Annotated in this window: 53 protein-coding genes, 1 tRNA gene and 1 pseudogene (1 of these 55 only partly in view); 19 read left to right on the plus strand and 36 right to left on the minus strand. The window is 60.0% G+C overall.

Annotated elements, in window-relative coordinates:
• A protein-coding gene (locus ACT7DV_RS17895) for an FtsK/SpoIIIE domain-containing protein (RefSeq protein WP_444664643.1) crosses the window boundary here: on the plus strand, positions 1-1,552 show its final stretch. 2,129 nt of this gene lie to the left of the window's left edge; the window shows 1,552 of its 3,681 coding nt (coding positions 2,130-3,681); its start codon lies off the left edge, out of view; its stop codon occupies positions 1,550-1,552.
• On the opposite strand, the gene ACT7DV_RS17900 is transcribed toward ACT7DV_RS17895, so the two are convergent.
• Positions 1,553-1,966 (minus strand): hypothetical protein, encoded by a 414-nt coding sequence (locus tag ACT7DV_RS17900; RefSeq protein WP_444664645.1) that lies wholly within the window; start codon positions 1,964-1,966, stop codon positions 1,553-1,555.
• 357 nt (positions 1,967-2,323) lie between these two features.
• On the opposite strand from ACT7DV_RS17900, the gene ACT7DV_RS17905 reads away from it, so the two are divergent.
• Positions 2,324-2,572 carry a WhiB family transcriptional regulator gene (locus ACT7DV_RS17905; protein ID WP_013348560.1) on the plus strand — a complete coding sequence of 83 codons (249 nt, stop codon included), beginning with the start codon at positions 2,324-2,326 and terminating at the stop codon, positions 2,570-2,572.
• A 199-nt stretch (positions 2,573-2,771) separates the two neighbouring features.
• The gene (locus tag ACT7DV_RS17910; RefSeq protein ID WP_444664647.1) at positions 2,772-4,979 is read left to right on the plus strand and encodes a protein kinase domain-containing protein; all 2,208 of its coding nucleotides are present in this window, start codon (positions 2,772-2,774) and stop codon (positions 4,977-4,979) included.
• A gap of 54 nt (positions 4,980-5,033) precedes the next feature.
• Here ACT7DV_RS17910 and ACT7DV_RS17915 read toward each other — a convergent pair whose 3' ends face one another.
• Entirely contained in the window at positions 5,034-6,428 is a 1,395-nt protein-coding gene (locus tag ACT7DV_RS17915; RefSeq protein WP_444664649.1) for a class II 3-deoxy-7-phosphoheptulonate synthase, read from the minus strand.
• Between the two features lie 77 nt (positions 6,429-6,505).
• Complete coding sequence (locus ACT7DV_RS17920) at positions 6,506-7,177, minus strand: lysophospholipid acyltransferase family protein (RefSeq protein WP_444664652.1); 672 nt, start codon at positions 7,175-7,177, stop codon at positions 6,506-6,508.
• A 135-nt stretch (positions 7,178-7,312) separates the two neighbouring features.
• Here ACT7DV_RS17920 and ACT7DV_RS17925 point away from each other — a divergent pair, with 135 nt between their 5' ends.
• The 3 genes from ACT7DV_RS17925 to ACT7DV_RS17935 all read left to right on the plus strand — a co-directional run bounded on the left by ACT7DV_RS17925 (position 7,313) and on the right by ACT7DV_RS17935 (position 10,440).
• Entirely contained in the window at positions 7,313-8,086 is a 774-nt protein-coding gene (locus ACT7DV_RS17925) for an alpha/beta hydrolase (protein WP_444664654.1), read from the plus strand.
• Positions 8,083-8,517, plus strand: coding sequence for a hypothetical protein (locus tag ACT7DV_RS17930; protein WP_444664656.1), 435 nt, complete (start codon positions 8,083-8,085; stop codon positions 8,515-8,517). The genes ACT7DV_RS17925 and ACT7DV_RS17930 overlap by 4 nt, the downstream gene beginning before the upstream one ends.
• 111 nt (positions 8,518-8,628) lie before the next feature.
• The gene (locus tag ACT7DV_RS17935) at positions 8,629-10,440 is read left to right on the plus strand and encodes an AMP-dependent synthetase/ligase (RefSeq protein WP_444664658.1); all 1,812 of its coding nucleotides are present in this window, start codon (positions 8,629-8,631) and stop codon (positions 10,438-10,440) included.
• Here ACT7DV_RS17935 and ACT7DV_RS17940 read toward each other — a convergent pair.
• Together ACT7DV_RS17940 and ACT7DV_RS17945 are read right to left on the minus strand one after the other, a co-directional pair.
• Positions 10,413-10,958: a hypothetical protein gene (locus tag ACT7DV_RS17940; protein WP_444664660.1), complete on the minus strand. Its 546-nt coding sequence runs from the start codon at positions 10,956-10,958 to the stop codon at positions 10,413-10,415. The two genes, ACT7DV_RS17935 and ACT7DV_RS17940, sit on opposite strands and share 28 nt — an antisense overlap.
• A 106-nt stretch (positions 10,959-11,064) precedes the next feature.
• Positions 11,065-14,517, minus strand: coding sequence for a pyruvate carboxylase (locus tag ACT7DV_RS17945; RefSeq protein ID WP_444664662.1), 3,453 nt, complete (start codon positions 14,515-14,517; stop codon positions 11,065-11,067).
• 352 nt (positions 14,518-14,869) lie between these two features.
• Between ACT7DV_RS17945 and ACT7DV_RS17950 the strand changes: the two genes are divergently transcribed.
• Entirely contained in the window at positions 14,870-15,685 is an 816-nt protein-coding gene (locus tag ACT7DV_RS17950; protein ID WP_444664664.1) for a ParA family protein, read from the plus strand.
• A gap of 89 nt (positions 15,686-15,774) precedes the next feature.
• Here the strand turns inward: ACT7DV_RS17950 and ACT7DV_RS17955 are convergent, their stop codons facing one another.
• From ACT7DV_RS17955 to ACT7DV_RS17970, 4 genes are all read right to left on the minus strand, one after another.
• Positions 15,775-16,368 (minus strand): MerR family transcriptional regulator, encoded by a 594-nt coding sequence (locus ACT7DV_RS17955; protein ID WP_444664666.1) that lies wholly within the window; start codon positions 16,366-16,368, stop codon positions 15,775-15,777.
• Between the two features lie 241 nt (positions 16,369-16,609).
• A complete protein-coding gene (locus tag ACT7DV_RS17960; protein WP_444664668.1) occupies positions 16,610-17,092 on the minus strand; it encodes a bifunctional nuclease family protein in 483 nt (160 codons plus the stop codon).
• 40 nt (positions 17,093-17,132) lie between these two features.
• A complete protein-coding gene (ftsR, locus tag ACT7DV_RS17965) occupies positions 17,133-17,888 on the minus strand; it encodes a transcriptional regulator FtsR (protein ID WP_146274778.1) in 756 nt (251 codons plus the stop codon).
• Between the two features lie 71 nt (positions 17,889-17,959).
• Complete coding sequence (locus ACT7DV_RS17970; protein ID WP_060701220.1) at positions 17,960-18,412, minus strand: FHA domain-containing protein; 453 nt, start codon at positions 18,410-18,412, stop codon at positions 17,960-17,962.
• Positions 18,413-18,677: 265 nt separating this feature from the next.
• On the opposite strand from ACT7DV_RS17970, the gene ACT7DV_RS17975 reads away from it, so the two are divergent.
• A complete protein-coding gene (locus ACT7DV_RS17975) occupies positions 18,678-19,040 on the plus strand; it encodes a DUF488 domain-containing protein (protein WP_444664670.1) in 363 nt (120 codons plus the stop codon).
• Positions 19,041-19,267: 227 nt separating this feature from the next.
• Here the strand turns inward: ACT7DV_RS17975 and ACT7DV_RS17980 are convergent, their stop codons facing one another.
• The 12 genes from ACT7DV_RS17980 to ACT7DV_RS18035 form a co-directional block, all read right to left on the minus strand.
• On the minus strand, positions 19,268-21,157 hold the full coding sequence (locus ACT7DV_RS17980) for an FAD-dependent monooxygenase (protein WP_444664672.1): 1,890 nt from the start codon (positions 21,155-21,157) through the stop codon (positions 19,268-19,270).
• Positions 21,158-21,422: 265 nt separating this feature from the next.
• Complete coding sequence (gene abc-f / locus ACT7DV_RS17985; RefSeq protein WP_444664674.1) at positions 21,423-23,129, minus strand: ribosomal protection-like ABC-F family protein; 1,707 nt, start codon at positions 23,127-23,129, stop codon at positions 21,423-21,425.
• A 204-nt stretch (positions 23,130-23,333) separates the two neighbouring features.
• On the minus strand, positions 23,334-24,176 hold the full coding sequence (locus ACT7DV_RS17990; protein WP_444664676.1) for a PhzF family phenazine biosynthesis protein: 843 nt from the start codon (positions 24,174-24,176) through the stop codon (positions 23,334-23,336).
• Positions 24,177-24,250: 74 nt separating this feature from the next.
• A tRNA-Pro gene (locus tag ACT7DV_RS17995) sits at positions 24,251-24,327 on the minus strand.
• Between the two features lie 100 nt (positions 24,328-24,427).
• On the minus strand, positions 24,428-25,960 hold the full coding sequence (gene der / locus ACT7DV_RS18000) for a ribosome biogenesis GTPase Der (RefSeq protein ID WP_444664678.1): 1,533 nt from the start codon (positions 25,958-25,960) through the stop codon (positions 24,428-24,430).
• A gap of 65 nt (positions 25,961-26,025) precedes the next feature.
• A complete protein-coding gene (gene cmk / locus ACT7DV_RS18005) occupies positions 26,026-26,721 on the minus strand; it encodes a (d)CMP kinase (protein ID WP_146274772.1) in 696 nt (231 codons plus the stop codon).
• Positions 26,703-27,803: a prephenate dehydrogenase gene (locus ACT7DV_RS18010; RefSeq protein WP_444664680.1), complete on the minus strand. Its 1,101-nt coding sequence runs from the start codon at positions 27,801-27,803 to the stop codon at positions 26,703-26,705. Before ACT7DV_RS18010 ends, cmk begins: the two co-directional genes overlap by 19 nt.
• A gap of 3 nt (positions 27,804-27,806) precedes the next feature.
• Positions 27,807-28,862 (minus strand): pseudouridine synthase, encoded by a 1,056-nt coding sequence (locus ACT7DV_RS18015; protein WP_060701206.1) that lies wholly within the window; start codon positions 28,860-28,862, stop codon positions 27,807-27,809.
• Positions 28,863-28,961: 99 nt separating this feature from the next.
• On the minus strand, positions 28,962-29,552 hold the full coding sequence (scpB, locus tag ACT7DV_RS18020; protein ID WP_060701205.1) for an SMC-Scp complex subunit ScpB: 591 nt from the start codon (positions 29,550-29,552) through the stop codon (positions 28,962-28,964).
• Positions 29,545-30,444: a segregation and condensation protein A gene (locus tag ACT7DV_RS18025; RefSeq protein ID WP_444664683.1), complete on the minus strand. Its 900-nt coding sequence runs from the start codon at positions 30,442-30,444 to the stop codon at positions 29,545-29,547. The genes scpB and ACT7DV_RS18025 overlap by 8 nt, the downstream gene beginning before the upstream one ends.
• Complete coding sequence (locus tag ACT7DV_RS18030) at positions 30,444-31,340, minus strand: ParA family protein (RefSeq protein ID WP_060701201.1); 897 nt, start codon at positions 31,338-31,340, stop codon at positions 30,444-30,446. The genes ACT7DV_RS18025 and ACT7DV_RS18030 overlap by 1 nt, the downstream gene beginning before the upstream one ends.
• A gap of 197 nt (positions 31,341-31,537) precedes the next feature.
• Positions 31,538-31,699, minus strand: a complete 162-nt coding sequence (locus ACT7DV_RS18035; protein WP_444664685.1) for a hypothetical protein — start codon at positions 31,697-31,699, stop codon at positions 31,538-31,540.
• 16 nt (positions 31,700-31,715) lie between these two features.
• Here ACT7DV_RS18035 and ACT7DV_RS18040 point away from each other — a divergent pair, with 16 nt between their 5' ends.
• The 3 genes from ACT7DV_RS18040 to ACT7DV_RS18050 all read left to right on the plus strand — a co-directional run bounded on the left by ACT7DV_RS18040 (position 31,716) and on the right by ACT7DV_RS18050 (position 32,979).
• Positions 31,716-31,904: a hypothetical protein gene (locus ACT7DV_RS18040; protein ID WP_444664686.1), complete on the plus strand. Its 189-nt coding sequence runs from the start codon at positions 31,716-31,718 to the stop codon at positions 31,902-31,904.
• Between the two features lie 35 nt (positions 31,905-31,939).
• Positions 31,940-32,533 carry a TIGR03086 family metal-binding protein gene (locus ACT7DV_RS18045; RefSeq protein WP_444664688.1) on the plus strand — a complete coding sequence of 198 codons (594 nt, stop codon included), beginning with the start codon at positions 31,940-31,942 and terminating at the stop codon, positions 32,531-32,533.
• 95 nt (positions 32,534-32,628) lie between these two features.
• On the plus strand, positions 32,629-32,979 hold the full coding sequence (locus tag ACT7DV_RS18050) for a VOC family protein (RefSeq protein WP_444664690.1): 351 nt from the start codon (positions 32,629-32,631) through the stop codon (positions 32,977-32,979).
• Positions 32,980-32,995: 16 nt separating this feature from the next.
• On the opposite strand, the gene ACT7DV_RS18055 is transcribed toward ACT7DV_RS18050, so the two are convergent.
• From ACT7DV_RS18055 to ACT7DV_RS18065, 3 genes are all read right to left on the minus strand, one after another.
• Positions 32,996-33,439 (minus strand): cytidine deaminase family protein, encoded by a 444-nt coding sequence (locus tag ACT7DV_RS18055; protein ID WP_444664692.1) that lies wholly within the window; start codon positions 33,437-33,439, stop codon positions 32,996-32,998.
• Complete coding sequence (locus tag ACT7DV_RS18060) at positions 33,436-34,092, minus strand: GDSL-type esterase/lipase family protein (RefSeq protein WP_444664693.1); 657 nt, start codon at positions 34,090-34,092, stop codon at positions 33,436-33,438. Before ACT7DV_RS18060 ends, ACT7DV_RS18055 begins: the two co-directional genes overlap by 4 nt.
• An 82-nt stretch (positions 34,093-34,174) precedes the next feature.
• Positions 34,175-35,473, minus strand: coding sequence for a cation:dicarboxylate symporter family transporter (locus tag ACT7DV_RS18065; RefSeq protein ID WP_444664695.1), 1,299 nt, complete (start codon positions 35,471-35,473; stop codon positions 34,175-34,177).
• 179 nt (positions 35,474-35,652) lie between these two features.
• Between ACT7DV_RS18065 and ACT7DV_RS18070 the strand changes: the two genes are divergently transcribed.
• Both ACT7DV_RS18070 and ACT7DV_RS18075 read left to right on the plus strand, forming a co-directional pair.
• Complete coding sequence (locus ACT7DV_RS18070; protein WP_444664697.1) at positions 35,653-37,350, plus strand: ATP-binding protein; 1,698 nt, start codon at positions 35,653-35,655, stop codon at positions 37,348-37,350.
• Between the two features lie 14 nt (positions 37,351-37,364).
• Positions 37,365-38,114, plus strand: coding sequence for a response regulator (locus ACT7DV_RS18075; protein ID WP_444664699.1), 750 nt, complete (start codon positions 37,365-37,367; stop codon positions 38,112-38,114).
• Positions 38,115-38,123: 9 nt separating this feature from the next.
• On the opposite strand, the gene ACT7DV_RS18080 is transcribed toward ACT7DV_RS18075, so the two are convergent.
• The gene (locus tag ACT7DV_RS18080) at positions 38,124-40,040 is read right to left on the minus strand and encodes an AMP-binding protein (RefSeq protein ID WP_444664701.1); all 1,917 of its coding nucleotides are present in this window, start codon (positions 40,038-40,040) and stop codon (positions 38,124-38,126) included.
• A 185-nt stretch (positions 40,041-40,225) separates the two neighbouring features.
• On the opposite strand from ACT7DV_RS18080, the gene ACT7DV_RS18085 reads away from it, so the two are divergent.
• The 6 genes from ACT7DV_RS18085 (at position 40,226) to ACT7DV_RS18110 (ending at position 45,409) form a co-directional block, all read left to right on the plus strand.
• On the plus strand, positions 40,226-40,873 hold the full coding sequence (locus ACT7DV_RS18085) for a GntR family transcriptional regulator (RefSeq protein WP_444664703.1): 648 nt from the start codon (positions 40,226-40,228) through the stop codon (positions 40,871-40,873).
• Positions 40,874-40,875: 2 nt separating this feature from the next.
• Positions 40,876-42,393, plus strand: coding sequence for an MmgE/PrpD family protein (locus ACT7DV_RS18090; protein WP_444664705.1), 1,518 nt, complete (start codon positions 40,876-40,878; stop codon positions 42,391-42,393).
• 1 nt (position 42,394) lies between these two features.
• On the plus strand, positions 42,395-43,324 hold the full coding sequence (prpB, locus tag ACT7DV_RS18095) for a methylisocitrate lyase (protein ID WP_444664707.1): 930 nt from the start codon (positions 42,395-42,397) through the stop codon (positions 43,322-43,324).
• Between the two features lie 59 nt (positions 43,325-43,383).
• Positions 43,384-44,523 carry a bifunctional 2-methylcitrate synthase/citrate synthase gene (locus ACT7DV_RS18100; RefSeq protein WP_060701188.1) on the plus strand — a complete coding sequence of 380 codons (1,140 nt, stop codon included), beginning with the start codon at positions 43,384-43,386 and terminating at the stop codon, positions 44,521-44,523.
• 176 nt (positions 44,524-44,699) lie between these two features.
• Positions 44,700-45,197, plus strand: coding sequence for a DUF2975 domain-containing protein (locus tag ACT7DV_RS18105; protein ID WP_444664709.1), 498 nt, complete (start codon positions 44,700-44,702; stop codon positions 45,195-45,197).
• Positions 45,197-45,409 carry a helix-turn-helix domain-containing protein gene (locus ACT7DV_RS18110; RefSeq protein WP_444664711.1) on the plus strand — a complete coding sequence of 71 codons (213 nt, stop codon included), beginning with the start codon at positions 45,197-45,199 and terminating at the stop codon, positions 45,407-45,409. Before ACT7DV_RS18105 ends, ACT7DV_RS18110 begins: the two co-directional genes overlap by 1 nt.
• Positions 45,410-45,434: 25 nt before the next feature.
• On the opposite strand, the gene ACT7DV_RS18115 is transcribed toward ACT7DV_RS18110, so the two are convergent.
• The 11 genes and pseudogenes from ACT7DV_RS18115 to ACT7DV_RS18165 form a co-directional block, all read right to left on the minus strand.
• Entirely contained in the window at positions 45,435-45,941 is a 507-nt protein-coding gene (locus tag ACT7DV_RS18115; RefSeq protein ID WP_444664713.1) for an 8-oxo-dGTP diphosphatase, read from the minus strand.
• A gap of 2 nt (positions 45,942-45,943) precedes the next feature.
• Complete coding sequence (xerD, locus tag ACT7DV_RS18120) at positions 45,944-46,867, minus strand: site-specific tyrosine recombinase XerD (RefSeq protein ID WP_444664714.1); 924 nt, start codon at positions 46,865-46,867, stop codon at positions 45,944-45,946.
• Positions 46,864-47,502: an NUDIX domain-containing protein gene (locus ACT7DV_RS18125; protein WP_444664887.1), complete on the minus strand. Its 639-nt coding sequence runs from the start codon at positions 47,500-47,502 to the stop codon at positions 46,864-46,866. Before ACT7DV_RS18125 ends, xerD begins: the two co-directional genes overlap by 4 nt.
• A gap of 125 nt (positions 47,503-47,627) precedes the next feature.
• Positions 47,628-49,307, minus strand: coding sequence for a CTP synthase (locus ACT7DV_RS18130; RefSeq protein WP_060701183.1), 1,680 nt, complete (start codon positions 49,305-49,307; stop codon positions 47,628-47,630).
• Positions 49,308-49,426: 119 nt separating this feature from the next.
• Positions 49,427-51,169, minus strand: a complete 1,743-nt coding sequence (gene recN / locus ACT7DV_RS18135) for a DNA repair protein RecN (protein WP_444664716.1) — start codon at positions 51,167-51,169, stop codon at positions 49,427-49,429.
• Positions 51,170-51,283: 114 nt separating this feature from the next.
• Complete coding sequence (locus ACT7DV_RS18140) at positions 51,284-52,312, minus strand: NAD kinase (protein WP_444664718.1); 1,029 nt, start codon at positions 52,310-52,312, stop codon at positions 51,284-51,286.
• 74 nt (positions 52,313-52,386) lie between these two features.
• The gene (locus tag ACT7DV_RS18145) at positions 52,387-53,175 is read right to left on the minus strand and encodes a TlyA family RNA methyltransferase (protein WP_444664720.1); all 789 of its coding nucleotides are present in this window, start codon (positions 53,173-53,175) and stop codon (positions 52,387-52,389) included.
• A complete protein-coding gene (locus ACT7DV_RS18150; protein ID WP_444664722.1) occupies positions 53,172-53,345 on the minus strand; it encodes a hypothetical protein in 174 nt (57 codons plus the stop codon). The genes ACT7DV_RS18145 and ACT7DV_RS18150 overlap by 4 nt, the downstream gene beginning before the upstream one ends.
• 2 nt (positions 53,346-53,347) lie before the next feature.
• On the minus strand, positions 53,348-54,355 hold the full coding sequence (locus ACT7DV_RS18155) for an HAD-IIA family hydrolase (protein ID WP_444664724.1): 1,008 nt from the start codon (positions 54,353-54,355) through the stop codon (positions 53,348-53,350).
• Positions 54,356-54,404: 49 nt separating this feature from the next.
• Positions 54,405-55,175 (minus strand): hypothetical protein, encoded by a 771-nt coding sequence (locus ACT7DV_RS18160; RefSeq protein WP_444664894.1) that lies wholly within the window; start codon positions 55,173-55,175, stop codon positions 54,405-54,407.
• A 183-nt stretch (positions 55,176-55,358) separates the two neighbouring features.
• Positions 55,359-56,654, minus strand: a pseudogene (locus ACT7DV_RS18165) (hypothetical protein); the annotation flags it as partial.
• Positions 56,655-56,874: the final 220 nt, after the last annotated feature.

Raw genomic sequence — 56,874 nt, forward strand, 5'->3', positions numbered from 1 at the left:
CTCCACTGCGGCAACATTGCTAGATCAGCCGGGGCAGGCAATTATGCGAAGTTCTTCGCGGCCAACTGGAAAAGTCCAATTTCATCTCGCTGTTGAGCCCGATCTCAAAGGCGAAATTTTTGAGCGAAACCGCAACAATATGGCAGTAGCCCCGTTCTGCACATTTGAACCTGAACATGAGCTATCCGGGCCGGACCCGCTTACGGTACTTCTGGAGCAGCTAACGGCCCGTTGGGTATTGGTGCCTAAACCTGTCTCGGGATTTGCACCCCCTCTTCCTTTGACCTCCGAAGAGGCACTAATTCCAACAGGCTGGCCCGGGAAGGACAAGGGCACCATCTTTTGCGGCGTTCGGGACAACCTGTCGGGTGGCACGTTAGAACCACTGGTCGTTAACACCGCACAAGGGCATTCTTTATTGATATGCGGTTTGCCGGAAGCTGGCGCCCGGAAGTCATTGAACTACTTGGTCTCATTGCGCCGCAAAATATTGTGTTTTGGACCAGAGCCGGTGACTGACGCACACAAGCATGCAAATCTGAAGGTCATCACTGGCAATGACACCTACGCTTTTTTGGATGCTCTGGATTATCTAGAATCGCTTCCGAGGGACGATGGCTTGATCATCATGGTTCATTCGTTGGCTCAGCTTCAATCGGTGCTGCACCCGCAGCACTTTCAACGATTCGATGAGGCGTTGGGTTCGCTTTTGCGCTCAGGTTCTCAGCAGTCACCGTTCATAGTTTGCGCCGTCGATAGAGATCAGAATTGTCTAAAATCCACCGGCTTGTTCACGACCCAATGGTACTTTCCATACAATTCCACGGAATCACTAAAAATGATCTGGCCCAAAATTCCGGCTTGCTCTCCCATTACCGGCCGAGGGGTAATCGTAACTGCGGACAACCCGCCCCAGGTTTTTCAGCTTGCGCCAGCTCAAGCAGTTCCCCGCGAGGACGACAACTGGAACTATGCCAGTCCAGAGGACAGTGCGTATAGCCAGGCACCACACGAAGCATCCCAGCTACTTGGCTACTGCCCGTTTACCGGTCGCCCGATAGCCCGGCCACAACAAGCTCGCTTGATCATGATCTGTCCCGACGCTGACGAGAGGCTCAAGCTGTCGCTTCTTCTAGCGGATCGTTGGAATGCTTCCCACGCTAATGGCATAGAAGAATTAGCTTCAAGAATCGATGACTTCGAATCGGGGAAACAAGATAGTCCGGCCATGCTTTGCGTTTATTTGGAGAGCACAGCACAGCCACGACTCATGCCTGCAATCGAAAAACTCGGAGCAATCAATGTGCCCGTCGTTTTCTTCACGCCGCCCTCGGCAAGGCTGGCGTATGAGCTCGGACTATCAGCGCTTGGATTAGATGACCGGGAATTCGCAGTCGTTGAGTCCGAACATTCCCAGGACATGCAACCAATGCAATGGCCTGCACTTCATCATGAGCCATCGGCTGAAAACAGACCGTACTGGCGCGCCATCATTTCTCGCAATGGACAGCCACGGATGATTCACATCCCCCGGGACATTCGTAGGAAATAACTAATTTGATGGCCGATCGCCAAGAAAGGCCGTGGTCTTTGGAGCGAAAAGCAGTACCACGCTCGAACCGGCAATCATGATAGATGCAAGAGCAGCTATCTTGACCATAGGAATATTGGAGCTCAGGAATGAAACAGACAAGATCAGTTGGAACAATTGCCACACGATAATTGGGGCTCGCGTGAATGCCTTCCCCTTGAAGAAGTTAGCGGCAACGGACCCCTGCCAGATGGCCAGTAAAAGGCAAAGTGCCAACATGAAGATTTGTCCGCCGACGTTCACCGCACCGTCGGTCGATAAGTTGCCTAGATAGCTAATGGCACATCCCAATACGGCCAGCGCTTCAAGCATTACTAATGCTGCAACGATGACTACACTGATTGGTCGGGGCATATTACTGTGTTGGTGGCTCACGTCAACAATCTTCGTTGACGTCTGGCAGGAACTCAAACTGCCCCGACTACTTCTTCTGTAGTGGACGCCACACCAACTGGCACTAGCGGACTTGCCACCCAAATGCCATGTGAGAAAGCACTCAGGCATTCAGCAACATTTCGCTATCATGACCCTTGTTTACTTCCTCGTAACATGAAAACCTTATGTGGTCGGTTAAACGAGGAGCCCAATCGGTCCTCACCGAAGATCAGAAGAGCCAATCGGTAACCATTGGCTAATCAGGATTTCATTTCTTTCCTAATTAGTTGTTGCCTCATAGTTGCCTGCCGTTGGCCCTTCAGACCCCCTCTCAGATTTCAAGGAGCATCAATAAGCATGGATTGGCGTAGCCGCGCGGCGTGTCTGGAAAAGGATCCGGAACTGTTTTTCCCAGTGGGGAACACCGGTCCGGCCCTGTTGCAGATCGAAGAGGCCAAGAGCGTCTGCCGTCGATGTGAAGTAACCGAAACTTGCTTGCAGTGGGCTATTGAGTCCGGTCAGGATGCAGGCGTATGGGGCGGTATGAGCGAAGATGAGCGCCGCGCTTTGAAGCGCCGCGCCGCACGTGCTCGTCGCGCTTCATAATTATGCGCTCGAGGTAAATCTCGCAACCCGAGACGCCAAACGAATTCCGCCAGAGGTCAACACCACTGGCGGAATTCGAGTTTAACCGGCATTTTTCCAGCTCCCCTAGGTAGATTAAAAGTAGTATTCATGTTCGAAAGGATCTGTTAGTGACTTTGGCCTGCTTCGCGCGCACGATTCAGGCGGGTGCAGACGGGAAATGAGCTCAGCCCTGACAGACCCGCATTTGGGCAAGACTCTCGACGGCAGATATCGGCTCGACCATCTGCTAGCCCTTGGCGGAATGTCCCGCATCTACCGCAGCATGGATAAGCGGCTTCACCGCGCTGTCGTCGTGAAAATACTGAACGACAATTTCGCGAGCGAACCCACTGTCCGTGAGCGCTTTGAATCTGAAGCCGTGATCGCCGCGAATATCACGCATCCGAATGTCGTTTCTATTCGCGACCATAATGTCAGCGACAATCTCGTTTACCTCGTCATGGAGTATGTCCGTGGACGGAACCTCGATCAAGTTATCGCTGAGCGGGGTCATTTCACGCCCCGCCAGATGTTGAGCGTTCTGGAGCAAATTTGCAATGGACTAAGCGCTGCTCACAACGAAGGCATCATTCACCGAGACATGAAACCAGCAAATGTCCTGCTCGCGGACACCGGAGAGATCAAGTTGACCGACTTCGGCCTGGCGCGAGCAGCCAGCGCCCATACCCAATCAGCAACATTGCTGGCAACGCTGTCCCATGTTTCACCGGAGCTCGTTTCTGGGGCGGCAGCCGATTCTCGCAGCGATATCTACGCGCTGGGCATCATGATCTATCAGATGCTCACCGGCAAACTGCCATACTCGGAAACCAATCCAGCCGCCATGATGAAACACCATCTGGACTCCCCCATGCCGTTGCCTTCGCACACGGTTCCTGGTCTTGCCGAAGATCTGGATGAGCTGGTTCGCTGGTGCACCGAAAAAGACCCTGAAAAACGTCCTCAAGATGCCTCGCTCTTGCTAGAGGAGGTCCGCCAGATCCATTCGACCCTCTCCGATGAACAGCTGGACTTTGGCGTCGAATCGCTGGGAACCGTCTCAGATCTCATTCCCAAAACCTTCACCCACATGCCGACCACCTTGCAGCAACGGCTCGACGACATGCAACGCGACCGGGAGATTGAACGTGAACAGCAATGGCTAGCGCTTAACTCCACTTCTGGTGACGGCGAATACGAGGTCGACGACGACCATGCGAACGAATCGCCAACCACGATCATCGCTGCCGGCGCCGCGACCGAGGTCCTGGACCTGCGAGACGCCCAGGCAACCCGTGCGCTGCCCCAAGGCGACAGCATTCCGGATGGCGCAGTCCTGAATGCCACCACCGCTTATGCCCGCGATGAGCTTCCCCAAAGCGCGCCGGAAGCTGCCGATACTGCGCCATCCGCACGCGATGCAAAGCGCGCGCAAAAGCAGGCAAATAAGCGTTGGCGCAAAGAAGCCCAAATTCCAACGCACCGCCTGCGCAAGCCGCGGACGGGGACCCAGAAGATCGTCATCACCTTGATGTGGATCCTGATTGTGGCGCTCGTTGCCGGCGCTGGCTGGTTCTTCGGTCGCGGGCCCGGAACGATCGTGCGCATTCCTTCGCTGAACGGCATGCTCCAAGAGCGGGCGATCGCCCAAATGGATAGCCGAGGCGTCCCCGTTAAGGTCAGCACGGCCTACGACGACGAGATCGCGATTGGCCGGGTGGTCGATTCACACCCGGGCACCGGGAAGAACATCATGAAGTTTCAGGGCATCGAGCTTACCGTCTCACAAGGACCGGAGCTCTTCGACGTTCCTGACGTTACAGGCTTGGCATTGGAAAGCGCCAAAAAGTCATTGGCCAAGGCCGGCTTCAAGAACCTGAGCACCACCGAAGAGTATTCTTCGTCGGTGGAGTCTGGCGCGGTAATCAGCGAAAGTCCTGGCGCCGGGCAACGGGTGCCAAAGAAGAACACCATCAAGCTCACTGTTTCAAAGGGGCCGGCACCAGTTCAGGTACCCTCGGTGATCGGCCTGAGTCAGGAACAGGCCACGGAAAAACTTCGCGCTGCCGGATTGTCATTGAAGGCTGGTGCTGAAGTCCATTCGGCACAGGTGGAAAAGGGCTTGGCAGCTTCCCAAGATCCAGCAACAGGCACCGCCGAATTCGGCAGTTCCATCACTGTCAATTTCTCCTCCGGGCCAGAATACATTCAGATTCCATCGGTTGTCGGACTCGACGTCAATGACGCCACGGCACGGCTGGAGGAATCTGGTTTCCAGGTGAAGACCCACAGCGTTTTCGGTGGTCGCAACCAGATCGTGCGAATGCAGACTCCGCTCAATCAGGAAGCTGTTCGCGGTAGCGAAATCAGCATCTACGCTTTCTAGCGGTTACGCCAAAGGCTCAGTTCCCTAATGGGAACTGAGCCTTTGGGTTATGCCTTAGCGATTGCGGCTGCGGCTTTGCAGTGCCGAGGAGACCAGGAAGGCCATTTCCAGGGACTGGCGGTGGTTCAGTCGCGGGTCGCAGACCGACTCGTAGAGCGAGTCGAAATCTTCCTCACGAATTGGGTCAGCGCCACCGAGGCACTCGGCCACGTCGTCGCCGGTCATCTCGACATGCAGGCCACCTGGGAAGGTGCCCAGCGAGTCGTGCACCTCGAAGAAGCCGCGGACTTCGTCCATGACATCCTCGAAGTTGCGGGTCTTGTAGCCGTTCTGGCTGGTGACCGTGTTGCCGTGCATCGGATCGGTAACCCACAGCACCTGGGCGCCGGAGGCAGTGACCTTCTCGACCAGGTTTGGCAGCTTCTCGCGAATGTTCTTCGCACCCATGCGGGTGATGAAGGTCAGTCGGCCTGGTTCGCGGTTCGGATCGAGCTTTTCGATCAGGCGCAGCGCGTCATCTGGCTCGGTGTTCGGTCCAAGCTTCACGCCAATCGGGTTGCGCACACGCGAGAGGAAGTCGATGTGTGCGTGATCGAGCTGGCGGGTGCGTTCGCCGATCCACAAGAAGTGGCCGCTGGTGTCGTACGGCAGGCCGGTACGCGAATCGGTGCGTGTCAAGGCACGCTCGTAGTCCAGCAGCAGGGCTTCGTGCGAGGCGAAGAACTCGGTGCGCTTGAGCGCCTCGAAGTCCGCGCCGCAGGCATCCATGAAGCGGATGGCCGAGTCGATTTCGCCAGCCAGCTGCTCGTAAGCGGAGTGTGCCGGGTTGGCCATGAATCCGCTGTTCCACGAGTGCACGCTGCGCAGGTCGGCGAAGCCGCCCTGCGTGAAGGCCCGAATCAGGTTCAGCGTGGCCGATGAGGTGTTGTACGCCTGCACCATGCGCTTCGGATCGTGGGCACGCGATTCCTCGGTGAATTCGTAGCCGTTGACGATGTCGCCGCGGAATGCCGGCAGGGTTACGCCATCTCGGGTTTCGTCATTCGAGGAACGCGGCTTGGCAAACTGGCCAGCCATGCGGCCCATCTTGATGACCGGCATCGATGAGCCATAGGTCAGGACAACGGCCATCTGCAAGATGGTGCGCACACGTGCGGAAATCTTGTCAGCGGTAGCATCGGCAAAGGTCTCGGCGCAGTCGCCTCCCTGCAGGAGGAAAGCGCGGCCCTGTGCGGCCTCGGCGAGGCGTTCACGCAGGACATCTACTTCGCCGGCAAAAACCAGAGGAGGACGCGAACCCAATTCGTTGATGGAGGACTGATAGTCCTTGTGCTCACGCCAGGTTGGCTGCTGGGCAATAGGCATTTCACGCCACAGGTCTAGTTGCGGATCAGTGGCGGGGCCGGCTACAGAGGAGCCTGGCAATGGGGTTCGGTTTACTTCGCTCACCTTGAAGATTCTACGTCGCTGATCGGCAAAGCACCGCGACGAATGTAACAACAGCGCGTAATACTGTGAACCGTCTTCTATTTTTTAGCTTTCCGGGGTGCATAAACGTCGACATAGCTCTGTCCAGACAGCGCATTGATTGCCTGCCGGATCTCATCGGCGCAGGCCCTTAGCGCCTGCGGATCGCCGTGTTTGCCCGCCAAATGCTCGAAGTGCAGGGGCTCGCCGATCTTGATTCCGATCTTCCCCGGATGAGGCAGGCCCTGCCCGATAGGCTGGACCTTTTCGGTGCCGATCATGGCCACCGGAATCACCGGTGCCCCGGATTCCAGAGCGAGGATGGCCACGCCGAGCTTTGCGCGGTACAGCCTTCCATCCGGTGAGCGGGTGCCTTCTGGATAGATCCCCAGAATTTTTCCTTCATCCAGGGCCCGTTTGGCGCTAGCCAGGGAAGCGGCTGATTTCTGCCCGCCTGAACGGTCCATTGGCAGCTGATTGATATTGCGGAAGAACCATGCGGTGATGCGCCCCTTGAGTCCGCGGCCGTTGAAATACTCGTCCTTGGCCAGGAAGATTACCGGGCGCTCAAGCATCGCAGGCAGGAACACCGAGTCGCTGACTGACAGGTGATTTGAGGCCAGAATGGCCGCTCCGGCGCCCGGAACGTTGTTGATGCCTTGCAGATCCACGCGGAAGAAGATCCTCACCAGTGGCCGAACGGCGAATCGCTTGAGGAAGTCATACAGCACGGCAGAAAATTCCTTATTTCTCGAGGTTCGGCTTTGTCACGGGACATGGATTGATCACAGAACTTGTGGCACTGTCCGCACCCTTCAATTGTGCACTACGCTCGGAGGTATAAGCAGAAAATTGGAGTGGTCACGATGAATAATGAAGCACGGAATAGCTCTGGGCACTCATTGCCCAAGGGCTCAGCAGTGCTGTTGATCCATGGCTTCACTGGCTCCCCCACGGCCATGGAACCCTGGGCCAGATCCCTGCAGGGAGCAGGCTTCACTGCAGCCGTGCCTCTGCTTCCAGGCCATGGCACCCGATGGCAGGACATGATTCCGGTGGGCTATAGCGAGTGGATCCAGGCAACCGAGCAGGCTTTTGACGACCTGGCACGCACGCATGGCACCGTGTTCGTGGCCGGTTTGTCCATGGGTGGGGCGTTGGCACTGCATTTGGCCACAAGGCGCAATGTCGCCGGGATTTCACTGGTCAATCCGGGGCTCGTGGTTGACTCTGCGCTGGCCCCGATGACGCCATGGCTGAAGCACCTGATGCGCAGCGTGGCGCCGATCAGCAATGATATCGCCAAGCGAGGAGTGGACGAGGGGGCCTATCCGCGCACACCCGTGGCCGCGGTAGCTCAGCTCCACGCGCTGTTCGCGCAAACCCGTTCACGACTGGAACTCGTCACCGCTCCGGTGCAGCTGTTTAGATCGACCGTAGATAATGTGGTGTCCGAAGCTTCCGTGCGGGAGCTGGTAGCAGGGCTCAAGCCAGGAACACTGGCCGAACACCACATGCTGCTTCATTCCAAACACGTTGCAACACTGGATTATGATGCCGAGCAGATTTTCCACGAATCGGCCCGCTTTTTCTCCCAGCTCTCTAGCACGGCGCACTCTCGGACAGGAGGGCCCCTATGAGCCAGCCCGATGCCACTCCTCCGGAGCGAGAAGATCCCCGCTGGGATGATCTGGTGAAAAATTTTCAGCAGCTTGATGCGCAGGCCCCTCGGGAACCTAGTGCCCAAGAACGAGCAGATCACCTCAAGAAGCTCTTTAACACCGGGCCAGGCGCCATGAATGGCCCGCGTGATTTCGCGCCCGAAGAATCCGATGAATCTTTTGTTCCCGACGAGCCGGCGGCGCTGGGCTCCGGGGATCCGATGTTGAATCTCGCGTGGACCGCGGCAGCAGGTGGGCCCATCGGCTTGTTGTTGTGCGTGCTGTTCTTCCGTTCAGCTCCGGCCTTCGTTGTCATTGGCTTGGCCCTGGCGACCGTCGCCGGGATCGTCTACTTGCTTAAACGTCTTCCTACTGCGCACGATCCGGGAGATGATGGGGCCCAGGTCTGAAGTGAACTTGGAGCGCCAAACATAGTAAGTTACCGTAAAGTAATAAAGTGTGATGCGGATTACCCGCCATTGCTCATGGGGACACATACAGTTTCAGGAGATGAATACCAGATGCGCGAATATAGCTCGCCAATTCGCATCCATACGCCTCAGCAGTCAAATATCACCGATCTGTTGCTGCGGCACGCCAATTCGGCCGCGAATCCAGCCTTGTTCGCCAAACCTGGCGACGGCTCCTCCTGGCAGGATGTCACCGCATCGCAATTTGCCGCGGACGCGAAGGCCATCGCCAAGGGTTTCATTGCCCACGGCATCAACCCCGGCGCACGCATCGCGCTGATGGCAAAAACCCGCTACGAATGGACCCTCGTCGACTTTGCCATCTGGTTTGCCGGATGTGTCACTGTTCCCATCTACGAGACCTCCTCCCCCAGCCAGGTAGCCTGGATTGTCGCCGACTCCGAGGTCAAGGCGATCGTTCTGGAATCGGCAACCCACGAAGGCGTGGTCCGCCGCGCAGCCCATCAGGAACAGCTCGATACCCTCGATAACATCTGGCAGTTCGAGGGCGGCCTGGAACAGCTGGCCGAAGACGGCAAGGATATTGACGACGAGCAGCTCGAAGCCCGCCGCTCGGCTGTCGCCTTGAGCGACATCGCAACCATCATCTACACCTCGGGAACCACTGGACGGCCCAAAGGCTGCGAACTGACCCACGGCAACTTTGTGGAGCTCGCAGAAAATGCTGCCGCGTCCCTTCCCCAGGCGGTGTATCCCGGTGCCTCCACCATCATGTTCCTGCCACTGGCCCACGTCTTCGCACGATTCATCTCCGTGATCAACGTGGCTGCCGGTTGCCGCACCGGGCATACCCCTGATGTGAAAAACCTGCTGGGTGATCTCCAGTCCTTCAAGCCGAATTTCATCCTTGCCGTTCCCCGCGTCTTCGAGAAGGTTTACAACTCGGCCATGCTCAAGGCCGAAGACGGCGGCAAGGGCAAAATATTCCACGCTGGTGTCGACGTGGCCGTCGCCTATTCCAAGGCACAGCAGGCAGGCAAGATTCCGCTGGCGCTGAACCTCAAGCACAAGCTCTTCGACGCCTTGCTCTACAAGAAGCTGCGCGAGGCCATGGGCGGCAATATTCGCCATGCCGTCTCCGGCGGTGGCCCGCTGGGAGAGCGCCTGGGCCATTTCTTCAACGGCATAGGGGTCACCGTGCTCGAGGGCTATGGGCTGACCGAAACCACCGCGCCGATCACCGTGAATACCTTGGAACGCATCAAGATCGGCACCGTCGGCAAACCGCTTCCGGGCAACGCGGTTCGCATTGCCGAAGACGGCGAAATTCTTGCCAAGGGCCTGTGCGTGATGCGCGGATACCACAATCGCCCGGAGCTGCAGGAGGAAACCTTCACCGACGGGTGGTTCCACACCGGCGACATTGGCGAACTGGATGCCGACGGGTTCCTCAAAATCACCGGCCGCAAGAAGGAAATCATCGTCACTTCCAGTGGCAAAAACGTGATTCCGGCACTGCTTGAAGACCAGATCCGTGCCGACGCCCTGGTTTCACAGTGCGTCGTGATCGGTGAAGGCCGGCCATTCATCGCGGCTCTGGTCACTTTGGATCCTGAAGCGCTTCCGGGCTGGCTTGAACGCCACCAGCTCGATAAGAACACCTCGCTGGAGGAATTGGCCACGCATCCGACGGTGCTGGAAACGGTTGAGAAGGTCATCGCCAAGGCCAACACCTCGGTGTCCAAGGCCGAGGCAATCAAGTCCTTCCGCGTGGTGCCCGCTGACTTCACCGAGGAAACCGGCCATCTGACTCCCTCGATGAAGATCAAGCGTGCTGTAGTGCTCAAGGACTACAACGAGCTGATCGAGGAGATCTACTCGGCTCCCAAGCCCACAGCGTAATCCAACACTGCTGTAACCAGCTCCCACGATTCGCGTGCCGAAGCGGCCCAGGGCAACCTGAGGCCGCTTTGCTGTGTCCGGGCGAAGTAGCTGCGCGGCAAGACCACGCGGTTGAATGCAGGGAGTTCTGCAACGCTGTGCCCTTCGTCGAGCACCGCGAAGATCAGGTTCTCCGCCAAGGCCTGGCGGCCGTTGGCCAGCAGCCACTGCACCAATTCCATCAGCTGGTCTTCGCCCGCGGGCCCGGTTTCTCCGACGACCACGAGCACGTCAACGCCGCTGAACTTCCCCTCGAGGACCGACTGAACGCGTTGCGGTCCGGCGGTGGACACCTCGGCACGCAGCTCCAGCTCGCCAAATTGCTCAGCCAGATGCTCGGCGATTTCGAAGAATGGCAGATGGGTGCTGAGGGTGAATAACAGCACGCCCAGGCGATCGCGCCCGGCAGCGGCCTCGCTTGCTCGTGCTGCCACCTCTGCGGGTGCTGCCCCTGCTGGAGTTTTATTTGCTCGCCTCACGGCTCTCCTTGTGCTTGATCTGCGTTGTGAATCCTTGCGGTGAGCACAGGGGCCCGCAACCATGGTTGCGAGCCCCTGTGCTCGGTGTGGCGTGCTATGCCAGCTGCTACTTCGGTTCGATCACCAACAGCAGGTCGCCACCTTGGACCTGGCTGGTGCCATCGAGGGTGATCTGGGTGACGACTCCGGTGGCGTTGGCGGTAATGCCGGCCTCCATCTTCATCGCCTCGATGGTTGCCACCGACTGTCCTGCCTCAACCAGGTCGCCGGCCTTCACTGTCACCGTCACGGCTCCGGCGAATGGCGCAGCCACATGCCCGGCATTGTTCGGATCAGCCTTTGGCGCCGACTTGACGGTGGACTCCACCGACTCGTCGCGGACCTTGATCTGGCGCGACTGGCCGTTAAGCGTGACCACCACGGTACGCAGGCCCTTCTCGTCAGCCTCGGACACCGAAACCAGCTTGACCAGCAGGCGGACACCGGTGCCCAGCGAAATGACGTGCTCGAAGCCCGGAGTCAGGCCATAGAGGTAATCGCGGGTGTGCAATACCGACAGGTCCCCGAAGTTCTCCACCGACTTCTCGAAGTCGCGAGTCGGACCAGCGAAGAGCAAGCGGTTCAGGGTGGAACGGATCAATTCCGATTCCCCGCGCAGCGCCTGGGCGTCCTCTGCCGACAGATCCTCGACGCGGGCCTTGACGTTGCGTCCCTGCAGCGCCTTGGTGCGGAATGGTTCCGGCCAGCCGCCTGGAGGGTTGCCCAGTTCTCCGGAGAGGAACTGGATGACCGAGTCCGGGATGTCGTAGTTCTGCGGATTAGCCTCGAAATCAGCGGCGGAGACGCCCGATCCGACCAGCTGCAGGGCCAGGTCGCCCACCACCTTGGACGATGGGGTGACCTTGACGACGTTGCCGAGCATCGCGTTCACCGATGCGTACATGGACTCGATGGCTTCGAAGCGCTCGCCAAGGCCCAGCGCGATGGCCTGCTGGCGCAGGTTGGAGAGCTGTCCGCCAGGGATCTCGTGCTGGTACACGCGGCCCGTTGGTGCTGGCAGTCCCGATTCGAATGGCTTGTACAGGGCACGCACGGCTTCCCAGTACGGCTCCAGCGAGGCTACGGCATCCAGGGACAGGCCCGGATCGCGCTCGGTGAATTCCAAGGCCGCGACCAGTGCGGAAGCCGATGGCTGGGAGGTGGTGCCGGCCATGGCAGCGCTGGCAACGTCTACTGCATCCACGCCGGCATCGATGGCTGCCATCAAGGTGGCCAGCTGTCCGCCGGAGGTGTCGTGGGTGTGCAGGTGGACCGGCAGGTCGAAGTGCTCGCGCAGCGCGGTGACCAGCTTGGTGGCTGCCGCAGGGCGCAACAGGCCAGCCATGTCCTTGATAGCAATGATGTGTGCGCCGGCGTCAACGATTTGCTGCGCCAGGTTCAGATAGTAATCCAGCGTGTACAGCTTCTCGTTGGCATCGAGCAGATTGCCGGTGTAGCACAGTGCCACTTCGGCAACGGCAGTACCGGTCTCGCGCACGGCCTTGATCGCCGGCGCCATCTGCGACACGTCGTTCAGGGCATCGAAGATGCGGAAGATATCGATGCCGGCCGCAGCTGCTTCCTTGACGAACGCGTCGGTGACTTCCGTGGGGTACGGGGTGTAGCCAACGGTGTTGCGGCCACGCAGCAGCATCTGCAGCGGGATGTTCGGAAGTTCGGCCCGCAGCAATTCCAGGCGCTTCCAAGGGTCTTCGCCGAGGAATCGCAGGGCAACATCGTAGGTTGCTCCGCCCCAGACTTCCATGGAGAACAGCTGTGGCACGCTGTGCGCGTAGGCAGGCGCGGCCGCGAGCAGGTCGCGGGTACGCACGCGGGTTGCCAGTAGGGACTGGTGCGCGTCGCGGAAGGTGGTGTCGGTGATGCCCACTGCCTTGGAATCGCGCAGCAACTTGGCGAAACCCTCGGGACCGAGTTCCAGCAGTTTCTGGCGCCATCCATCAGCCGGAACTGCCGACTTGGATGGGCCGTCAAATGGCGAGCGCTCCGGCTCGTCGGACTTGTCCCCTGGGAAGGCAGGAAGTTTCTTGCGAGGGTCGATGCCCTCGATGCGTTCGCCATTGGGGTGGTTCACGGTGACGTGCGCCAGGTAGTTCAGGGCCTTGGTACCGCGGTCCTGGGACTCGTTGCCGGTGAGCAGGTCCGGCCGCGAATCGATGAAGTCGGTGGCGACATCGCCGGCCAGGAACTGTGGATCGCCCAGCACGTTCTGGATGAACGGGATGTTGGTGGCCACGCCGCGGACACGGAATTCAGCCAGCGCGCGCCGGGCACGAGCCACGGCGGTCTTGTAGTCACGACCGCGGCAGGTGAGCTTCACCAGCATCGAGTCGAAGTGCGGTGAAACCTCTGCGCCGGTGTAGATGGTTCCGCCATCGAGGCGCACGCCCGAGCCGCCGGCGGAGCGGTACACGGTAATCGTTCCAACATCCGGGCGGAAGCCGTTGGCAGGGTCCTCGGTGGTGATACGGGACTGCAGAGCCCAGCCGCGCACCTGGATCGTGTCCTGGCTGATTCCCAAATCCGCCAGCGACTCGCCGGCAGCGATGCGCATCTGCGCCTGGACCAGGTCGATATCGGTGACTTCCTCGGTTACTGTGTGCTCGACCTGGATGCGCGGGTTCATCTCGATGAACACGTGCTGTCCAGCGCGCTCGCCCACGGTGTCCACCAGGAATTCGACGGTTCCAGCATTCTGGTAGCCCAGGGTCTTGGCGAACTTCACAGCGTCGCGGAACAGCGCCTGGCGGATCGATTCGTCCAGGTTCGGAGCCGGAGCGATTTCGACAACCTTCTGGTGGCGGCGCTGCAGCGAGCAGTCGCGTTCGTGGAGGTGAACGATATTGCCGTGTTCGTCAGCGAGGATCTGCACTTCGATGTGCCGCGGGCGAAGAACTGCCTGTTCCAGGAAGACGGTGGGATCGCCGAAGGCGGTGCCTGCTTCGCGCATGGCCGCACCCATCAGCTCTGGCAGATCCTCGCGCTTGTCAACGCGACGCATGCCGCGGCCGCCACCGCCGGCCACTGCCTTGACGAAGATTGGGAAGCCGATTCGGTCCGCTTCAGCAATCAGGAAATCAACGTCATCGCTTGGCTCGGAGGATTCCAGAACCGGGATGCCCGCCTGGCGGGCGGCCTTCAGCGCGGCGACCTTGTTTCCGGCCAGTTCAAGCACGTCCGCCTTTGGACCGATGAACTTGATGCCTTCGGCCGCTGCAGCACGAGCCAGATCGGGGTTCTCGGACATGAATCCGTAGCCCGGGTAAATTGCGTCCGCACCGGCTTCTTTGGCGACGCGGATAATCTCGTCGATGTCCAGGTAGGCGCGGACCGGGTGGCCCTCTTCGCCGATCTGGTAGGCCTCTGCGGCCTTCTGGCGGTGAATCGAATTTCGATCCTCGTGTGGGTAAACCGCAACTGTCTTTGCACCTAGCTCGTAGCTGGCACGGAAAGCACGAATTGCAATCTCACCGCGGTTGGCGACCAAGATTTTTTCAAACATAGTGTCCCTACATCGATTCAGTACAGGTTGGTTGGGCTCGGTCCAAGGGTTTGATTTCCCTGGTCCGAAGTGAGACATCAACAGCCTGTCGGGTCTCGAAAAGCAGCAAGCTTTTGCCACTTCTGTGAAACACACTACACGGACGCCGAGTTGAACGTCCAAACATTTCACGCTGTGGTCAGACCACAAGAAATATTTGCCAAGCGTGATCTTTTAATCACTAAGTTGGATTCATAACCAAAAACCGACGTTGCAAAGTCGGGGAAATGGACTCCGGCACACTATGATGATGAGAGACTAAATATTCGGTGGGACGTTAAATTAGCGAACAGTGAAAGGCGTGGTCTGGTCCGTGCACGTAGTGAGCATCAGCAGCCTCAAGGGTGGCGTGGGAAAAACCTCCGTAACGCTCGGCCTGGCTTCAGCAGCACTTGCCGCCGGCATCCCGACTCTCGTCATTGACTTGGATCCCCACGCGGATGCCAGCACTGGCCTCGGAGTCCGGGCGAATGGAAAGCAGCCAATTGGGCAGATGCTCAAAAACGCTCGCCGAGCCCGCCTGCAAGATCAGGTTGTCGCCAGCGCTTGGCAGACAAAGGCAGCAGAGAAGAAATCGCGTACTCGCATTCCGGTGCTTGATGTAGCTGTAGGCGACGCCTACACCGGCATTTACGACCGTCCGGACCTGCGAACCAGGGATCTTCGCCGGCTTACCCAGATCCTCAGCCGCACCAGCGGTTATCAGCTGGTGCTGATCGATTGCCCACCGTCGCTGAATGGCCTGACCCGCATGGCATGGAGCGCTTCGGACCAGTTGCTGCTGGTGGCAGAACCAAGCCTCTTCTCCGTGGCTGGCACCGAGCGCACACAGCGCGCACTGGATCTTTTCCGTCGTGAATTCGCCCCTTCGCTTGGCCCAGTCAAGGTCGTCGCCAACCGAGTTCGCAAGGATTCGGCAGAACACACCTTCCGCTTGGGAGAAATGCGCCAGATGTTTGGTGATTCCATGGTCAAGCCAGAAATCCCAGAGCACCCGGAATGGCAGCAAATTCAGGGTGCCGCCTATTCGGTGCACCATTGGCCTTCAAAGGCCACCGGGCCAATGCTCAACCAGTTTGACGCATTGCTCAAGGAAATCATGTCGACCGCTGGCTCTTCGAATTCCTGACGTTCATCAGACGTCGATCACATAGACTTTGGGCCGGACCACCGATCGGTGGTCCGGCCCAAAGTCTATGTAGTTCTATTTCAGATTGATTAGCCGACGTTGCGCGCGGCCTTGGCAGCACGACGGGCAGCCAGCTCATCTTCGGGCAGCGTCTGCTCTGCAGAGCTTTCCGAAGGCAGTTGCGCCAGCGAGCCTTCTACTTCACGCCAGACTCGTCCTACGGCGATGCCGAACACTCCCTGGCCCTTCTGCACAAGATCAATGACCTCATCAGCACTGGTGCACTCGTATACCGAGGCGCCATCGCTCATCAGGGTGATCTGCGCCAGGTCTTCGACCCCGCGTTCACGCAGGTGCAATACCGCAGCCCGAATCTGTTGCAGAGATACTCCGGTGTCCAGCAGACGCTTAACGACCTTGAGCACCAAGATATCGCGGAAGGAGTACAACCGGTGGCTGCCGGACCCCTTGGCACCACGAACTGCCGGCTCTACTAAGCCAGTGCGTGCCCAGTAATCTAGTTGGCGGTAGGTGATTCCTGCAGCCTTGCATACGACCGGACCACGATAGCCGGCATGCTCATCGAGCTCAGGCAGGTCATCCGTGAAGAGCAGCCCTTGTGTATTGGAATGCTTGATGCCACCGTCGGCCCCATGACGAGGCCCTGTCTGGCGTGACTCCATCCAATTGCTCCTTGCGTATCAGCACGTTTCTAAGCGAGTAATGAGGCGACCAAATTAGAACCGTGCAGATGCGAGCGATGATCACAAAAACAGTTCCTGTTTAATGTCCCTATGCATCGACGGTACGGCCATCTGAGCTAATGGTCAAAGACCTTCAAGCTTAACTTTAAGCCGTGTCGCGCAAGCGATTCGAATATCCCAAATGAGAGCCGATAATTCGCTGAATTCAGAAATGCTTCAACTACGAAGAAAAATCTTCGGGATCAATGTTGTCCAAAAATTCACGGAACTCACGCAGTTCTTCCTCGGGGGCTTCCTCGCCATCGCTATCCGTCTCGATGGAAACGCCAGCTTCTCCCAATACGTCTTCTGCGCACATGATCGGGCACTTCGCACGAACCGCCAAAGCCACCGCATCGGAAGACCTGGAATCAACGCGCTTGCCATTGGAAAAAACGAGTTCGGCAACGAAAACAGCATTATGCACGGAAACGATTTCAATTCGTTCCAATGTCACGCCTAGCGCTTCAAAAACGCTAATCATCAAGTCATGCGTCATCGGGCGTGGCGGAGTCAGGCCTTGTTCCGACATGGCTATTGCCGATGCTTCAGGCGCTCCGATCCACAATGGCAAGTAGAGATTCTGTTCCGGATATTTAAGCAACAGCAGTGGCTGATTCGCAGGCAGTTGAATGCGAATCCCGGAAAACTCCAGTTCCAGCATGCCGGCCTCCTAGAGTTGTAAAAGCCTGTTGAAATTCAGCCTAGCGATCAAGTTGCGAAATAGCACGCTGCACGAGAGCATCGTGAATTTCTAGGCACTGGCGAGAAATTTCTTGCGCTTCTTCGGCGGCCCGGGCCCGTGCCGAAACTTCAGGCTTCTTCAAGTCGTTGCCGACGATTGATTCGATCAATGAAAATTCGCGATCAGCTGCGGTACGGAACTGGCGCAAATGCCTGGGCTCAACACCGTGATTCGCGAGTTGCACGGCAGATTGGGTCACCTTGATGCAGCTCGAATCAAAAAGTCCTGCTTGCGCTTCAACGAGTCCAAATTTGAGTAGCTCGTCAACTAGTTCTTCGCTGGCACCTGTCAGCCCCTGCAGCTCTGCGAGTGATACGAGACGGGTCTTGCGCTCTACAGCTTCAGCCATATCGCTATTGACCAATTGCGGAGCGGCAGGCGCTCCCCCAGGCAATGCCTCTGGGGCTTCGCCTCGGTCGATGGCATCCAGGTGGTCCTTGATGACCTTCAGTGGCAGGTACTGGTCACGCTGCACGGCGAGGATGAAACGAAGGCGGCTGACGTCCGACGCGGTGTACTTGCGGTATCCGGCAGAAGTGCGCTGCGGGATAATCAAGCCCTTGTCCTCCAAGAAGCGGATTTTAGAAGCCGTTACTCTCGGGAACTCATCTTTCAGTTCCGAGAGCACTTCGCCGATATTCAGCGCTGCCTGCCGGACAGGCTCGTGGCGTGATGCCTCGAGTCGTGGGCTGCGGGCTGCGTCAAAGATCGGCAAAGGGTCTACACCTCGGAAGTAAAAATATCTCGACGGACTAGCCGCCGGTGGAAATCTAGAACTCTACCAGTTTAAAGGTTCGGTACGCTCTGGTAGAAATTCAAGCGGAACTTGCCAATCTGCACCTGGACTCCACTGCTCAGCTGAATTTCGTCAATGCGGTCGCCGTTGATGTAAGTACCGTTCAGCGAACCAATATCGCTGAGCAGGAAGCTCTCGCCGTTTCTGGTGAACTTCGCATGTCGACGCGATACCGTGACATCGTCCAGGAAAATATCCGCGTTGGGGTGGCGGCCAGCGATGCTTTCATCGGTATCCAGCAGGAATCGGGCTCCCTTGTTGGGACCCGAGTGAGCAATGAGCAAAGCCGAACCCGATGGAAGTGCTCGAACCGCGTTCTTCTCATCTTCGCTGAGTGTGTAAATCACTGAAGGCTCTGAAGCCTTGTTCATCGAAGGAAGAGCAATATTGGTCGTCTCGGAGGCAGACTCATTATGCGGGGCAACCGGCCCATGTTCCGACATGTGGGATCCTCCAGAAAATCTTGCTTACAGTTCGTACGCGACGACGTTGTGTTCAGATTTGGCATAGTACGCAATACCAAACTATCTACAGATTAGCCTACTCACCACCCAAGTGATAACAGAAATATCGATATTTTCCGATGCGTGGATTTCCTGGCGATCCTTCCACTGCTGAAAGGCCATTTATGCGGCCGTCGCTATAGCATCAGTCTTTCGCGGTATAGGGTGGCAGTGCAAGCGTTGACCGGAACTTCGCAGGTGGACAATGACTGAAATACTGATTAAGCGCGCCTATGCGGAACCAGACAACAAGGACGGCTACCGAATACTAGTTGACCGTTTATGGCCAAGGGGACTTACCACGTCCAAACTCAAGTTGGACCAGTGGGCCAAGTCCTTGGCTCCTAGTTCCGAGCTCCGCAAGGCGTGGAACCACGACTCGGATCGTTTTGAAGAATTTGCCAAGTACTACAGGTCCGAGCTAAATCAGAACCCGGCGGTTGACGACCTTCTGGAGCTGATCGAACACCTGCCAACGGTGACTTTGGTTTTTGCCGCTCGCAATGAACAGGCTAATCACGCGATGGTCCTGCGTGAGTATCTGCTTGACCAGTTGAAGCGCCAGTAGGCGGTACGAAACAGACACCGTCGGCGCACACGAAATCCGATTCAACAACTTGCTGAAGGTCAAAACTGAACTCCTGGCTCATCGCACCATCCTTTCAATGAATCATTTCACCGGTCACATGCTTCAACTTGCAGAGCCCGCGGAATATTCCTCAGGAAGCCAACAGGAAACGCAGCAGCGGTCCGGCCGCTGCCGACCGGACCTCTGCTGGGTTCTCGGGTAGCGGCCTAGATGCGTGGAATCAAGACATCGCCAAAAAAGCCTGCTAGGTCCTGAACAGAATCCAGCGGCAGAACATGGGCCACGTACATATCAGGGCGGACGATGACTATCGCGCCATCGCGCGAAATCTGGCGCTCTTCGAAAATATCTGAGGATTCCCACGCCGCATAGACCTTTTCATAGTCCATGAGTCCCAGCTCGCCAACATTGGGCCGGAAGATTTTCGGAGCATCATTGATGTTCATCGAGGCGTAATCCTGTTGGTAGATCACCTTCACGTCAAACAGGGAATCAAGATCAGCATCCTGCGGTGTGAAGCGGCGCACCGGGGAATCCTTCGATTCCAATAGCCAATTCGCCAGCGTGGCAACTTTGCTTGGTTCGCCTATTCGGGCTCGGTCGGCAAAGACGTAAATTCGATAACGGCCATCGGCCCGATGGTGGTGCCCCAAGTGCCGTGGACTGGCATCGGCGACCCGCATGACTTCCGAAGATCTGAATCGCTTCCCAATCGGGAATCCTGCCGCCAAGTCCTGGTGATCGTGGACGGCCGTTAGCACCGAAGGAGCATATTCAGTCATGAAACCAGCCGGGAACTCGGCGGTACGCACGTAGAACTCGGCGGCTCCCTCCTGGCCCTGCAGCGCTTCCGGCGTGGCCGCCATGATGGAGGACCACTGCTTATCAAAGTCGATGAGGTCCCTGGCGATCATCTTTCTCTCTGTTGAATACGTGCGCAGAAGGCTTTGTGGAGACCGCCCGGTCAAGACATATCCGAGCTTCCAGGCCAGATTAAAACCGTCCTGCATGGACACGTTCATTCCCTGTCCCGCCTTCGCCGAGTGGGTATGGCAGGCGTCGCCAGTGATGAATACCCGCGGTTCTCGAATGCAATTCTCATCCGGCGCAATGTCATCAAAACGATCTGCGAGACGATGCCCGACCTCGTAGACGCTATGCCATGCAATGTCCTTCACATCCAACGTGTAGGGATTCAGAATCGCTTTGGCGCGTTGAATGATTTCTTCCAGCGGCGTTTCGCGAACTTTGCCGTCATCACCTTCTGGGACTTCGCCCAGATCGACGTGGAGCCGGAAGAGCTGGCCGCCTTCACGCGGGATCAGCAAAATTGAACCGGCCCCGGAGTGAATCGCGCATTTGGTTCGAACGTCAGGGAAATCGGTGAGTGCCAAGGTATCCATAACACCCCAAGCGTGGTTCGCCTTGTCTCCAGAAAGCTTCGCTCCGATAGAACGACGGACGTTGCTTCGCGCGCCATCCGCGCCAACAACGTATTTAGCGCGCACCACTCGCTCAATGCCCGGAGCTTCGTCTCCGCAGGCAAGCAGGGTGACCTTCACTGGATACTCGTGGCCATCTTCAATCACCAGTTCCTTGAATTCCCAGCCGAAATCCGGAGTGATCCGCGCCGGCGAGTTATAGGCATACTCGGCGAAATAATCGATCACGCGGGCTTGGTTGACCACCAGATGCGGAAATTCGCTGACATCAGTTGGATCATCCGGGGTGCGGTCGGTTCGCATAATGCATTCCGGGTTTTCCGGGTCGGGATTCCAGAATGTGGTCTCTTTGATGATGTACGCCTCGGAGGTAATGCGTTCGGCAAATCCAAATGCCTGGAATGTCTCAACGGTTCGAGACTGGATGCCGTCGGCTTGACCAATTTCCAGGCGGCTCGGACGTCGGTCAATGATTCGCGTGTGCACTTGAGGGAACTGCGAGAGCTGGGCAGCGGCGATGATGCCCGCTGGCCCGGTGCCGACAACCAGCACATCCATTCGGTCAGGAAGCTGCTTTGGGCGGTCTATTCCCGTACGGGCAGCTGGCTGTTTACGCGGATCAGCGGAAACGTATCCGTTGTGGTGAAACTGCATTGTTCCATTCCCCATTTCTCTAGCAGTGCGATCAAGCATCTCGTTCAAAGTTCTATAAACGAACACAGTAATCTTTTATCGCACACCGATCATATACAATCTGTGAGCTCACGCACAAGGCACCTGTCGGCGCCGCGAAGTACCGCTGGCTCCGGGCATGGAAAACGCCCCAGCAATCCGCAAAGGTTTGTTGGGGCGTTCGAGCCGCGCCTAGTTGGCGCTGCTCGCAGGCGAAAGCCCCTGAGGGCCATCGAGTTGGCGAACTCTACTGAATTACTTGTACGTGACCATCCTGTACCTGCAATCGGTGCAATGATCCGTGCTCCTTGAGTTTCTGCTGCCATCGCCGATCATGGCTCACGGTGACTACAGTCCCGGGGAAGGCCACCAATGCACCTTCAAGCTGTTCGACCAATGCCGGCGAAATATGGTTCGTGGGCTCGTCCAAGAACAAGATGTGCGCCTGGGAGCTCACAGCGATTGCCAGTTCGAGCCTGCGTCGTTGCCCCACGGACAAGGCCAGGGGGTGGCGCAAGAAGTCCTGGGGCGCAAATAGCCCAAGCTTGGCCAGCACTTCGGCGGCATCTTCAACGTATTGATCTGTCGCCAGCGCAAAGGCTTCGATCAGGCTCTGCCCCGGCACCTCGCCGAGCTCCTGCCGCAGCCAGGCACAGCGCAATTGCTGGGTCAATTGAACCTGGCCGCTGTCATAGGACAACTCGCCGGCCAGCATTTTGAGCAGCGTCGTTTTCCCGGCCCCGTTCGGTCCGGTCACCATCCAGCGTTCGCCGAGCTTGATCTCGAACGATCCGGTGCGCAGCGCCGGCAGTTCCGAGCGTTGGGCCTTTTCCACGCGGATCAAGGTCTTGGCGGTTTCTGGACCGGTGGCGCCTGCCGGCATGGAAAATTCAAGTTCAGCGACTGGTTTGGGCGCCGGACTGGCTTCCAGCTCTTCGATCCGCGATTTAGCCTGGCGGATTTTGGAGGCCGACCCGTGGCTCCGTTCCCGTAAGCGGAAATTGCCGTGCCCAAAGCCCGCCATTTCCATTTTTCGTGGAATGGCCGCGGCACGCGCCACGTTCTTCTCCACCAGCTTCCGCGAATGCTCCATCTCAGCCACCCATGCGGTATAGGCTTCCTGAGCCGCGATCCGTTCCTGCTCCTTGGCATGGAGGTAGCCATCGTATCCATTGCCATATCGGTTCAGTTGCCCATCATGGACTTCTAGGATCGAACGTGCAAAGCGCTTGAGGAACATGCGGTCGTGAGTGATCAGCACCAAAGCCCCTCGGTGCCTGTCCATACTGCGTTCCAGCCAGGCCAGCGCCGCCTCATCAAGATCGTTGGTCGGTTCATCAAGCAACAGCAGCTGCGCGCCAGAGCACAGCACGCAGGCCAGTGCGAGCCGGGATCGCTGGCCACCGGACATGCGCGAGACTCCGCGCTCTCGGTCCAGCTCCCCCAATCCAAGTTGTTGCAGGGCGCTGTCCAGCCGTTGGGCCAGGGTATAGCCGTCGGCCGCTTCGTAGATATCAGTCACCTGTTGCAGCTGGGCCATGAGGCGTTCAGCAGTAGGGCCCTGTGCACCCTGGAGCTTCACGCTGATGATCCGCATCAGATTCTCCAGCTCGCGAAAGCGGGCATGATACGAATCGATGACTTGCTGAATGCTCATCGAGGCGGTGAAGCGCGGATTCTGCGCGGCATAGGCCACGCCACCCGGGGCGTTGATGTGCCGTTCTCCTCGCTCGACCTCCAAGTTTCCAGCGATGACACGCATCAGCGTGGACTTGCCTGATCCGTTATCACCGAGCACCGCTAGCCGCTCCTTGCCGGAAATCGACAAATCGCAGTCGACCAGCACGTCGCGTTCGCCAAAGCTGACACTGAGGCTTCGAAGGGAACAGATGTAGTCGGGGCCGTGCTCGGGATTCTCGAGCGCTGGCTGGCGCTGATCATGTGGATGGGTCATGGGATATTCCTGCCTGACGCCAACGGCCCACCAGAGTACTTTCCGGAGGCTGGCGAAGATTGGGCATCACAATGATGCAAAAGAGAAGGGATGGAAGGTGCGGCGTGCAATCGCCTGCTGCCTGGAGGAATCAGATCCCGGAAATTATCGTGCCCATCTTTCAAGGCTAGGCCTCTTGCCTGGAGCTGGCAAGAATTTTCGTGGCTAGAGCTCGATGGTTCCGCTGATCAATATCGAGGTAGCGCCGCCAACCCAGAGCTCATTGCCGGCCACGCACACATGCACTTGGCCGTCGCGGCCAGCCTTTGCACCTTGGCGGTTGACCAGTGGCGCGCTGGCATATCCAGCGTCGATCAGCCATTGGGTTCCGGCACCGTTCAGGCTTCCAGTCACCGGGTCTTCGCGCAATGCCCCGTCTTCTATGGTCAACGCCCGGACTTCAAACTTTTCTGGCCATCGCTCCTGTGGCAGGGCCCCGAAGACCCCGATCTTCCACCGGCCTGGCCGCTGCGGAATTTTCGGAACAATATCCAGGACCTGTTCCGAATTCTCCAGCAGTATCCCGGCCCACCCCGGCCCGTTGTCAACCCATTGGGCGCCCTTGACTGCGGCTGGATCAATGTCCAGAATCCCTACAAGTTCCGCTAGTTCCCCGGGCTCCAGCTCGCCGGAGCGAATGGCAGGCGGAGAAGCGAAGGACAGCAAATTCCCGTCAATGTTGATGGGCACCAATCCGGCGCCGCATTGCACGATGAGCTGGCGCGGATTGCGTGGCACTCCCCCTGCTTCCAGCCAAGCACGGGCGGTGCCGAGGGCAGGATGCCCTGCGAAACGGTACTCGTGCTGCCGGGCAAAAATGCGGAATCGGAAATCTGCCTGCTGGTCGGTGGCCGGCAGGACATAGGTGACTTCGGAAAGATTGGACCAGAGCGAATAATCTTGCATCGCTTGCGTCTCCAAATCCTGTCCGTCAAGCACCACGCCCAGCGGGTTGCCCTTGTAGGCAGTGTCGCTGAAAACATCAACCTGGTAGAACCGACGCTGCATGGGGCTGGCCTTCCGAACTAGTTCCCGAATGCGCAAAACCCCGCCGAGACTGGTCTCGACGGGGTTGTGCTATTTGGTCGGGCTAGCGGGATTTGAACCCACGGCCTCCTCACCCCCAGTGAGGCGCGCTACCAAGCTGCGCCATAGCCCGATGCCTCCGCAGCCGTTATCCCCGAGTCGTGAGAACCAAGGGTGCCGTCTGCAAAAGCTCCGTTATTACCCTACACCAAGTGAAGGGCTAATTTCGAACTCTAGCGCTTGCGACCGCGTCGTTCGCGGATTCGCATCGATACTTCGATCGGCGTGCCGTCAAATCCGAAGGTCTCGCGCAGGCGGCGCGTGATGAATCGGCGGTAGCCAGGATCGAGGAATCCGGTGGTGAACAGCACAAAGCGCGGCGGGCGGGCCGAGGCCTGGGTGCCGAAGAGGATGCGTGGCTGCTTGCCGCCGCGGACCGGGTGCGGGTGGGCTGCAACCAGTTCGCCGAGGAAGGCGTTGAGCTTTCCGGTGGGAATGCGCTTGTCCCACGAGTCCAGCGCGGTGTTCAGCGCAGGAACCAGCTTGTCCTTGTGCCATCCGGTTTTAGCCGAAATGTTCACCCGCGGGGCCCATTCGATGTGCGCGAGGTCGCGGTCGATTTCCTGGTCCAGGTAGTAGCGGCGGTCCTCGTCCACCTCATCCCACTTGTTGTACACGATGACCATCGCACGGCCGGCCTCGATGGCCAGCTGGATGATGCGCACATCCTGCTCGGAAACGATCTCGTTGGCGGCCAGCAGGATCACTGCGACCTCGGCCTTTTCCAGCGCAGTCTGGGTGCGCAGGGATGCGTAGTAATCCGAGCCCACAGCCATGTGCTGGCGGCGGCGGATGCCTGCGGTATCGACAAAGCGCCAGATGTTTCCGCCAAGCTCGATTAGTTCGTCCACCGGGTCGCGGGTGGTGCCGGCATAGTCGTCGACTACTACGCGCTCGGAACCAGCCAGCTTGTTCAGCAGCGAGGACTTGCCCACATTGGGGCGTCCGATCAGGGCCACGCGGCGAGGCCCGCCGGATGGAATCAAGCCGCCAAAGGCGGAATGCTCAGGCAGCTTCTCCATGACGGCATCCAGCAGGTCCGCGGTGCCGCGGCCGTGCAGCGCCGAGACTGGCCAGGGCTGGCCGAAGCCCAAGCCCCAGAGCATGGCCGCTTCGGCTTCCTGGTTGAAATCGTCCACCTTGTTGGCGACCAGGAAGACCGGCTTGCCCTTCTTGCGCAGCATCTTGACCACGGCCTCATCGGTCGCGGTGGCGCCAACATGCGAGTCCACCACAAAGAGGATCGCATCGGCGACATCGGCAGCAATTTCCGCCTGGTCAGCCACCGAAGCATGGATGCCCTTGGCATCGTGCTCCCAGCCACCGGTATCAACGATGGTGAAGGGGCGGCCCATCCACTCGGCAGAGTAGGACACGCGGTCGCGGGTCACGCCCGGGGTGTCTTCCACCACGGCTTCGCGGCGGCCCAGGATGCGGTTGACCAGGGTGGACTTGCCCACGTTGGGGCGGCCGATCACGGCGAGCACCGGTGGAATGACCACATCGGCGTCGTCGTCATCAAAGTCGTCCAGACCGGCGAGCAGGGCCGAGTCTTCCTCGTCCAGTTCGTAGTCTTCCAGTCCGCTGAGCAAAGCCTGCGCGCGGATGGCGGCTTCTTCCTCGCTCAGTTCGGCCAGGCGCTCGGCGATATCGTCGTCTCCAACGGGGATGTATTCCTCGTCGTGGGTGGAGTTGTTCTCGCTCATGATTTTCCCTTCACAGCGATCGTAATCTTCATCGGCTCTCGCCGAGGATGGGCACCAGCTTGTGGCTAGTTTTTCGTTGCGGTGCTGATTGCGTCAAGCACCGCGGCGATGGTTTGTTCAAAATCCAGGTCCGAAGAATCCACGGTCATCACGCCGTCGGCAGCCTGGGTGAAGTTCACCACCGTGGAGTCCTTCGCGTCGCGAGCCAGCACCTGGTTGGCCAGCTGCGAATCGTTCTGGGTGCCGCCCAGCTGCAATCCGCGGCGGCGCAGCCGGGCCTCTTCCGAGGCGGTGAGCAGGATGCGGGCGTCGGCATCCGGGGCCACCACGGTGGTGATGTCGCGGCCTTCGGCAACAATGCGGAGGTTGGCCTTGATGATTTCCTGCTGGCGGCGCACCAGTTCGGCACGCGCGTCCAGGTTGGTGGCCACGGTGGAGACCTGTTCGGAAATGCGCGGCTCGCGGATCGCGGCGGTGACATCCACGCCGCCGATCTCTACCAGCTCGGCATCCGGATCCACCGAGATTTCCAGCTGGGCATCGCGCACGGCCTGGGCAATGGCGTTGGCGTCCGACAGGTCCGTTCCGTCTGCGAGCACCGAGTAGGTGATGGCGCGGTACATGGCGCCGGTGTCCAGGTAGGCTGCGCCCAGTTCGCGGGCGACGGCCTTGGAGACCGAGGACTTGCCCGAGCCGCTGGGGCCGTCGATGGCGATGACGAGCTGGTCGTTGTTCAAGGTGCTCACTGGGCTACTTTCCATCCGTTCTTGGTCAATACGTCAATCAGTTCGTCCCTGCGTCCGGGAACAACCGAAACATCCACCATGCCGACCTGATGGCCAGCAGAGTGCTCCATGCGCAAATCTTCAATATTAATGCCCGCTTCGCCGATTTCGGCCAGCAACCGGGCAATCTGCCCCGGCCGGTCATCCACCAGCACCGTGACCAGGGCGAAGGCCTGCGGCGGGGCGCCGTGCTTGCCCGGGATCCGGGCCTTGCCGGCGTTGCCTTCGGTCATCAGCTGGGAGAGATCCAGCAGGGCCCCGGGGCCGTGCGGGTTCCGCAGGGTGCTGATCAGCCGGTCCAGGTCTTCTTTCATCCCGGTCAGGATCGGCACCAGCGCCTGGGCGTTGTGCGAAAAGATCTGGATCCAGAGCTTCTCGTCACTGGCGGCGATGCGCGTGGTGTCCCGCAATCCGTTGCCGGCAAGGGCCAGTTGGTGCGCTTCGGCATTGAGCAGGCGCGAGGCGATCATCGAGCTGGCCGCCTGCGGGAAGTGGCTGATGAGCGCCACCGACTGGTCATGGTCGGCCACCGACATCCGGTGCATCGTAGCGCCAAGGTCGATGGCCAGTGCTTCAGCCACCTTCACCCGTGCCGGATCCGCGCCGCCATGGGCGCAGATGACCCACGGCATCGAGGTGAACAGCTCGCCACGGGCCGCGGCCGGGCCGGACTTTTCGCGTCCGGCCATCGGGTGCGTGCCCACATAGCGGGAAGTTTCGGCCTCGCCCAGTCGTTCATCGGCCAGCACTGCCGAAAGGATCGACCCCTTGACGCTGGCGATATCCACCACGGTTGCATTGGGGTAGGCCAGCAGGGCGTCGGCCACCAGGGCGGCGGTGACATCCGGCGGAGCGCCGATCACCACGAGCTCCGGGGCAATGGCACGCTGTTCAAGCAGGAGGCCGGCCCCGATATCCTGGGCGACCCCAGCAGCCGTCGGGGAAGCATCTGCAAGATAGACCGGCACGCCTTTGGCGCGCAGGCCCAATCCCACCGAGGTGCCCAACAGCCCGGTGCCGATGACCAGAACTGGGCCGGCAAGGTGAGAGGACAGCATGGGCTACATCCCCACCATGGCCATCAGGTGCCCGACTTCCTGGTTGCCCAGGGAGCGGATGGTGCCCTGTTTCTGGTCGCCGAGCAGGATTGGTCCCACGGCGACGCGCACCAGGCGCTGGACCGGGTGGCCCACGGCGTCGAACATGCGGCGCACAATGCGGTTGCGGCCCGAGTGCAAGGTGACCTCGACCATGACATGCTTCGGGGTGGTGGCGATGATCTTCAGGTCATCGACCTTGATCCAGCCGTCTTCCAGCTTGATGCCCTCGCGCAGCTGGTTGCTCACCGCGCGTGGCAATGGCCCAGGAATCTGCACCAGGTAGGTCTTGGGGACCTCGTACTTCGGGTGCTGCAGGCGGTTGGCCAGCTCCCCGTCGTTGGTCAAAATCAGCACGCCCTCGGTCTTGTAGTCCAGGCGTCCGACGTGGAACAGGCGCAGCGAGTGGTGCTCGTTCTTGAAGTAGTCGGCGATGGTGCGGCGGCCCTCGGGGTCATCCATCGTGCACATCACGTGCTTCGGCTTGTTGAAGACGAAGTAGCGGTTGGCCTGGTTCGTCTGGATGCGCATGCCGTCGACGTGGATGGAATCCTTGGCAGGATCCACGCGGGAGCCCAGCTCGACGACCAGGTTGCCGTTGACCTCGACGCGGCCTTCGAGGATCATTTCCTCGCAGACGCGGCGCGATGCGACGCCGGCGTTGGCCATGGCCTTCTGCAGGCGGATGCCGTCCTGCTGCTCGCCATTGATTTCGCGAGAGGCCTGGCTCTCGGCACGGGCCTGGGCGCGGGCGCGCTGGGTCGGGCGTGCGTAGTTGGTGGGCACGGAGTTGCCGAAGCGCTCCTTGCCGAAGGCGCGCTCGGAATTCTTGCGCGGGGCCGAGGTGTTGCGCTTGGCCGAATTCGATTTGGCGCCTGGCTTGCCCGAGGCAGACTTGTCGTGGGGCTTCTCGCCGAAGGACTTGCCGCCCTGCTGCTTGCCGCGTCCGCCTGCTGGCTTGCCGCCAAAATTGGAATTGTTGCCGCGTGGTGTGCGGCCGGAGGATGATCCCCTGCTCATGCTTCGCTATGTCCCTTGCTGTTGCGTTTCACTGCGCGGGCCCATGGATTGGGGGCTTCACGCGTGGTTAGTCCGTTGTGGCCGCCAGCTGGCTGCTACTTAGTCGTCGTAGGTTGCCGAATCGAGCGATTCAAGATCGGCCACCCCGGGAAGATACGGGGATAGCGCAGGCAACTCATCTAGCGAGCCCAATCCCAGTCGTTCCAGGAAGTATTCAGTGGTCTGGTACAGCGTTGCACCGCCGTCGCCAGTTTCCGGATACTCCGTGATCAATCCGCGGGTGAGCAATGTGCGCACCACAGAATCGACGTTTACACCTCGAATCGCCGAGATACGTCCACGCGAGACCGGCTGACGGTAAGCGATGACAGCCAAGGTTTCCAAGGCGGCCTGCGACAAGCGCGCGCTCTGCCCGTCGAGCACAAAGCTGGAGACGAAATCGGCGTAATCGCTGCGCGTATAGAAACGCCACCCGGAGGCGACACGACGCAGTTCAAATCCGCGCGGGCGATCCTTTCCATCATACTCGGTTGCCAGTTTCTCCAAAGCTTCGGCAACTCGCGCTGCCGGCACTTGGAAGATTTCGGCCAAACGCCCCGAGCTGACGGGGATATCAGCGACCATGAGCACCGCTTCCAGGCCCGATTCCAGGCCTCCTGGCAGCTGGTCAATGGGTGCAATCTCACTCATGATTCACCTCACCACCGCTCCCCTCATACTCGTCTTGTACTGCTTGGGCATCGAAGGAGGACTCCGAAGCCAGGGCGATCCGCAGCGGGCCGAGCGGGTCTTCTTGCTCAAAGCTGATCGCTCGTTGCCGGAACATCTCCAACAATGCCAGAAAACGCACCACAACCACCAGATGAACTGAAGCGTCGGCGACCAGCTCGCGGAAGTCCAGCGGTCCGCGCTCCTGCAGCAGGGCGGTGATGGACTCGGCTTCATCGGCAATCGTGACATTGGCCCCATGCAAGTGGCCGATTCCCACCTCAGTGATCGGCTCCGGCTTCGGCGCCAAAGCGCTGGCCGCCAAAGCTGCCAGGGCGTCGGGGCCAATGCTGAAAATCAATTCAGGCAGCAGGGAGGCAAACTGCGGTTCCAGGGAGACCTCGCGCGGATGACGCGAACCTTCAGCCTCGTAGCGCACGCCCAGGAATTCGGCGGCCTGCTTGAACGCCTTGTACTGCAATAGCCGGGCAAAGAGCAGGTCCCTGGCTTCGAGCAGCTCGAAATCCTCTTCATCAGCCATTTCCCCGCGCGGCAGCAAGCGGGCCGCTTTCAGATCCAGCAGGGTGGAGGCAACCACCAGGAATTCGGTGGTCTCATCGAGCACCTTCATCCCGTCATTGCCTTCGGCGACGCTGGCCTGCAGCTCGCGCAGGTAGGCAATGAATTCGTCGGTCACTTCCGCCAATGCCACTTCGGTGATGTCCAACTCGCGCTGCGTGATCAGGTGCAGCAGCACGTCAAAGGGCCCGTTGAAATTGTCCAGGGCAAGGCGAAAACCGCCAGACGATTCCTGCTCAGCTGCTGCTGGCTCGGCGGAATCGTTGGCGGTTTGCTCGGTGAGCGTGGTGCTCATTACGGGGCGCCACCGCGCCAAATCAATTCACGCGCCAGATTGCGGTAGGCCTCGGCACCGGGGTGGTTGGCCGCATAGGTGGTAATCGGCTCGGCAGCAACGTTGGCATCGGCGAATTTGATGGTTCGCTTGATCACCGTCTCGAAGAGCTTATCGCCGAAGGCCTCGTCCAGACGGGTGATCACTTCGCGGCTGTGCAGGGTACGCGCGTCGTACATGGTGGCCACCACGCCGTCGAGCTCCAAGACCTGGTTCAGCCGGTCCTTGACCTTGTCGATGGTTTCCATCAGCAGGGCCACGGCACGCAGGGCGAAGAATTCTGCAGTCAGCGGGATGATCACGCCATGGGCGGCGGTCAGCGCATTGATGGTCAGCAGGCCCAGCGATGGCTGGCAGTCGATCAGCACTACGTCATAATCGTCGATCACGTGGCGCAGCGCGCGCTCGAGAACCTGCTCGCGCGCGACCTCGTTGACCAGTTGGACTTCAGCGGCCGACAGGTCGATGTTCGCTGGCAACAGGTCGATGTTCTCCACATCGGTGTGCAAGATCGCGTCCGTGATTTTCACCTGGCGGTCCATCAGCACGTTGTAGACGGTGATGTCCATTTCATGCGGGTTGGTGCCGAACCCGGCGGACAGTGCGCCCTGCGGATCGAAGTCCACCAGCAGCACCTTGCGGCCGTACTCGGCGAGCGCGGCGGCCAGGTTGATGGTGGAGGTGGTCTTGCCGACCCCACCTTTCTGGTTCACCATGGCGATCACGCGTGCTGGGCCGTGCGATGGCAACGGTGCTGGCACCGGGAAATCTGTCAATGGCTTGCCAGTTGGACCCATCGGACGAGGCTCCTTGAGCATCCCCGCCCCGCGGTGCTTATTTCCCTGTTCCTCGCTCACGATGGGTAAACCACACTTCCCGTTCGATACACCAAATTCTTTGAGCTGTAGGCTCATTTCAAGGTTATCGGTCGAAGTAAAAGATCCCGGTTTTTTGGGTTCATTCACGGCGAGCCTTTACCTTGAACCTTAGCTCTAATGTTGTATGCGAGCTGGATGCGCACTGGCATTTCGCGAAAGGATACGACGAGCCCCATTTAGAAGTTCATCGGCCTGGGGGAAGCCGAGCCGTAGAGCGAGGAAGCCAGCGTTTCCGTACTGCTCCAGGCACAGCTGGATGCCTGGCGGCTGATCATCGTGCTCGATGACCGGGTCTGGTCCCCCAGCTGCAGCTGGCTGCAGGCGTAACCGACTGACATCCGCGAAACCGCGCTGGTGGTGGGACCGGATGAACCGGCCCCCGGGGCGACCCAGGCCCAAGCCCTGCACGATTACTGGGAGTACATCCAGTCGATCCTCGCTGCGCAACAGCTGCATCTGCCGGTCCACGAGCTGATGGCCCTGGAGCATGAAGTCCCGTTCGGCCCGCGCCTGCAAAACCTGCTGGCCGCGTCAGGCCATTGACCCTGCCTGGGATTGGGCAGGAGACTTGAACCATCATGAACAAGGATTCCCAGACCGTGCTCGCTTCCCTGGAGCACTCGTTGCAGCTCGGCGGCCGGCTCGTCGAGAACATTGCAGGCCCGCAGTGGAACGCGCCCACACCGTGCAGCGATTGGACGGTGCGCAAGCTGCTCGAGCATGTGGTGGGCATGAATCTGGTCTTCGCCGCCATGCTGTCCGGGCAGCGCCCACCCTCTCGCGATGCCGATGTGCTGGGCGAGGATCCGGCCGGGGCCTATGCCCGCTCAGCGCAGCTGCTGCTCGCCGCCTTTGGCGCCCCGGGGGTGCTTGAACAAAGTTTCCAGAGCCCGATGGGCACGGCCACCGGCTTCGAGCGGCTGCAGATCCGCAGCTACGATTTGCTCGCCCACCTCTGGGATCTGGCCCAAGCCACCGGCCAGGCGCTGGAGGATGATCCCGTGCTGGACTCCTCGGCGCAGCAGGCATGGGAATTCGCCCGCGGGCAGCTCGCTGATTCTCCGCGTTCCGGGCGCTTCGATCCCCCGCAACCGGTCGGCGATAAGGCACCGGCGCTGGACCGGCTCGCGGCGTTCCTCGGCCGGCCAGTGCCGTGGACCCCACACCGATAATTTGCCCTCGATCCGGAGAAGTCCTTGAACCGGGCGCACCCCGGTGGTCAAATGGTGCCACACACCAGGACCAGGCGGCGTGAGGGGCGAGGCAGATGTTCACGGGAATGCTCGGCAATTGCACGGTATCGGATGTGGCCCGCGCCGAGCACTGGTATGCCCGGCTCTTTGGCAGATCCCCCGATCAGCGGCCCATGGACGGATTGCTCGAATGGCATCTGGCCCCGGGCTACGGCGTCCAGGTATACTGCGAACCCGAACGCGCCGGGCACAGCACCCTGGTCTTGGAAGTTGCCGATCTCGACGCCCAGGCGTCGCGGCTGCTGGAATCGGGCATCGAGCATCACGGCCCGCAGCCCGGCGGCGGGGCGCGAATCCTGCAACTTCAGGATCCCGACGGCAACCGGGTAGTGCTCGCCTCCCCGTTGACCGGCCTCGCGCGCTGAGCCCGGCATCAGGAACTCAGGCTTGCTCTGCCGCCCAATCGAATGACAACGGCAGCAGCTCGCGAGCGCTTACGCTGCGCGGCCCGTTCGGGGTATCGACGATGACTCGCAGCTGCGGGTAGTTATCCGCCATCACCTGGCGGCAGCGACCGCACGGGTTCTTGATTCCGCGGCCCTCGTTGCCCACCGCAACTACCACCTGCGGATCCACGGCCCCGGCGGCACGGGCCACCCCGAAAGCCACCAGCTCGGCACAGGGCCCGCCGGTGAAGTGGTAGAAATTCACGCCCGCGTGCATCGTGCCGTTGGCAGCCAGCACCGCGGCGCCCATGGTGTGCACCCCGTCCCCGCCATCGGGCGCATCGGTGGTGGACTCGATGGTCTGCCGGGCCAGCTCGACCAGCGCTTTTTCGGCATCAGCCAGTTCTCGATAGTGCAGCCGGTACGGTGTCGCGTTCATGGCTCCAGCCTAGCTGCCACGTCCTGCAGCCAGGCATCCCACGCCCCGCTGGCCAGCCCGGCCAGCAAGTCGTATCCTGCGGCGCGTGGATGCGCCCCGTCATCGGCGGCCACTTCACCGCGCCACAGTTCATTGCCGGCCAGGTCTTCGTGGACGCCCAGATACGGCGCCATCTCCGAGCGGCAGAATGCCCGCATCTGCGCGTCCAGCTCAAGCAGTTCCGTGTTCAAGGCATCATCGGCGATCGCTGGCGGCCCGATCATCAATACCGGCCAGCTCCGTTCCCTGGCCGCACCCAGGATTGCCGCGAGGTTGGGGATCCGTTCTTCGGCCGCCACCCGTGGCTTCGCTCCCCAGCGGATGACGTCGTTGACGCCGAAGGAGAACACCACGCCCAGCGCATGGTCCCCTGGCGGAAAACGCGCAGCGCATTCGGCTTCGAATCGCTGCCTGATCATGGCGCTGGTATCGCCGCGCACCCCGAGGTTGTAGCCGGTAAGCTCGTAGCCGCGTTCGATTCCCCGCGCGATAAGCCGTCCTGCCCATCCGCGGTGGGTTTCATCGCCGACTCCCGCGACAAAAGAATCCCCGACGAAGCACACTCGCAGCGCTGCACCCATGATGTCCTCTCGACCGGTTGGCTGTCTGGCCACCCAAGTCCAATACTCCCAAAGATTCCAAGACGCAAAAAATCCGCTACCCGAACACTTCGGATAGCGGATTCTTCACTGCGGGCTAGTGGCCCTCGACGCTGGTTTCGTCGAACGGACGGTTGCCGGCCAGCACGGCCTTCGCCTGGTCCATGTCAATTTCCTTGGTCCACTTGCCGATCAGCAAGGTGGCCACGGCGTTGCCGGTGAAGTTGGTCAGCGCGCGGGCTTCGGACATGAACTTGTCGATGCCCACTATCACGCCCATGCCGTCCAGCAGTTCGGGACGGTGCGACTGCAGCCCGGCGGCCAAGGTGGCCAGGCCTGCTCCGGTCACGCCGGCCGCGCCCTTGGAAGCGACGATCATGAAGACCAGCAGGCCGACCTGCTCGCCCAGGTTCATCGGCATGCCCATGGCGGTCGAAACGAACAGGGCTGCCATGGTCAGGTAGATCGCGGTGCCGTCAAGGTTGAAGGAGTAGCCGGTTGGCACGGTGATGCCGACAACCGGCTTCGAAACACCGGCATGCTCCATCTTGGCGATCAGGCGCGGCAGGGCCGACTCGGAGGAGCTGGTGGAGAAGATCAGCAGGTATTCGCGGGCGAGGTACTTGAGCAGCAAGAAGATGTTCAGACCAGTCACCACGCGCAGCAAGGTGCCGAGGATGACGACGATGAACAGGGCGCAGGTCATGTAGAAGGCGCCCATCAGGATCGCCATGGAGCCGATAGCGGCCCAACCGGTGGCGCCGACTACTGCGGCAATGGCGCCGAAGGCACCAATCGGGGCAACCCACATGATCATCATCATCAGGCGGAAGACCACTGCCTGGATGTGCTTGATGCCGTTGAGCACCGGCTCGCCGGCCTTGCCCATGGACTGCAGCGCGAAGCCGACCAGCAGGGCCAGCACCAGAGTTGGCAGCACCGGGATGTCGCCCGGGATCAGTTCCAGCAGGAAGGCAACGGTGGCGTTGTCTCCCCCGCCGGTGCTCGCCTCATATGGCTCGAGCTTCAATCCGGATCCGGGGTGGATGATGTTGCCGACGACTAGGCCGATGGCCAGGGCGAAGGTGGACATGGTGATGAAGTACAGCAGCGCCAGGCCGCCGACCTTGCCGACCGTGGCGGCCTTGGCGATGGAGCCGACGCCGAGGGCGATGGTGCAGAAGATCACCGGGGCGATCAGCATCTTGATCAATGCCACGAAACCGGTGCCCAGGGGCTTGAGCGCTTTGCCGAGGTCAGGGGCGAGCAGTCCGACCGCTGCGCCGAGCACCACGGCGGCAATCACCATGATGTACAGCCAGTGGGTCCTGTCTTTTTTCTTAGTTCCGGCCTGGGCTGAGTTGCCGCCCGGCTTCATGTCGTCAGTGACAGTCATGTGGTTAGTCCTACCCTTGAAAAGTGCCTGCAACCGCCCCTGGCATCCTTGCCAAGCCGGTATTACGTAGAATCGTTCTGTTCAATGGTGCGCGCGGAAGTGATGTGCATCTCTATTGCGTTCATATTGGTCACGCAATAGCACTCCAAAGCAAGACACCGCAAGAGGAGGAGCGCAACATGACAGACCACTTCACGGACCTGTCCTCGCCCCGCGAGGCCCAGAACGATGCAATCCCCGCTCCCCTGAGCCGCAACGGCTGGTCTTTTGCGGTGCTGATCTTCGCCGCGCAAATGCTCGTGGTCATTTTGGTGGTCATTGGAATGGCGGTCTCCACCTACCAGCAACAGGCCCGGGTCATCCTCGACGACAAGCAAGCCACCGTTGCCACGATCTCCATTACGCTGGCCAACGACCCTTTCGTGGGCAACGCGCTGGCCGGCGACCATCCCTCGGAACTGCTGCAGCCCTATACCAACAAGATCCTGGACCGCGGCCAAGGCATCGATTTCATTTCGATCATGACCCCGGACACCAGGCGCGTCACCCACCCCAATCCCGAGCGGATTGGCCAAAACTACGCAGGTTCCACCAAGCAGGCGCTCTCCGGCCACACCTATAACGAGGTGGCGCTGGGAACCCTTGGCCGCTCGGTGCGGACCATTGCGCCGGTGTACCACGACGGAGAGCTTGTCGGGCTGGTGGCCACCGGAATCACCCTGGAAAACCTGCAGTCGATTTACCGCAGCGAGGTGCCGCAAATCCTGCTGGTTTCCGCACTCGCCCTAATCCTGGCCGGCTTCACCTCGTGGTGCTTCTCGCGCTACGTCAACCAGGCGACCTTGGGCTTCGGCCCGCATGGTCTGCGCCGGCTCTACGCCTTCTATTTCTCCGCGCTGCATTCGGTGCGCGAAGGGCTGGTGCTGCTCGATCGGCGGCATCGGATCGTGCTCTATAACCAAGAGGCCGCGAAATTGCTGGAATTGCCCGATGAAGTACCGCCTCATGGCCTGGATCTCGACCAGGTCCAGATGCCCGAAACCCTGCGCACGCTCATGGCCACCGGCCGCAGCTGCAAAGACGAAATCCATCTGGGAACCCGCAGCGTACTTTCCATTTCCCAAGGGCCCGCACGCTTGACCAACGCGGGATTGCCCCGGCGAGGCAGCGCTCCCCGGCGCTGGCTCGGCGTGCAGCCGCTCACCGGCCAGGTTCTGACCTTGCGCGACCTCACCGAGGTGCAGGAACTGGCCGGCGAGGTCCAGTCGCTGAAAACCTTCTCCACCGCCCTGCGAGCGCAAACCCATGAGCATGCCAACCGGCTGCACACCATCGCCACGCTGATAGAAAATGGCCAGAACAAGCGGGCCTTGGCCTTTGCGGTGGACGACCGGCAGCATTCGCAAAAGCTCACCGATGCCATCGTGCATTCCATCGATGACGCCTACCTCTCCAGCCTGCTGGTGGCCAAAGCCGCCCAAGCCCATGAGCGCGGAGTCCAACTGGATATCACCGCGCAGGGATTCATCCCTGCCGATGCGGTGGCAGCCAGCGACATGGTCACCATCGTGGGCAACCTCTTGGACAACGCCTTGGACGTTTCCGCCGGCACCACGGAATCCACCGTCTGGGTGGAGGTCACCGCGGGACATGGGGAACTGATCATATCCGTGGCCGATTCCGGGCCAGGCATTGAACCGGAATTCCTCGACCAGCTGCTGCGTTTCGGGGTGAGCACTAAAAAGGGGGCACAGCCGCGCGGACTGGGCTTGGCTCTGGTGCAGCAGGCCGTGCTGCGCCTAGGTGGCACAATGAATATTGACAATGATGCCGGGGCGATCTTCACCGTGACCCTTCCGCTAGAGTCCAGCAGCTAGCCAAGGAGAGTTCCATGACAGATCCCCGCATCGTCCCACCCGCCCCGTCTTCAAACGGCGAGGACATCGTTGTGCTCGTGGTCGACGACGAACCCGAAACCGCGGCATCCCACGCCAAGTACGTTAATCGGGTCCCCGGATTCGCGACCGGCGCGATCGCCAGCAACGGGCAAGAAGCACTGTCCCTGCTCACACGTGCCCGGAATTCAGGGGCCGCCTTCGATCTGGTCCTCCTTGACATGACCTTGCCCGATTTGCACGGGATCGACGTGGCCAAACGGATGCGCGGGTTGGGCCTGACCACCGACATCATCGCCATCACCGCGGTCCGCGATCTTGCCGTGGTCCGCTCCGCGGTCGCCACCGGCATCACCCAGTACCTCATCAAGCCATTCACCTTCGCGGCCTTCAGCGAGAAGCTGGAAAATCACCGCCGCTTCATCTCCACCATGCGGTCCACCGGGCCAGACACCAGCCAGGCCGCCTTGGACTTCGCCTTTTCCGCGCTGCGCACTTCTACCGCTTCCGCTTCCCTGCCCAAGGGCCTGATCCCGGAGACTTTGGCACAGATCATCGAGCATCTGGCCCGGCAGGCCGAACGCCGCTTTTCAGCCACCGAACTGGGCGAAGAGTTGGGCATCTCGCGGGTCACCGCGCGGCGCTATCTGGAGCACCTGTTCGAAACCAGGGCAGTGCTCAAACAACCGCGGCATGGCACCAGGGGCCGTCCGGAATATGAATACCGGGCAGCGGCTCGAAGCTAGGCCGCCAGCCTAGGCTTGCGCACGCAGCAGCGGCACCAAATCATCGAGAACTGCAGGGTCCTCGATGGTGGATGGAACGGTGTACTCCTTGCCGTCGGCAATCTGGCGCATGGTCTTGCGCAGGATTTTGCCCGAACGGGTCTTTGGCAACGCCGCGACCACAGTGACTTCGCGGAAGTCCGCCACGGCGCCGATCTGCTGGCGCACCAGGGCGACAATTTCCCGCGCCAAGGTTTCGTCGTCGATCTGAACGCCGGATTTGAGCACCACATAGCCACTGGCGCGCTGCCCCTTGAGCGCATCAGCCAGGCCGATCACGGCGCATTCCGCGACCGCCGGATGGCTGGCCAGCACCTGCTCGATGGCACCGGTGGACAACCGGTGCCCGGAAACGTTGATCACGTCATCGGTGCGGCCCATCACGAAGAGGTAGCCGTCCTCATCCAGGAACCCCGAGTCCCCGGTCAGGTAGCATCCCTCGATCTGCGCCAGATACGTGTCGATAAAGCGCTGGTCGTTGCCCCACAGCGTGGTCAAGGCACCAGGTGGCAACGGCAGGCGGACAACAATATTTCCTTCCTGGCCCGCCGGCAGCTCCTCGCCCAGGCCGTCGCGAATCTGCACTGCGAAACCAGGCACCGGGGTGGTGGGCGATCCCGCCTTGGCCGGCAGCACTTCCAGCCCCAGCGGATTCGCGGCGATCGGCCAACCGGTCTCGGTCTGCCACCAGTTATCCACCACGGGAATCCGCAGAAGTTCGGAGGCGAAGTGGAAGGTATCCGGGTCCAGGCGTTCTCCGGCGACAAACAGCGCACGCAGGCTGGACAAGTCATGGCTGGCGATCATCGCGCCCTGCGGATCCGCCTTGCGGACGGCACGCAACGCAGTTGGCGCGGTGAACATCGTTGTGACCCCGTGGTCCTTAATTATGCGCCCAAAAACTCCGGCATCGGGCGTGCCCACCGGTTTGCCTTCATAAAGCACCGTTGTGGCGCCGGCGATCAGCGGCGCGTACACAATGTAGGAGTGGCCGACGACCCAGCCGACATCGGAGGCGGTGAACATTGTGTCCCCGGGATGCACATCGTAGATTGCGTTCATCGAGTATTGCAGCGCTGTGCCGTAGCCACCGGTATCGCGGACCACTCCCTTCGGCGCCCCGGTGGTGCCCGAGGTATACAGCACGTAGAGCGGGTGGGTTGATGGCACGGGCACGGCCGCGGCGGGTGTTGCCTGCTGCGCCTGCTCATCCCAGTCCAGCCAATTGACCTGTTGTCCGTTGATCGGCTGATTCCGGTATTCGGCGAGGCCATGCTCGAACCCATCGCGGTGGGCCACGATCACGTCCCTAACCGCTGGTTCCGCCAGGGACAGCGCCTCGGCCACCGCCGGCAGGTATTCGATGCGCCGGCTTGGCTCGATGCCGCCGGAGGCGGTGACCACCGCGACCGGCGCGCAGTCGGTAATGCGGGCTGCCAGTTCCTTCGGGGCAAAGCCGCCAAAGACCACCGAATGCACGGCACCGAGTCGGGCGCAAGCGAGCATGGCGATCACGGCCTGCGGGATCATCGGCAAGTAGATCAGCACCCGATCCCCCATGCCGACCCCGCGCCCTGCCAATACGCCGGCAAAGGTTTCGACTTCGCTCAGCAGCTGCGCGTAGGTGTAGCTGATGACACTGCCCAGCATCGCTGAATCGTGGATCAGTGCGGTGTGATCTGCACGGCCGGCGGCAACATGCCGGTCGAGCGCATTGCTGGAAAGGTTGAGCTTACCGTCGGGGAACCAGGAATAGAGCGGCTTGCGCGAATCGTCGATGGCTATTTGCGGCACCGTGTCCCATTGGAGATCCTGGGCCGCTTGCAGCCAGAAAGTGGCGGGGTCGTTGGTGGCCTGGGCGAAGGCCCGGCGGTATTCCTGTGCCATTGTTCTTTCCTCCCGGCACCGGGCGTCATTGCCCGGCCCCTGCGTGGTGACTAAGGTCGCCCTCGTCGTCAACTCTATGAGCCAATTCATACCACCACAAGGTTTATGTATACATAACTTGAAAAGATTTTGGGAAATTTTGTCACATCTCCCAAATTTTCACCCTTCGTGTATACAATTGCAGCATGAGAGCAAGCGACAAGGTCTACGAGATCCTGCGCGCCGACATTGTCGAATGGCGCTTGGCTCCGGGCACCGTACTTGCAGAAGTCGAGCAGTCAGAACGCCTGGGCGTTTCGCGCACACCGGTTCGCGAGGCGCTGGGGCGGCTGGTCGCCGATGGACTGGCGGTAGCGCAACGCGGACGAGGCACGGTTGTCTCGGAGGTCAGCGAAGACCACGTTGAAGACCTGTTTGTCCTGCGCGTAGCGCTGGAATGCGCCAGCGCCCGGCAGGCCGCCAGCTCAGCGCAGCGAGCAATCTTCGTCGAACTGGCGCAACGTTTTGAGGCCGCCGCCCTTGAAATCGAGTTCCCTGGATCCCGCGAATCCTACTACCAGCTGGTGCAGCTGCTCGACGATTCCATCGACGAAGCTGCGAACAACAAATACCTGTCCAACGCATTGCGCACCCTCCGGGTTCAGCTGCAACGGATTCGGCGCATGGCCAAGGACAACCCCCAACGGCTCAAGGCCTCGGCCGGCGAACATGCTGCCATAGCGCGGGCGATCGCCAGCGGAAATCCCGAGGTTGCCGCGGCGGCCACCACAGTTCACCTGCACCAATCCTTCACCCACATCATGGCCCACGCGGCCGGATCAGAAAGGCAATGACCATGATCAAGCACCCTGTACGCGTATACCGTTCCGAGGAAAACCTGGCTCGCGAAGACCAGCTGGCGCATAAGATCGCCACGGTGGCCGCCGATCCGGTAGAGGTCACCGCAGAAGTGACCGACATGATCATCAACCGCATCATCGACAATGCCTCGGTAGCCATCGCTTCGCTGAACCGCGGACCGATCATTGCCGCCCGCGCCCAGGCACTGACCCACGCCCCATCCACCGGTGGGGCGGGCGCCAGCGTCTTCGGCATCTCCGAGAAGGTCTCCCCGGAATGGGCGGCCTGGGCCAACGGCGTGGCCGTGCGCGAACTGGACTATCATGACACCTTCCTGGCCGCCGAATACTCGCACCCGGGCGACAACATCCCGCCGATCCTGGCCGTCGCCCAGCACACCGGCGCCTCGGGCAAGGACCTGATCCGCGGCATCGCCACCGGCTACGAAATCCAGGTGGACCTGGTCAAGGCCATCTGCCTGCACAAGCACAAGATCGACCATGTCGCGCACCTGGGCCCATCGGCCGCCGCCGGCATCGGCACCCTGCTGGGCCTGGATGTCGAAACCATCTTCCAGGCCGTGGGACAGGGCCTGCACACCACCACCGCCACCCGCCAGTCGCGCAAGGGCGAAATCTCCACCTGGAAGGCCCACGCCCCGGCCTTCGCCGGCAAGATGGCCGTCGAGGCCGCGGACCGTGCGATGCGCGGCCAGACCTCCCCAGTGCCAATCTACGAGGGCGAAGACGGCGTCATCGCCTGGATGCTCGATGGCAAGGATGCCGCCTACGAGGTGCCGCTGCCGGAGGCCGGCGAAGCCAAGCGCGCCATCCTGGACACGTACACCAAGGAGCACTCGGCCGAGTACCAGGCCCAGGCCTGGATCGACCTGGCCCGCAAGCTGCACGGCGAGCACCCGGAAGCCACCGACCCGAAGAACGTCACCTCGGTACTGATCAAGACCAGCCACCACACCCACTACGTCATCGGCTCCGGCGCGAACGACCCGCAGAAGTACGATCCCACCGCCAGCCGCGAAACCCTGGACCACTCGATCCCGTACATCTTCACCGTGGCCCTGCAGGATGGCGCATGGCACCACGTGGATTCCTACTCCCCAGAACGTGCCGGCCGCGCCGACACCGTGGAACTGTGGCACAAGGTCACCACCGAAGAAGATGCGCAATGGACCCGCCGCTACCACTCGCTGGACATCGCCGAGAAGGCCTTCGGCGGCTCGGTGGAGATCACCCTGGCCGATGGCACCGTGATCACCGATGAAATCGCCGTGGCCGACGCGCACCCGCTGGGCGCCCGTCCTTTCGCCCGCGAGCAGTACATCAACAAGTTCCGCACCCTGGCCGCCGGCCTGGTGGACGAAGCCGAGATCGACCGCTTCATCGCGGCCGCAGAAAACCTTGAAAACCTGGCCGCCGGCGAACTGGACCAGCTGAACATCGCCGCCGCAGCGGGCGTCATCGACGCAGCGGCCGCACCGAAGGGCTTGTTCTAGCATGCTGTACTCGACAAAAACCCCCGCGGCAAAGCGCCTGGCGCTGCGCGAAATGCTCACCCCGGGGGCCGCCCGCCAGTTCCCCGGCGCCTTCAACCCGCTCTCGGCCAGGCTGATCAGCGAGAAGCAGTTCGACGGCCTCTACATTTCCGGTGCGGTGCTCGCCAACGACCTGGGCCTGCCGGATATCGGCCTGACCTCGCTGACCGAGGTGGCTACGCGTGCCGGGCAGATCGCCCGCATGTCCGACCTGCCCGCGATCGTGGATGCCGATACGGGATTCGGCGAGCCGATGAACGTGGCCCGCACCATCCAGGAACTCGAATACGCCGGACTTGCCGGGTGCCACATCGAGGACCAGTTCAACCCGAAGCGCTGCGGACACCTGGACGGCAAGAATGTGGTGGACACCGACACCATGCTCAAGCGCATCGCCGCTGCGGCCGACGCACGCATCGATGAGAACTTCCTGATCATGGCCCGCACCGACATCCGTGCGGTGGAGGGCCTGGATTCGGCCATCGACCGGGCCAAGGCGATGGTCGACGCCGGAGCCGACGCGATCTTCCCGGAGGCGATGAAAAACGTCGCCGAGTTCGAGGCAGTGTGCAACGCCGTGGATGTGCCGGTGCTGGCGAATATGACCGAGTTCGGCAAGTCCGAGCTATTCAACCGCCGGGAACTGGCAGATGCCGGTGTCGCGCTGATCATCTACCCGGTCACCCTGTTGCGCAGCGCCATGGGCGCGGCCGAGCGGGTGCTGGATGCCATCAGCGAGGATGGCACCCAGCAGCGCGAAGTGGATAACATGTTAACTAGGTCACGCCTCTACGAGCTCGTGGACTATGAAGCCTACAACCGCTTTGATACCGGAATCTTCAATTTCCAGGTCCCGACCTTGGACATTGATTCCAATAGCGCCAACCTCTAGATTCGCACCATAGCAGTATCTCCAATGCATTATTTCTCCGGCAATGAAGAGGAGCAAGAATGACTACCCCCGAGGAAATCAAAAAGGGCCTAGCAGGCGTTGTCGTTGACTATACCGCCGTCTCCAAGGTCAACCCGGAAACGAACTCGCTGTTGTATCGCGGTTATCCCGTGCAGGACCTGGCCGCTAACAAGTCCTTCGAAGAGGTCGCACTGCTCTTGTGGACCGGGGAATTGCCGAGCCAGAGCGAATTGACCGAGTTCACCGCCTTCGAACGCGCCAACCGCGCTTTGGATCCGCGGGTCAAAGCCGCCATTGATCTGCTGCCCGCCGACTGCCACCCCATGGATGTCGGACGCACCGCGGTGTCGGTGATCGGCGCAAACCACCCCGAGGCAGGCAACTCCTCACCCGAGGCCGAACTACTCAAGGCCAAGGAACTGTTCGCTGCTTTCCCGGCAGTGGTTGCCTACGACCAGCGCCGTCGCCGCGGCCTGGAGATAGTCGCCCCGCGTGAAGACCTGGACTACTCGTCCAACTTCTTGTGGATGACCTTTGGCGAAGAAGCCGCCCCGGAGGTTGTCGATGCTTTCCGCGTGTCCATGGTGCTCTATGCAGAACACTCTTTCAACGCCTCGACCTTCACCGCCCGAGTAATCACTTCGACCCTGTCGGATCTCCATTCGGCGGTCACTGGGGCCATTGGAGCGTTGAAGGGTCCGCTGCATGGTGGAGCCAACGAAGCGGTGATGCACACCTTTACCGAGATCGGCATCAACAAGGACGAATCTCGCGAAGATGCCGCGAAGCGCGCCAAGGCCTGGATGGTGGAAGCACTGGCCGCGAAGAAGAAAGTCATGGGCTTCGGGCACCGTGTTTACAAGCACGGCGACTCGCGCGTCCCGACCATGAAGGCCGCATTGGACCGGATGATTGAACACTACGATCGCCACGAAATACTGGGATTGTACGATGGCCTGGAAGCTGCCATGGATGAAGCCAAATCCATCAAGCCAAACCTGGATTACCCGGCCGGCCCGACCTACCACCTCATGGGCTTTGACACCGAGATGTTCACCCCGATCTTCATTGCGGCACGCATTACCGGCTGGACGAGCCATATCTTCGAACAGCGCGCAGCCAACGCGCTGATCCGACCGCTCTCCGCCTATAACGGCTCGGAGCAGCGAGCACTGTAAAAAGTTCAGCTCACAACAAGGGCCGCGGGGACGAAGCAAGCACTTCCTCCTCGTGGCCCTTGCCACGCCCAGGACCGGAGTGCACCAGTTGGCCGCCGCGCAGGCTTGCAGTATCGAACGAATCAACCTATCGTTTAACGATAGAAACACTTCGAAGAACGATAAGGTAACTTGCCATGGGAAAATTCAGCATTGTCGGGTTGAAGATAATTCTGGCTGTGATTCTAGCTGGCACGTTCTTTGTTCAGCTATTCATGATCCCGATGATTTTCATCCACGAGTCACCGAGCGACGGGACGGAGAAGTTCTTTCAAGGCTCCTTCCTCAGCTACCTTTTTCTCGCAGGTCTCATCATTGAAACCTGCGTTTACTGCGTGTGGAAATTAGCGACGAGAGTCAAACGCGGGACTGTTTTCGACCCGGCCTCTTTGGGTTATGTAACGCCCATCATCATCGCTTTCGCGGTCGGCGCCTTGGCCACGCTTGCACTCGGCGCCATCTTCGCTGCCAGCACCGAAATAGCCCCCGGCGTTGTGCTTCTTGTCGGTGGGGCCGGACTCCTGATGATCGGCATCAGCATCATTGTGCTCGTCCTGCGCCAGCTGCTCGAACAAGCGGCAATGACCGAAGCCCAAGCTGCCGAACTTCGCACCGAATTGGGTGGCGTTATCTGATGGGAATCCGAGTAGATATCGACGTGATGCTAGCCAGGCGAAAAATGGGGGTTGGCGAACTATCAGAGAAGATCGGCATCACGCCTGCGAATCTTGCCGTGCTCAAGAACGGACGGGCCAAGGCAGTCCGGTTTAGCACCTTGGAAGCATTGTGCCGTGAATTGGATTGCCAACCTGGCGACCTGCTGATTTTTGAACCCGACGCCGGCTAGGACAGAGGACGGGATCGGATCAAGATCAATCCCATGGGTCAAAATCAATCGTTTGCACCGAGATGTTGTCGGAGGCCAGAACTATCCTTGCGGTGAACCTCTGGCCGGCGGCCAGCTGGGGCAGCCATGTTTTCGAGTCCTGCCACATCTGATCGACGGGCAATTGGTCGATGCGGAACCACAACGGTTCGAGCTCGTCGCTGCTGGCTGCTTGCCCCTCGGCAGATCGCGCGATAAAGGTCATGCAGTCCATGTCAGCGGCGGGCAGCGAACTGAATCTGAATTCAATTCTTGCTGCCAGTTGCAGGTCCGGGCCAGAGACCCTCAGGCCCGTTTCTTCGAAAAATTCCCGAACAGCGGCTTGCCTGCTCGACTCCCCCGGTTCATTTTTCCCTCCGGGAAGGACGATCTTTCCTTGCCCGAATCCGCGCAACTTTCGTCCCAGCAGAATTTGGGCATGCCCATCCCGTTCAGCGAGCAAGGCAACCAACGCCACCGGGCGAGGATTAGACGAGTGGCTATTCCCAGACATGGTCATTCAACCCTTGGATGCGCCAGTTGATAGGACTCACGCAGCGAGTCCACCGTCACTTTGGTATAGATCTGCGTTGTAGTCACTGAAGCGTGGCCCAGAAGTTCTTGTACTACACGAACATCGGCACCGCCCTCTAATAAGTGGGTGGCGAACGAGTGGCGCAAGGTATGCGGCGAAACTTCAACATTGATTCCCGATCGCTGCGCAGCCTTGCTGATCAACAGCCAAACGGACTGTCGAGACAGCCGGCCACCGCGCTGATTGAGAAAGAGCGCAGGCGTGCCCTTGCCCTTCAGCGCCAACCCAGGTCGCGAACGCACCAGGTAGTCGCTGACCGCTTGCTGCGCGTAACCGCCAACGGGAACGATGCGTTCCTTGGACCCCTTGCCGAAGAGCCGGACCACCGCGTCGTCGGCAAAATGAAGATCATCCACGTCTAGATCGACCACTTCAGAAATTCGAGCACCGGTGGCATACAAGAATTCCAGAATCGCACGATCACGCAGGCCCGCCGGAGTTTCGGTACTGATCGAATCCAGCAGTCGAATTACCTGCGCAATGGAAATCGCTTTTGGCAGTGATTGCCCGATTGCCGGCGGCTGAATCTCGCGTGCCGGATTGGGCACGCAAATCCCTTCCAGCTCCCAGTACTTGTGCAACTGCCGTATGGCCACTGCATGCCTGGCCACGGACCTCGCACCCAAGGGCTTATGGTCCTCGTCGCCACGGGAAAGCTCTTGCAGATAACCGCTAATGGTGGCCTCGGTGATTTGCTGTGGATCGTTCACGTTATAGGTTTGCAGCACGTCTGCATAACGGGATAGGTCCCGGCGGTACGATGCAAGCGTATTCTCGGCTAGGCCTCGTTCGATGGCCAGGTGCTGCAAGTAGCGCTTGACCGCCTGCTCAAAGCCGTCGCTCATCCTTCGCGCAGATTGGGGTGAACCTCGAATGGTTCATTCGCGTCGCGCAAATTGGTGTACTTGCTAGCTCGTGCAGCTTGAGCAGCCAGGAGCGCGATCATTGCCGTTGGATTGTGAATTTTACCGGCTAGTACTGCGGCAACAGCTTCTTCCAATGGAACCCAGGTGCTGATCATTTCAGCTTCTTCTTCGGTGCGTTCATGCCGCTGCTCCTCCGGCACGAGCTGCGGTTCGCGTGCTAGATATACTCGCACGGCCTCTGATGACGAGCCTGGCGAAAGAAAGACATCAGTCAAAATTGACCAATGATTTGCCGATCGGTCCGCTTCTTCCCAGAGCTCACGCTTGGCTGCATCCAACGGTGCCTCGCCCTCGACATCCAACAGCCCCGCAGGAATCTCCCATAAGCGCATCCCGACTGGATGGCGATACTGATTGATCATCAGCACTCGCTCGTCATCATCCATCACCAATACACTGACGGCGCCAGGGTGGTTGATGTAATCACGTTCAATGGTTCCGCCAGTCTCTGAAAGCTTCACCGAATCGTGGATGACGTTCCAAATTCGCCCTTCGTACACTGTTTCCCGGCCCAGTAATTCGCGCGGAGAGAATTCGTCGGAAATTGGAGGCATCGACACCAGGTTCGTCCTTTGGTAGGTAATAGCTGTCCTTCAATTCCAAGCTTAAACAGCCGCGCGCCGGTCAAGAGTAACCGGCGCGCGAGTGCTTGCAGAGAATTCACTCTGCCCGAAATTTGCTAGCTGCGCTGATCCAAGGCAGCAGCAACAAGACCAGCGAACATCGGGTGCGGCCGTGTCGGGCGGCTGGAGAGCTCCGGGTGCGCCTGAGTGGAGACGTAGTAAGGGTGAACATCCTTTGGAAGTTCGACAAATTCTACAAGGCTGCCATCTGGCGAAGTGCCGGAGAAGACCAGTCCAGCTTCTTCCAGCTGCGCGCGGTACGAGTTGTTGACCTCGTAACGGTGACGGTGGCGTTCTGCTACGTCGGTTGTGCCATAGGTTTCGGCCAGGACCGACCCTTCAGCCAGCTTTGCCTCATAAAGGCCAAGGCGCATGGTTCCGCCCAGGTCGCCCTTGCCATCCACGATCTCCAGCTGCTCCTCCATGGTCGCGATGACCGGGGTGGTGGTATCTGGATCGAATTCGGTGGACGAAGCGCCTTCAAGGCCAGCAACGTTTCGTGCGTATTCGATGACCATGGACTGCAGGCCAAGGCAAAGACCGAGGGTAGGCAGCTTGTTCTCACGAGCGAAACGCAGTGCGCCCAGCTTGCCTTCGAGGCCGCGAATGCCGAAGCCACCTGGCACGCAGATTGCTTCAACGCCAGCGAGAGCCTTGGCAGCTCCTGCTTCAGTGGCGCATTCATCTGCTGGAACCCAGCGAATGTTGACCTTGGCGTTGTTAGCGAATCCACCGGCGCGCAATGCTTCGGTCACCGAAAGGTAGGCGTCCGGAAGGTCGATGTACTTGCCAACCAGAGCTACGGTCAGCTCAGTGCTTGGGTTATGCACAACGTCCAGCAGGCGGTCCCACGAGCTCCAATCGACATCGCGGAACTTCAGTTCCAAAGTCTGCACGATGTAGGCGTCCAGGCCCTGAGCGTGGATGACCTTGGGGATGTCGTAGATGCTCGGGGCATCAGCGCAGTTGATGACAGCTTCGGTGTCCACGTCGCAAGTGCGTCCGAGCTTGGCCCGCATCTCCGCAGGAATCGGACGATCGGAACGGATGACCAATGAGTCTGGCTGAATGCCAATGGATCGCAACGCAGCTACGGAGTGCTGGGTTGGCTTGGTCTTCAGCTCATGGCTCGGGCCAATGAATGGAACCAGGGATACATGCACGAAGAAAGCGTTCTTGCGGCCGATGTCCTGTCGAACCTGGCGCGCTGCTTCCAAGAATGGCTGGGATTCGATATCGCCAACAGTGCCACCGATTTCGGTGATGATCACATCTGGAGCTGATTTGCCGGCGGCAGGATCAGTGGCAGCCAAGCGCATACGGCGCTTGATTTCATCCGTGATGTGCGGGATCACCTGGACGGTATCGCCCAAGTACTCGCCGCGACGTTCACGTTCCAGAACGGTTGAATACACTTGACCGGTAGTTACGTTGGCGGTTCCAGGAAGATTCTCATCCAGGAAGCGCTCATAGTGTCCGATATCCAGATCGGTTTCTGCGCCATCGTCAGTGACGAAGACTTCACCGTGCTGGAATGGGTTCATAGTACCTGGATCGACGTTCAGGTAGGGATCGAGCTTCTGCATGGTCACTGAGAGACCACGAGCTCGAAGTAGATGTCCAAGGCTGGATGCCGTCAATCCCTTACCAAGGGAAGAGGCCACACCGCCGGTGACGAAGATATGCTTTGTCGTTTCAGACGACCGAGAATCACGAGTTGAATTACGCTGCACCACGGGATTTCATCCTATCACCATTCCAATATTTAGCATCCTTCTAAAACTCTAGTGCACCATCACGCGAAGCCCTAGCCTCACCGTAATTCAGGCATTCACCAAGACTTTTAGCCGAAAATCTATTTCGCGGTGGTGAGCGATGACACTAGAATCTGGGCTTCCGAAAGCAACTCCTCCGCATGGGCCTGAGCTGTATCCGATTCCTCTTGACCCGCTAGCATCCTCGCCAATTCCTTGACGCGTGCATCCTGGTCGAGGCTAATCACATCGCTGGCGGTGTAGCCTGCACCTGATTTCGATGTCGCATCCGAATTCTTGATCACGCGAATATGGCGATCTGCATACGCGGCAACCTGAGGCAGGTGTGTCACGACGATGACCTGCACGTGCCTGGCGAGCATTGCCAGGCGTTCGCCAATGGCTACGGCAGCCTTGCCGCCTACGCCCTGGTCGACTTCGTCGAAAACGAACGTCGGCACCGGGTCGACCGCCGCCAGCACGACTTCAATGGCCAGCATGACACGTGAGAGTTCACCACCGCTGGCGCCCTTGCCCAAAGCACGTGGAGCGGCACCGGCATGAGGGGCGAGCAGCATCGAAATTGCGTCCTGGCCGAATGCCCCCGGCTCGTCCAATTCGGCGACTTCAATAACGAGCTTTGCATCTGGCATTGCCAAGGCTTTAAGTTCGGCCGAAACCTGCGAGGAGAGCTTCTTCGCCGCCTTGCGTCGAGATTCCGACAGCTCGGAGGCAAGCGAAGCAACGCGATGCTCAAGCTCAACTACTTCATTCTCAAGCTCCGCAATCCGCGAATCATCGCCGCCAAGCCGCTCCAGACGGGAACGGGCCTCAGACGCCCAGCTGATCACCTCGTCGACGCTCGGAGCGTACTTCCGCATCAGCTTGCTCAAATCAGCGCGGCGGGCTTCGATCTGCGCAAGCCGCTCCGGGCCTTCCTCGTCGAGATCTGCGGCATAGGCCGCCAGATCGCTGGACAGCTCAGAGGCAAGAATGCCAAGTTCTGTAGCACGCTCGGCAAATGAGGACAATACGGGATCGTCGCCACTGGCCTGTGCGAGCAGTCCCCTGGCAGTTTCCACCAGCGTCGTGACTCCTGGGTTCTCGAAATCTTCGGAATCGATTACGGCCTGCGCTTGCTGGCTGGCAGATCGGAGCGACTCAACGTTGCCCAACTTGATCGACTGCTCGCGCAAGGTTTCATCCTCACCCGGCTGCGGATCCAGCGATTCAATCTCATCCAGGGCCAAGCGCAAATTTTCGGCCTCGCGCACTCGATTGCGCGATTCGGTCTTCAGGCTCGATAGCTCTTTAGTTGCGGAGCGCCACTGGCGGTACGAACGCTGGTAGCTGCTCAAGAGGCGGGTGAGCGATTGTCCGGCAAAGCGATCGAGGGCATCGCGTTGAGCGGCTGGCTCCTTGAGGCGAATCTGGTCAGATTGGCCGTGGACTGCGACGAGATCATGGCCCAGCTCGGCGAGCAGGCCCACCGGGGCGCTGCGCCCGCCAATGGTAGCCCTGGAACGCCCCTGGGCCGACAGTGATCGGGAAAGCAGCAGTTCGCTCTGTTCGCCAGCCGGTTCAATAAAGGCACCGGCTTGGCTGGCAGAATCAAGTACATGGTGATCCGGCGGCAAGTGCACCACGGCCTCGGCGAGGGCATGCTTGGCACCGTTTCGCACCGCCCCGGCATCGGCACGACGCCCCAGCAGCAAGGACAGCGCGGTGATCACCATGGTCTTGCCAGCCCCGGTTTCACCGGTGACCACTGTGAGCCCTGGGCCCAGTGGAAGGGTGGCCTCGGTAATCACACCAAGGTTGGAAATCTGGATTTCCTGAATCATTGCCTGCTCCCGAATGTCGAGTTCAAGTCGTACCGTGAGATTTTAGTATATGTGTTCTAACCCTGTTTTTCGTAGTTATGTTCGATCGTGTGGATAATTTTTTCTGGAACTCGTTTATTCCGGGCCATCGTCGGTTCGCGCGACCATGGGGATTCCCGGCTCGTCACGGTGGTGCGGCTCGACACTCTGCAAGCCAGGACCGATAATCGGAAGGGCGGCAGTGGCTGATCGGCGTGCATCCACCTTTGCCGGCCCGCGCCATCCAGCGATCGGCAATTCAAATTTGTTGACCAGGCGCTCGGAAAATGGCGTGGTGTTCAAACGCGCCAAATACACCGGGCGGCTGCTGCGCGTAACCTCCACGCGGGCGCCAGGCGGCAATTCGATAGTTCGCCGGCCATCGCACCACAGCACGGCCCCGGCATCGGTGCGGGTGAGGATCTCGACCGCCATCACTGAATCCGGCGACACGACCAGCGGCTTGGCAAAAAGCGCATGGGCCGAAATCGGCACCATGATCAGCGCAGCTACATCCGGCCACACCACTGGCCCGCCTGCGGAGAAGGAATAGGCGGTCGATCCGGTGGGCGTTGCCATCACGACGCCGTCGCAGCCAAAGGTCGAAATTGGGCGGCCATCAACTTCGATCACCACTTCGACCATGCGTTCGCGATTGGCTTTCTCCACGGCGGCTTCGTTCAACGCCCAGGTTTCAGCCAGGCACACATTATCGAGCCAGACCTTGACCTCGATGGTCATCCGCTCTTCGACGGTATATTCCTGATTGACCAGGGCGTCCACCGTTGCTGCGAGTTCGCTGCGTTCCGCTTCGGCGAGGAAACCCACATGCCCGAGGTTCACGCCCACCAGCGGAAGCGGCGCTTCACGGACCAATTCGGCGGCGCGGAGCACCGATCCGTCTCCCCCAAGCACCACGCCCAGGTCAACGTCGTCAATCTGGCAGTCCTCGCCAAGGATTTCGATCGACTCGATGGCCCCGCCGATGGCATCGGTCATGGCTTCGTGGTCCTTGCGCCGCATCACCGTGATGGCACCGGCGGCTTTGAGCAATGAACAGGTTTCTATGGCCGCGGCGATCGCTTCTTGGCGTCCGGTATGGGTGAAAACTAGAATTCGGCGCAAGGCGGGCGGCCCCTCTCAGGATCATGAGATGCAAAATGACCGAGGCGTTCGACCCCGGCTAATGCACGTCACTTCTAAGAATAGTCAACGTTCTGCTCAATCAGCGCAACATCCGCCGGCTGTGCATTTTCCCCTGCCTTGAGCCACAGGAAGAATTCGACGTTGCCGTCCTGGCCGGGCAGCGGGCTGCGCGCCAGGCCTTGCAAATGCAGCCCTGCCTTTCGTGCGCTGACAATTACCGCTTCTACTGCTGATTGGCGCAATTGGGGGTCGGTGACTACTCCGGTGCGGTTCAAATGCTCGCGGCCGACCTCGAATTGCGGCTTGGCCATGAGCACCAGCGAACCGCCGGGCTTGGTGGCCCCAGCCAGGGCATCGATCACCAGGCGCAGCGAAATGAAGGACAAGTCGGCTACTACGAGGTCGACAACTCCCCCAATATCTTCGGGCGTGAGGTAGCGGACGTTGAGTCCTTCATGGACCGAGACTCGGGGGTCTTCGCGAATTTCGGCGACCAGCTGTCCATGTCCGACATCGGCTGCGACCACATGTTCTGCACCGCGGCGCAGCAATACATCGGTGAATCCCCCGGTAGACGCACCAGCGTCAAGGCAGCGCAGACCGGCAGGTTCGATAGTGGTAAAGACATCTAGTGCGCCGGCCAGCTTGTGCCCGGCACGAGAAACGTATTCTTCGTTGCCGCTGGGCAGCACCGCAAGTTCATCGGCGGCAGAAACCTTTTTTGAGGCCTTGGTGGCGGGATGCCCTGCCAGCAGCACGCGTCCGGCGGCAATCAGCTTGCCTGCTTCGGTGCGCGAACGGGCCAGACCTCGGGTGACGAGTTCTTGATCGAGCCTTGTCACCTGCTGTGCTCCGCGCGATTGAGTTCTTGCTGCAGCCCTTCGAGCATCTGCTCATAGACCTCTGCATGTTCGGTAATATCGTGATCGGCCAACGATGACAGGGCCTGCTCTACCTGCGCATCGTCCATGCCCCGCGGGCCGGGAGCAGGCATCGGGGTCTGTGGAATCATGCTTAGCCTCGAACCCGGCGCAGGGTATCCAGTCCACGCTCGGTAAACCGGATTTCTGGAACTTCATGGCCGCTCTGGCGTGGGTGGGCAAGCCACCAGGCATGGCAGGCGGCGCGCCAGGCATTCAGGTCCGACTCGCTGCCGGAGACTTCGATCGCTCCGGCGTCAACCTTGGCCACCGCTTCGCCCACTTGCACGCCATAGCCCAAAACCTTGATGGTCGGGTACGGGCGGTACAGGTCAGCCAGCGTGTTGATGAGGTAATTGGGGCGCTGCTCCACTGGAGCTCCGAGGGCGGTACGCGGCGAATCCACGCCGGTCAGCACCAGGGCGGTGGAGAACCCGGCCCGGAATCCACCGAGAATGTCGGTATCCAGCCGATCGCCAACCACCAGCGGACGATGCGAATCCAGTCGATCCGCGGCACGGGCAAAAAGGTACGACTCGGGCTTGCCGGCGACCTGCGGCTCAGCTCCCGTCGCCAATTTCACCGCGTTGACCAGCGATCCATTGCCCGGGGCAATACCCTCAGCGCGCGGGATCGTCAGGTCGGTATTGGTGGCAACCCAGATGGCGCCATTGTTGATGGCGTAGCTGGCCTCGGCCAGGTTTTTCCACGACAGGTCGGGGTCGAATCCCTGGATGACCGCTACCGGTTCATCGGCATGGGATTCGACCACTTCAAGGCCGCGAACTGCAATGCATTCGCGCAGGTAGGGGGAACCCACCACCAAAACCTTGGATCCCGGATTTAATTCGCGCGCGAGCATCTCGGCACCGGCATCTGCCGAACCGAAAATTTGCTCAGCGCTGGTCTTCACTCCCAGCTGGCGCAGGTGCGCTGCGACAGACATCGGCGAACGCCCTGCATTGTTGGTAATGAAGGCCAGAGTGACATTCACTTCCGCAAGGGTGTTCAGCGACTCGACAGCGTCATCGATGGCTTTGGGGCCAGCGTAGACAACTCCGTCAAGGTCGGAGAGGACAGAATCAAATCCAGAAATCAGCATTCGGTGGTGGTTCCTACTACTTGTTGTTTTTGGCTGCTACTGCCACAGCTTACTTCGAGGACTCGTCCTCGGACTCAGCTGGCTCGCCCTCCGTGCCGGATTCGGCGACTTCGCTCAGGCCGTCTTCCTCGTCGATCCCGGTTGCAGCCTCATCGGCTGCTTCAGTCTCGTCGTCGTCCTGGTCTGAAACCTCGGCCTCGTCCTCATTCTCGACCGGGTCGATCAAGTCCTTTGCACGGGGAGCTTCTTCCTCTTCATCCATTTCTGGAGCCAAGTCCATGATGAATGATTCGGTTTCCTGCTCGATGCCCAGCGCACGCTCGGCAACCTCGACCTGCTCGTTCCAGCGCTTTGCGTCCTCGGGACGGCCAGCGGCCGACAACAGATCCGCGTATGCAGTGAACAGGCGCGGGCTGAAGGAGAACGCGCGGTTGAAGTTCAGCTGTTCCAAGGATTCCAGCTCTGCCAATGCCTCATCCAGCTTGCCCAGATCGCCATAGGCACCGGCGGCTACAATCTGCATCTCGACCTTCACAGCAGCTTCGAGGTTGGCGGACTCTTCCGACTGAGCCAACTCGATGGCCTTTTCCGGCCGGCCCAGCGCGCGCAGCGAATCAGCGATCAACGGCAGGTTGTAATCTGAACCGGAAATCCGGCGGTGGGTGCGCAATTCGCGCAGTGCGTCTGCATACTTGCCAGCGTGGTAAGCCGCGATGCCAACTGCTTCACGAACTACCGCCACGCGGCCACCACGACGCGAAGCTGCCAAGGTGTGCTCGTAAGCAAGCTCTGGATCTTCTTCCAACAGGCGCCCAGCCATCACCAGGTGCTTTGCAACCCAGCCTGCGGAACGTTCCTCAAGGTAGCGGAGCTGAGCGCGAGCAACACGATCCAGTTCCTTACCGGTGACATCCTCGTCGATATCCGGCGATTGAGTGCGGTCAGCACGGTTTGAGATACGCAGATCGCCTGGGTTATGAGCGCGTGGAGTTTCTGCACGTGGGTCTTCGAAGCGCTGTCCGCGTGCTGGACGATCGCCCTTTGGGCGGTCGTCCTTGCGGAAATTGCCGCGATCATCATTGCGCTTGAAACCACCACGGTTGTCATCACGACGGTCGTTGCGGAAGCCGCCACGGTCCTCGTTGCGCTTGAAGCCGCCACCGTTGTCTTCACGGCGGTCGTTGCGGAAGCCGCCACGGTCCTCGTTGCGCTTGAAGCCACCGCGGTCATCATTACGGTCATTGCGGAAGCCACCGCGGTTGTCGTCGCGACGATCGTTGCGGAAGCCACCGCGATCTTCATTGCGCTTGAAGCCACCGCGGTTATCATCACGGTCCTGGCGGAAGCCACCGCGGCTCTCATCACGACGGTCATTACGGAAGCCGCCACGCTCTTCATTGCCCTTGAATCCACCGCGATTGTCTTCACGACGGTCATTACGGACGCCACCACGGTCTTCATTGCGCTTGAAACCGCCACGGTTATCATCACGACGATCGTTGCGGAAGCCACCGCGATCTTCATTGCGCTTGAAGCCACCGCGGTTATCATCACGACGATCGTTGCGGACGCCACCGCGGTCTTCGTTGCGCTTGAAGCCACCGCGATTGTCATCACGCTTGAATCCGCCACGGTTGTCTTCACGACGGTCATTGCGGAAGCCACCGCGATCTTCATTGCGCTTGAAGCCACCGCCGTTGTCTTCACGACGGTCATTGCGGAAACCGCCACGGTCTTCATTGCGCTTGAAGCCACCGCGATTGTCATCACGCTTGAATCCGCCACGGTTGTCTTCACGACGGTCATTGCGGAAACCGCCACGGTCCTCGTTGCGCTTGAAGCCACCGCGGTCATCATTACGGTCCTGGCGGAAGCCACCGCGGCTCTCATCACGACGGTCATTACGGAAGCCGCCACGCTCTTCATTGCCCTTGAATCCACCGCGATTGTCTTCACGACGGTCATTACGGACGCCACCACGGTCTTCATTGCGCTTGAAACCGCCACGGTTATCATCACGCTTGAAGCCACCCCGATTGTCATCACGATGGTCGTTGCGGAAGCCACCACGGTCCTCGTTGCGCTTGAAACCGCCACGGTTTTCATCGCGATCCTGGCGGAAGCCACCACGGTTATCTTCACGACGGTCATTGCGGAAACCACCGCGATCATCATTGCGCTTAAATTCGCCACGATCATCGCGACGCTTAAAGCCATCACGGGAATTGTTGCGGTTTGTATCTGAATTCCGGAAGTCGCCTCGCCCGTTATCAGAACTACGGCGGAAATCGTTAGACATTTAATGTCCCCTTCAGCGGCAATCTCAATACCGCAACCTTCGTGATCGCTTGCACGATGCACTTCACTATTAACTAATCAGCGTGCTCCAACGGCACGAACAACTAACTTCAAGTCTACGGGAGCAAAGACTCATACCATAGGGATTAGAAGCCAATGTGGTAAGACACTCAGTCCAACAAACTCCAGAGTTGCTGAATGTAATTCCGTTAAGGCGCCGC

The sequence above is a fragment of the Glutamicibacter sp. TV12E genome (assembly GCF_052441935.1).
GTDB lineage: Bacteria > Actinomycetota > Actinomycetes > Actinomycetales > Micrococcaceae > Glutamicibacter.

Coding starts and splice junctions, on each gene's coding strand:
- ACT7DV_RS18150 (WP_444664722.1), bottom strand. CDS start 53,345: ATGATTCCACAGACCCCGATGCCTGCTCCCGGCCCGCGGGGCATGGAC.
- ACT7DV_RS17935 (WP_444664658.1), top strand. CDS start 8,629: ATGCGCGAATATAGCTCGCCAATTCGCATCCATACGCCTCAGCAGTCA.
- ACT7DV_RS18080 (WP_444664701.1), bottom strand. CDS start 40,040: ATGGCACAGGAATACCGCCGGGCCTTCGCCCAGGCCACCAACGACCCC.
- ACT7DV_RS18035 (WP_444664685.1), bottom strand. CDS start 31,699: ATGTCAGTCGGTTACGCCTGCAGCCAGCTGCAGCTGGGGGACCAGACC.
- ACT7DV_RS18015 (WP_060701206.1), bottom strand. CDS start 28,862: ATGAGCAGGGGATCATCCTCCGGCCGCACACCACGCGGCAACAATTCC.
- ACT7DV_RS18160 (WP_444664894.1), bottom strand. CDS start 55,175: ATGGCTGGGCGCCTGTTGGAAGAAGATCCAGAGCTTGCTTACGAGCAC.
- scpB (WP_060701205.1), bottom strand. CDS start 29,552: ATGAGTGAGATTGCACCCATTGACCAGCTGCCAGGAGGCCTGGAATCG.
- ACT7DV_RS18110 (WP_444664711.1), top strand. CDS start 45,197: ATGGGAATCCGAGTAGATATCGACGTGATGCTAGCCAGGCGAAAAATG.
- ACT7DV_RS17905 (WP_013348560.1), top strand. CDS start 2,324: ATGGATTGGCGTAGCCGCGCGGCGTGTCTGGAAAAGGATCCGGAACTG.
- ACT7DV_RS18075 (WP_444664699.1), top strand. CDS start 37,365: ATGACAGATCCCCGCATCGTCCCACCCGCCCCGTCTTCAAACGGCGAG.
- ACT7DV_RS17990 (WP_444664676.1), bottom strand. CDS start 24,176: ATGCAGCGTCGGTTCTACCAGGTTGATGTTTTCAGCGACACTGCCTAC.
- ACT7DV_RS18125 (WP_444664887.1), bottom strand. CDS start 47,502: ATGCCTCCAATTTCCGACGAATTCTCTCCGCGCGAATTACTGGGCCGG.
- ACT7DV_RS17945 (WP_444664662.1), bottom strand. CDS start 14,517: ATGTTTGAAAAAATCTTGGTCGCCAACCGCGGTGAGATTGCAATTCGT.
- ACT7DV_RS17925 (WP_444664654.1), top strand. CDS start 7,313: ATGAATAATGAAGCACGGAATAGCTCTGGGCACTCATTGCCCAAGGGC.
- recN (WP_444664716.1), bottom strand. CDS start 51,169: ATGATTCAGGAAATCCAGATTTCCAACCTTGGTGTGATTACCGAGGCC.
- prpB (WP_444664707.1), top strand. CDS start 42,395: ATGCTGTACTCGACAAAAACCCCCGCGGCAAAGCGCCTGGCGCTGCGC.
- xerD (WP_444664714.1), bottom strand. CDS start 46,867: ATGAGCGACGGCTTTGAGCAGGCGGTCAAGCGCTACTTGCAGCACCTG.
- ACT7DV_RS17910 (WP_444664647.1), top strand. CDS start 2,772: ATGAGCTCAGCCCTGACAGACCCGCATTTGGGCAAGACTCTCGACGGC.
- ACT7DV_RS18050 (WP_444664690.1), top strand. CDS start 32,629: ATGTTCACGGGAATGCTCGGCAATTGCACGGTATCGGATGTGGCCCGC.
- ACT7DV_RS18065 (WP_444664695.1), bottom strand. CDS start 35,473: ATGACTGTCACTGACGACATGAAGCCGGGCGGCAACTCAGCCCAGGCC.
- ACT7DV_RS18090 (WP_444664705.1), top strand. CDS start 40,876: ATGATCAAGCACCCTGTACGCGTATACCGTTCCGAGGAAAACCTGGCT.
- ACT7DV_RS18055 (WP_444664692.1), bottom strand. CDS start 33,439: ATGAACGCGACACCGTACCGGCTGCACTATCGAGAACTGGCTGATGCC.
- ACT7DV_RS18045 (WP_444664688.1), top strand. CDS start 31,940: ATGAACAAGGATTCCCAGACCGTGCTCGCTTCCCTGGAGCACTCGTTG.
- ACT7DV_RS17955 (WP_444664666.1), bottom strand. CDS start 16,368: ATGGAGTCACGCCAGACAGGGCCTCGTCATGGGGCCGACGGTGGCATC.
- ACT7DV_RS18085 (WP_444664703.1), top strand. CDS start 40,226: ATGAGAGCAAGCGACAAGGTCTACGAGATCCTGCGCGCCGACATTGTC.
- der (WP_444664678.1), bottom strand. CDS start 25,960: ATGAGCGAGAACAACTCCACCCACGACGAGGAATACATCCCCGTTGGA.
- ACT7DV_RS17975 (WP_444664670.1), top strand. CDS start 18,678: ATGACTGAAATACTGATTAAGCGCGCCTATGCGGAACCAGACAACAAG.
- ACT7DV_RS18155 (WP_444664724.1), bottom strand. CDS start 54,355: ATGCTGATTTCTGGATTTGATTCTGTCCTCTCCGACCTTGACGGAGTT.
- ACT7DV_RS18100 (WP_060701188.1), top strand. CDS start 43,384: ATGACTACCCCCGAGGAAATCAAAAAGGGCCTAGCAGGCGTTGTCGTT.
- ACT7DV_RS18115 (WP_444664713.1), bottom strand. CDS start 45,941: ATGTCTGGGAATAGCCACTCGTCTAATCCTCGCCCGGTGGCGTTGGTT.
- cmk (WP_146274772.1), bottom strand. CDS start 26,721: ATGGAAAGTAGCCCAGTGAGCACCTTGAACAACGACCAGCTCGTCATC.
- ACT7DV_RS18105 (WP_444664709.1), top strand. CDS start 44,700: ATGGGAAAATTCAGCATTGTCGGGTTGAAGATAATTCTGGCTGTGATT.
- ACT7DV_RS18025 (WP_444664683.1), bottom strand. CDS start 30,444: ATGAGCACCACGCTCACCGAGCAAACCGCCAACGATTCCGCCGAGCCA.
- abc-f (WP_444664674.1), bottom strand. CDS start 23,129: ATGACCCATCCACATGATCAGCGCCAGCCAGCGCTCGAGAATCCCGAG.
- ACT7DV_RS17930 (WP_444664656.1), top strand. CDS start 8,083: ATGAGCCAGCCCGATGCCACTCCTCCGGAGCGAGAAGATCCCCGCTGG.
- ACT7DV_RS17970 (WP_060701220.1), bottom strand. CDS start 18,412: ATGTCGGAACATGGGCCGGTTGCCCCGCATAATGAGTCTGCCTCCGAG.
- ACT7DV_RS17960 (WP_444664668.1), bottom strand. CDS start 17,092: ATGCTGGAACTGGAGTTTTCCGGGATTCGCATTCAACTGCCTGCGAAT.
- ACT7DV_RS18070 (WP_444664697.1), top strand. CDS start 35,653: ATGACAGACCACTTCACGGACCTGTCCTCGCCCCGCGAGGCCCAGAAC.
- ACT7DV_RS18010 (WP_444664680.1), bottom strand. CDS start 27,803: ATGCTGTCCTCTCACCTTGCCGGCCCAGTTCTGGTCATCGGCACCGGG.
- ACT7DV_RS17980 (WP_444664672.1), bottom strand. CDS start 21,157: ATGCAGTTTCACCACAACGGATACGTTTCCGCTGATCCGCGTAAACAG.